This window comes from Anabaena sp. 4-3, from assembly GCF_001597745.1.
GTDB lineage: Bacteria > Cyanobacteriota > Cyanobacteriia > Cyanobacteriales > Nostocaceae > Trichormus.
Map to the genome: position 1 here is coordinate 41,829 of NZ_LUHJ01000049.1, position 57,671 is coordinate 99,499.

Here is a 57,671-nt window from a genome sequence, read left to right on the forward strand (position 1 = left end):
CAGGACTTACGGAAAATATCTCTCAAACCCTATTTTCTTCTCTACGAGACGCTACGCGAACGCGAACGTGGTTCATTATTCCGTGACTTGTGCGTAAGTCCTAATTAAATAATTTTTCCCCAGAATTCTTGACTTTTGACTTGTTTGATGCCCCATGCCCAATTCCTAATTTTGGTTGAAATCGACACATAACGGTCTAGCATGGAATATTTAAACTAGACAACAGCTAGACTCTTACAACCTTGAAAGCTGACAACAAGGGGATGAAAGTCTCTCTTCCCAGTCCCTAGTCTCCGCAGTCAACAATTAATTGCAGACTCTTTATACCTATAAAACCAACCACCAGTCAACGCACGCGGTAGTCAAGATAACTTTGTCCAAGATTTAAAAACTGTTGTCTGCTAAGTTTTTGAATTTTGCGAGAAGTTAGAACTTCGGTGATTTTGAATGCCGCTAAGTATCACTAGGTGGCGTGGTAACAGTACCTTGGAGGATTTGATGGTTTTTCTTTCATCTGGTGTTAAATTTGATTTAGATTTGATTCAGAAGTATGATACTCCTGCACCTAGATATACCAGTTATCCACCCGCTACACAGTTAACTGAGGAATTTACTGAGCAAGATTTTCGAGATGCGATCGCAGCTTCCAATCAACGAAAAACACCTCTGTCTTTGTATTTCCATATTCCTTTTTGTCAGAGTGCTTGTTACTTTTGCGGTTGCAATACGGTAATTTCTAACAATAAGAATATTGCCAAACCTTACTTAGAAAACTTAGCGCGAGAAATCCAGCATACAGCATCATTGATTGATTCAGATAGAAAGGTGTTGCAAATACATTGGGGTGGTGGTACACCCAATTATTTAGATTGCGAGCAAGTAGAATTTGTCTGGAAACAAATTCATCGCCATTTTAACCTTGATCCAGAGGCAGAAATTTCTATTGAGATTAATCCCCGCTACGTTGATAAAGATTATATTTTCTTTCTCAGGGAAATCGGGTTTAATCGTGTTAGTTTTGGCATTCAAGATTTTAACACCCAAGTGCAAGTAGCTGTTAACCGTGTCCAACCTGAAGAAATGTTATTCGATGTCATGAGTTGGATTAAAGCAGCTAAGTTTAACAGTGTGAATGTAGACTTAATTTATGGTTTACCTTATCAAACTTTACAAACTTTTCAAGAGACGCTGAGAAAGACTGTTGCATTAGATCCTGAGCGAATTGTGGTGTTTAACTTTGCCTATGTACCTTGGTTAAAGCCAGCACAGAAAAATATTCCTGTGTCAGCTTTACCGCAACCACAGGAAAAGTTAGAAATTCTCAAGATGACGATTGAAGAATTGACTAATAGCCAGTATCAATTTATTGGTATGGATCATTTTGCTAAAGTTAATGATGAACTAGCAGTTGCTCAACGTAACCGCACCCTCCAGCGTAACTTCCAAGGCTACACCACCCACGCCGAAACAGAACTTTTTGGTTTTGGTGCGACATCTATCAGTATGCTACATGATGCTTATGTCCAAAATCATAAGCAATTGAAAGAATATTACCAAGCAGTTGCAGCAGATGTTTTACCAGTGAGTAAAGGAATTAAACTCACGCCAGATGATATTATCAGACGCGATGTCATTATGTCTATTATGTCCAATTTTCAACTGTATAAGCAGGACATAGAAGAAAAATATGATATCAAATTTGATCAATATTTTGCCCATGAGCTAGAATTATTACAGCCATTAGCTGATGATGGACTTGTAGATTTATCTAGTAATCATATCCAAATCACAGACATTGGTCGGTTATTGGTGAGAAATATTGCTGTTGTTTTTGATAATCATAATCAAAAGCCAGAAAAACAATTTTCCCGCGCTATTTAATACCGTTTACTGTCAGGTTGATCAATTTAGGCAACCAGGGGAATTTCTGGATATATTTGTCAACAACCTCAGTTTGTTCTAGCGTTGTTGAGACTTGCCAAGTATTTAATGCGAGTTTAGCTATTCAAGATGATAAAAATCACTGTCAAATTACTGATGACTTTTGACATGATTAATTTATAAAATATACTATTTAACATCCCAGCAAAAATATTATTTTAAGTTCGTAGTAAGGACTTTAGTCCTTATTTTTTTATTTCTTGCTTGTAGCGTCCTGTATCTTTAAGTTTTCTCTTGTACCATTCTCAATCAGAATAGATGGGCATTGCCAACACCATAAAACTAAGGATGTTAGTAACTTGCAAGCAATCCCAACGTACAAAAATTGTCTACACAGTAGCATTGCCAAGCATGGCAAAGAAAGGACTAAAGTCCTGACTACAAACACAAAAGTTTAAATAATTTTCATTTTCTCTTGTTTATCTAGCTATTACCGATATCTATCTTTTGGCTTCAAAAGTTACTTCATCAGGTGGAAACGTAACTTGATTCAAATTGTTAATCTGAGTTAAAGATGATATTTTTGAGGAGATTATATGAATATTATTGCGTGGATAATATTAGGACTATTGGCTGGTGCGATCGCTAAGGCGATTTATCCAGGACATCAAGGTGGTGGTATCCTTGCCACAATGATTTTAGGTATAATTGGCGCATTTATCGGTGGTAGTTTATATAGCCTATTGGCAACGGGAACGTTACAAATTACGGCGACTGGTTTTAGTATTCCCGGACTTTTATTAGCAATAATTGGGGCAATTATCGCTATCTATATTTGGGGACTCATCACCAGAAGCCGTAGCGCATAGTTGCAGAATAAATTCACAGCCAAAAAAATTAAGTGTGAAAGCCAGATTTTTTGCAATCAAACCCACAAGATTTAAGGGTTTGATGCCAATGATTGTTGTAGTAATTAATTGAAGAGGCAGTTCATGTTTTTCCATAAAAAAGAGCCTATTCATGCTGTAAAGATTGATGAGGCTAACCCTCGTTTTGCTCAGTTACTTTTAGAGCAGTTTGGCGGAGCGACAGGAGAATTATCAGCAGCTTTGCAATATTGGGTACAATCATTTCACGTTGAAAATGCTGGAATTCGAGATATGCTGCAAGATATTGCTATCGAAGAATTTGGGCATTTAGAGATGGTTGGTAGACTCATCGAAGCTCATACTAAAAATACGGATCAAACAGAGGCTTATAGAAGCACTCTCTTTGCTGTTAGAGGTATAGGGCCTCACTTTCTCGATAGTCAAGGTAATGCTTGGACTGCAAGTTACCTGAATGAAGGTGGTGATGTGGTGCGAGATTTGAGAGCTAATATTGCTGCTGAAGCTGGCGCACGTCAAACTTACGAAGAGTTAATTAAATTATGTCCAGATCAAGGAACTAAAGAGACTTTAGTTCATTTACTCACACGAGAAGTGTCTCACACTCAGATGTTTATGAAGGCTTTAGAGTCACTGGGTAAGTTGACAGATCCATTATTTGGTAATATTCAACCGGATGAAACTGTAAATATCTATTACAATCTCTCTACAAATGGCAATGGTCATGATCAACGTGGCCCCTGGAATTCTGAGCCGACATTCCAATACGTTGCTAACCCATTGGAAAGACATCCTTAATTGCTAGCAGGGGAACGGAGGGAGCAGGGTAGACAAGGTAGAAATTCTTTCCCATTCCCCATTCCCTTATTTAAAATCGGGAGATTAATTTGTGATTGTTAATGCAACACAAAATGGATGGGAAGTGATATACCATCGCGCCCACGCTTTGTTAGCAGCGCAATTAGCAGGACAATGGCGACGCAAAGATTCCCCGCCACGGATGTATGAAACACTCGCGGCTATTTCTCATCACGATGATTTAGAACAAGAGTGGAAGGAAGATAATCTGACTGAAGCGGGTGCGCCAAGGGACTTCACGATGAACACAGAAACAATAGTGAAGAAACTGGCTGATTTGGTGAATAATGCTCGTTATCGAGGGCGGTGGGTAGCTTTATTAATTTCCAAACACCTCAGCCGTTTAAATGAACCAAAACGGGGTGAGTCTCCCGAACTAAATCAATTTTTAGATGAACAACTGCAAAACCAACAACGTTGGCGCGAGGCACTAGGCTTGCAGCCGGCAGAAGTAGATGCAGCTTATGCGTTTATGCAGTGGTGCGATCGCCTATCCTTAATCTTATGTCAAAAAAAGTTACCTGCTGACCAAAGGTTTTTAGAAATTAGCAAAGGGCATGACGGTCAACGCTATGACATCATGCAGCGTAGCGATAACTTGATTACTGTGCAACCTTGGCCTTTTGAAGACGATAAATTTACAGTCAATATTGAGGCTTGTAATTTAGAACAAGTCAAGTTTGAGAGTTGCACGGAACTGAATCAAGCTCTGCAACAAGCACCAATCAAGGTACTAGAGTGGACTTTTGTCAAAAGCTAGGCAGACAACCAAAATTAAAAAGCACCTGGGAGTGTTGCCGTGTTTCCACCCCAAGTGCTTTTTGCTTTCAACTTGCTCCTCACACACAACTGGAGAATATCACCTATTTTCTTTAAATGCAAGTATATTGTGTGACGCTTTTTCAACTGGACAGGCAATAGTATTTTCTCCATCAATTAAAAAGCGTCTGGGAGTGTTGCCGTGTTTCCACCCCAGACGCTTTTTTAATTTCAACTTGCTCCTCACACACAACTGGAGAATATCACTTATTGTCTTGAAGTACAAGTATATCGTGTGGCACTTTCTCAACTGGACAGGTAATAGTATTTTGATCAGGACTTACCGAAGATTTGGGTTTGAGGTTCCCCATCCTTCTAGGACGGCTTTTGATAAAATAAGTATACCTGCAACACAGGCAGAGTCTCGCCGAAAGGGAGGAACCTGTCTCGCAATGGGCAGAAAACGCCGCCGGGCAGACGGTGTATGCTTGCTAAGGGTAAAGTAATCTGAACTTTTCGACTCGTCCGGTTGTTTGGATCTCCCTTTGTTCGCGCTAGCGTCGCGAAGCGAAGCAAGAATCCTCATGCCTTTAGGCTGAGGAGTGTCAAGTCACTGGCATATTAGTAGGGTGCGTCAGATATTAAAAATCTCATTATTCACAGCATTTCAGCAGTCTGACGCACCCTACAAGACTCGACAGGCAATACTTCAATTAAAAAGCGTCTGGGAGTGTTGCCGTGTTTCCACCCCAGACGCTTTTTAGTTTTAACTTGCTCCTCACACACAACTAGACAATATCATTGGTTCGATCCAATCGCTAGTCTGGTAAGTGACAGTTTGCAAACTGCACTAGCAAGTGTAGGGTGCGTCAGAAGCGATAATTGGGTAAAAAATCCCAGATTTTCCCCATCTGACGCACTCTACTAATGTGCCAGTTGCCTAAGTCTGGAAAAATTTAATGTAAGAAGTGACGGACACCAGTCAACACCATGACTAAACCTAGTTCATTGGCGGCTTTGATGGAATCTTGATCACGTAAACTTCCCCCTGGTTGGACAATCGCTGTAATTCCGGCGGCGGCGGCGGTTCTGACAGAATCATCAAAGGGGAAGAAGCCGTCACTGGCGAGTGTTGCGCCTTTGGCTTTGTCTGCGGCTTGTTCTAGGGCGATTTTGACTGAACCGACGCGATTCATTTGACCAGCACCTACACCTAGTGTTGTGCGATCGCTTGTGATGACAATGGCATTAGATTTAACGTGTTTGCACACCTTCCAAGCAAACAGCATTTCGGCTAATTCATCCGGTGTGGGTTGACGGTCGGTGACAATTTGCCATTTACTAGCATCAGCGATCGCATCATCGGCAGCTTGGACGAGAAAACCCCCAGCAATTTGTTTAACTAATGTTTTCGGGCCAGTGCTTAAATCTGCTAAAGTTAAAACTCGCACGTTGGACTTTTTCGAGAGAATTTTTTGCGCTTCCGCATCACAACTAGGCGCAACCACACATTCTAAAAATGTCTTAGTTAACTCACTGGCGGTAGCGGCATCAATGGAACGGTTGAGGGCGACAATTCCCCCAAAAGCCGAAACAGAATCAGCATTAAAAGCTTTTTGGTAAGCTTCCACCAGGGTATTACCTATAGCTGTACCGCAGGGATTAGTATGTTTAATGATGGTAGCGGCCGGTGTATCGGGAAATTCGGCAATAATGCGACGGGCAGCTTCTAAATCAACTAAATTGTTGTAACTGAGTTCTTTACCTTGCAATTTCGTAGCCGCAGCCCATCCTGTGGGAGTAGTCCCGGTTTGATACCAAGCCGCAGGTTGATGGGGGTTTTCACCGTAACGCAGAGATTGTAATTGTGTGCCAGTGAGATTGTATTGTTGGGGTAGGGATTCCTGAGATTGTTGAGCTAGGTAGGATGCGATCGCTTGATCATAACTCGCTGTATGTAAGAATCCTTTTAAAGCCGCCTTTTGGCGAAATTCTAAAGATGCTTCGCCGTTATTTTGGCGTAATTCCTGTAAATATTCATCATACTGCGCCGGGTCACATAATACCGTCAGATGAGCAAAATTCTTTGATGAAGCCCGTAACATTGCGGGGCCACCAATATCAATTTGTTCCACAGCTTCAGCTAATGTCACCCCTGGTTTAGCAATAGTCTGCTCAAATGGATACAAATTCACCACCACCAAATCAATCGGGCGAATTTGGTTATTTTCCAAATCCGTAATATCTTGAGGTACATCCCGCCGTGCTAAAATCCCGCCATGAATGCGCGGATGTAGAGTTTTCACCCGTCCCCCTAAGATTTCTGGTGAACCTGTGTAATCAGACACCTTGGTGACTGGTATTCCTGCATCCTTGAGGGCTTGGGCTGTTCCCCCACTGCTGATTAAATCAAATTCAAATTCTTCCACCAAGCTACGGGCTAGGTCAATTAAACCAGTTTTGTTAGATACACTCAGCAGTGCTAGACGCGCCATGTCTCAATTCCTCAGATGCGAAAGAACCCAATTTTTACATAACACTTGCGTCACTTCAAGCCCATTCAGGTTAATGGCGTTGCTGACTGGGTGTATAAATGGGGAGATGAGGGGGACAAATCAATTCAAAATTCAAAATACCCTACGGGAAGGCAAGCCTACAAAATTCAAAAAGAATTCCTGGGTACTGTTGACGGTTGACTGGGTAAAAGTTATTCTTCCTCCACTCCCCCTGCTTCCCAGTCCCCAATACCCAGTACCCATTCCCCAATATTGTAGTATGATGTAAATTCGTGCTACTACAGGTAGAGGCTATGACACCTCAATTCAAATACACCAGAGCCGAGCAAGAGGATATTCCAAAATTGGGAGCTATCCTCGAACAGTGCTTTATCATGCCATCTGGTGACAGTGCGATTTATGCTAAACGTATTGGTTTAGAAAACTTTCGCGTCATCTATCGAGAGCAACAAGTGGCTGGGGGACTGGCTATTATCCCGATGGCTCAGTGGTGGGGTGGTGAACGTGTACCGATGGCGGGTATTGCGGCTGTGGGTATTGCTCCAGAATATCGCGGTGATGGTGCTGCGATCGCATTAATTCAACACGCCCTCCAAGACATCCACGCCCAGCAAGTACCAATTTCCGTTCTCTATCCCGCTACGCAACGCCTATACCGCAAAGCCGGATATGAACAAGCCGGAAGCTACTGCACTTGGGAAATTTCCACCGCAAGTATTCAAATACACGCCCAACCTTTACCTGTACAACCTTTTGATTGCACAAATCAGGAAATTTGTCAAGCTTTATATCAACAGCAAGCCAAACTCACTCATGGATATTTAGACAGACATCCCGCAATTTGGAATGGAATTATTCACACTGATGAACCTACAACTGTTTACACTTATTTGATTGGTGAAACAGACAAACCCCAAGGTTATATTATTTTTACTCAAGAAAGAGCAAAAGAAGGCTCTATCTTGAACATTAGAGATTGGACAATTCTATCGAATGATGCTGCACAAAGTTTCTGGGCGTTTCTCGCTAAACATCGTTCTCAAATTGATCAAGTACATTGGAAAAGTTCCATAGTCGATGCTCTCACATTGCTGTTACCAGAGCAATCAGCTAAAATCCAGCAACAGGCGCGTTGGATGTTAAGAATAGTTGATGTATGCAAAGCACTAGAAGCGCGGGGTTATCCCGAAGGAATTACCGCCGAATTACATTTAGATGTACAAGATGATTTATTAACCGCTAACCACGGTAAGTTTATTTTATCTGTTGCCAATGGTCGGGGTGAAGTGACTCAGGGCGGTAAAGGAGAGTTCAAGTTAGACATTAGCGGATTAGCATCTTTATACAGCAGTTTATTGACACCCCATCAATTACAGTTAACAGGGAAACTAGATGCAACAGCAACAGCACTCTCCACCGCTACACAAATCTTTGCTGGTGCATCCCCTTGGATGGCTGATTTCTTTTAATTGGGTACTGGGTACTGGGTACTGGGTACTGGGAGATGAGGGAGCGGAGGAAGAATAACTTTTACCCAGTCAACCGTCAACAGTACCCAAGAATTCTTTTTGAATTTTGTAGGCTTGCCTTCCCGTAGGGTATTTTGAATTTTGAATTTTAAACTATGCACCATAGTTCTGGTCGCTGGCGTTTAGGGCTGGCGTTATCATTGTTAACAGTATTCTTGTGGGGTATTTTACCTATCGCCCTCAAGGTAGTTTTGCAATCTTTAGACGTTTACACCATTATTTGGTTTCGGTTTTTGGTGTCGTTTGTCATGCTGGCTATGTATTTAGGCTGGCGTGGTAACTTACCGAAGTTAAGACAGTTAAGTGCTAACTCTGGGAAATTATTGGCGATCGCTACTCTGATGTTAGCAGCTAATTACTTCTTGTTTATGCAGGGTTTAGCTTTAACATCACCTGCTAACGCGGAAGTAATTATTCAATTAGCTCCCCTGTTGTTAGGCTTGGGTGGTTTAGTTATTTTCCAAGAGCGTTACAACTTACAACAATGGTTAGGTGTCGGTGTCTTAACTTGCGGTTACATTTTATTTTTTCAGGCGCAATTCACAAATTTAATTACTTCCCAAGGTATTTATCTTTTTGGTAGTGCTTTATTAGTTTTAGGCGCAGCAGTTTGGGCAATTTACGCTTTAGCACAAAAGCAGTTATTACAATCTCTACCATCTGCTCATATTATGTTGATGATTTATGGAGGAAGTGCGATATTATTAACACCCTTGGCTAATGTTAGTAAAATTTTTACACTCAGTAGTTTTCATTTATTCACATTACTATTTTGTGGTTTAAATACTCTGATTGCCTATGGTGCATTTGCAGAATCCTTGGAACATTGGGAAGCCTCAAGGGTAAGCGCAGTGTTAGCTATAGCACCAATTATAACTTTAATATCAGTAGAATTAACATCTATAATTGCACCGAGTTTAATTCCTCCAGAAAGGTTGACAGTTTTAGGGGTGTTGGGTGCGTGTTTAGTTGTCGGTGGTTCGATTGCGATCGCCTTAAAAAAACGGTAATCTTGACACACATCTTGCAAGAGTTCCTAGATGATAATTTTTGTAGGGTGGGCATTGCTTGTCTGCTGCTAAGAGCCTTCGTTTTACGTTGTTGGGTGTGCATCACCTGAAGCTTATTGAGAATGGTGCAAGTTGAGAGTTGAAATTGGAAGTTGCTCCCATTAGCAACTCAGATACTAACTAGCGGCTGAATGTACGCAGCCATAAGATTTTGGCAATTTGGCAACTAAAATTAAGCTGTTGCCATTTTAATAAAAAAATCAACAGGATTCATGGGACACAATGATGGTAATATTTCCAGTTCCATGATCCATTGCCAGTTGTTGAAAAAGTGCTGTAGATTGACTCTACACAGACACAACCAATTTACAGCACTTTGTCACCGCTACATCACAACTGGCTAATTTTCACAGACACCCTAAATATAATTTCTCAGAGGATGTGAGAAAGTGCAGGATACTAGAAACCCCTCAACCTAGCAATATCTCTTTACAAATGTAGAGTTATTTTACCCTTCAAATATTATTCTCGCTAGGGGGGTGAGGTTTCCCAGACTTTGGTGTGAATCACAATACTTTTTTAACATCCTCTGATGATAAGGTGGGGAAATTTTCATGCTTCATCTTAAACTTGACTACATTGCCTCAGTTAGCACAAAAATCTCAAGTCAACTGACAACCAAAAATAATTTCACACTATTTTAAATTTTCCCAACGAAAATTATCAGTAAAATCACGATTATTTACTCATTTTATGCAAGTAATTACTTATTAATTCCCATTAGCTTATACATATTAGGTTTTTCTATCTTACCTGAATGTGCATATTGACTCACAGTACCATAATTAGCTCAATATTAATTTAAACCTAGTTAGAAATATTTGTGAGTAACTATTTTAGCATTGACCGAAATTAGGAAAATATTATTATTTAAAGCCTGAAGGCAATTGCATGATTAGATATTACTTTTATCCAGTATTAAAAACAACAGAAATTATAATTATTATCTTTTTAAGTCTCAGTAATTAATAAATTAAAATCACTAAGTTCATTAATTATCTTCTATATACTCAGCAATATTCATCACTATAGTCATCACAAAAAACAAATGAAAAAAGACACTATCTTTGCCAATTAAGGATATATGAAAACTCCATAGATATAGTTGACATAAGTTCTAGGCTCAGTTTAGGCTCTATATTCTTAATTCAATTTGCCGTAACTTGACACTTGGCAAGAGAATTAAGGCAGACTAATGTTCACAATGAACCAGGGTGAAATAATCAAGAATTTCATCCACAAGTTAGATATTTATTTGCTGCTACTTAGGGTGTGCTGAAGTATAAACACATAAGGTAATTGATATATTTTCTCTTCTCAAACTCAGAACATATCAGATTAAAGTTCCTGTTATTCTTGTTCTGTACTGTAAGGATTAAGGAGAAGCTTTCAAGTCAGGTTGTACGTAATATATATGTTTTGAATCATGTTTATCTAGAAAAATGACCTAGTTTTAACTATCAACCCTGCCAAATGAATTTTTTGATAAACCTTTAAATTCACTGTGGCGTTATTTGAGGTATTCACTCATGTCTAACATCAGTATCCAAGAAGAAAATTTTGTAACTGAATATTCACAAAAAAATCCAAAATTTAGACATATATCTAAAATTTTACTCCGCCGACGCTTTATAGTCTTAGGAGTTTCTTTTGTAGTCATTTCAATTACTGGTTTGTTGGCTTTGATGACTGAACCGACTTACAAAAGCTATATGGAAATTTTAGTCAGTTCTCAACCCAACCAAGGGACAGATGAGAATAGTTTAGAGAATAGTTCAGATAATAAAACAGGTGACTCAGCCCGAAAATTTATTGATTATTACACCGCACAAAAAAACCTCATGCTTAGTTCTAAGTTAATCGAACAAGCAGTAGTTTCACTGCGTGCAGAATATCCAAATATTACTGTAGAAGATATCAAAGGCAAGAGGAATGATAGTCAAAACGCTCCTTTAAAAGTCACTCAATTAGACCAAAAAAACGCAACTAATCAATTGGTAAGTCCAGTTTTTGAGATTTCATTCATCAATCATGACCCAGTTAAAGCTTACAAGGTATTATTAGCTTTACAAAAGGTTTATATTGACTACAATATCGAGCAAAAACAAGAGCGATTGAATAAAGGATTAGCCTTGATTAATGAGCGTCTACCAGGAATTAAAAAACAGTTGCAACAATCTGAAAGTAAATTAGAGAATTTTCTGAAAAAACACAACTCATTAAATCCTCAACTAGAAAGTCAAGTTCTCGTCAAATCTCTAGGTAATATTCAAAACGAAATCCAAACTACTCGCGCACAATTGCAAGATGTACAAACGCGCTACAAAAATTTAGAGAAAAAAATTGCTGCTTCCAGCCAGTCAGCAGTTAATGCTTCTCGTTTGAGGGAATCAACTCGCTACCAAATCCTGTTGAGTGAAATTCAAAAAACTGAACAAGCTTTAGCTAAAGAACAGCTACGCTACACAGATAATTCTCCTATCATTGTCAGTCTCAAGCAACAACGTGAGAACCAATTAGAACTATTGCAACAAGAAGTCAAGCAATTGAGTGCAAATGCTCAAGAAGAAGCAGCATTAACCAGAGAACAGCTAGTAGGAGTGCAACCGCAGCTAGCAGAGGAGTTAATTCAGTTGCAGACAACTGCTTTGGGGCTAACAGCTAAAGAAAAGAGTTTGGTAGAGTCAGAACAGCGAATTCGTGCAGATTTAAAGAAATACCCCAGTTTGATAGCAGAATATCAACGCCTACTTCCAGAGGTGGAAACTCATCGCAAAGCATTAGAACAAATGCTGCAAGCACAAAATTCTTTAGGATGGAAAATTACTCAGGGAGGCTGGAATTGGGAAATTGTAGAAGCACCAACCCTGGGAAGTGATAACGGTAACTACAGACTGTTGCTGATGGCTGGGGGTATAGTTATCGGGCCTATATTGGGGATTGCGATCGCTTTAATTTGGGGAATGCGTCATCGTGTCATACATTCTGCACAGGATTTGCAAAGAGTCACACACCTAAGATTACTTGGTTCTATACCCAAGCTAGCAGCGAATGCGATGGAAAAGCGGCTTCCTAGTTTGGCTCTGAATTGGCGACGGAAAGCAGCACCTTCTTTGGTAGAAAACAGTTCTTGGCTACCTTGCCATGAAACTTTAGATATGGTCTACCAAAATACACAAATCTTAAAGTATCCTTTTCCCTTTAATTCTTTGATGGTAACTTCTGCGATCGCAGGGGAAGGAAAGACAACGTTAGCGTTAGGGTTAGCGGCGAGTGCGGCGCACATGCACCAACGGGTATTATTAATTGATGCTAACCTGCGATCGCCTAAACTACACAAAATTTTGCAACTATCCAACGAATGGGGACTATCTCTACTATTAGTTGATGAAACCGATACCAACATCCAAGATTACATTCAACCCATTCATCCCTCAATTGACATTTTAACTGGTGGCCCTATACCAGAAGACCCCATAAAACTGCTCAGTTCTCCCCGTCTCAAAGAACTCATCGACATCTTCGAGCAAAACTACGACTTAGTGCTGATAGATGCTCCACCAATTTTAGGTAATGTTGATTCTCGAATTATTGCATCCTTGTGCAATGGAATTATGATGGTAGGACGCATTGGTTGGGTAACTCAAAATGAAGTCACTCAGGCTGTAGAAATTTTGAATCAGTTAAATTTAATTGGCATTATCGCCAATGAAGTAAGTCATTAATTTCCCATCTGTAGAAACGTTGCATGGTAACGTTTCTACTAACATTATTCACAACTATTTCTGTAGTTACACACAACTATTACCGAGTGCAATGCCATCTAGTAAACTCTTGAATATGAGATATAGTTAAAAAATCTATCGTCTTAAACTGTTTATCAATTGCTGGTAAACTACATATTTTAGCACCAATACTTAAATATGCCTTCATAATATTAGGGATTTCCAGATGATGGCATTTATCAGCTAAATTGTGACTTATATTCACAGAATATTGTGAATTTGGATAAACTAAAATACTCTTGTGCATCAAATCATGCTGTCGAAAATAATTATAGGCACAAGCTGCTTCCCCAGCGCATTGTGTGAGTAAGGAAACACAACCAAAAAAATATTTGTTTCCACTCCATATCAAATAATTAGCTAACCCTTCCCACAGTAATAATAGAGCTTGAATATTGCGATATTCTTTAGCTATGCAAGCACGCCCAACTTCTATAGATGACTGCAAAATTGTGTCAGGAATTGTGTTAAGATTAAATATATCAGCAGCATCAAAGCCTAAACCTTGAGATGCCATTTTATAAGTTTGCATCCTATAAGTTCCAATCGTTTGACCAGTTTTTCTGCAAATTAGCATCAAGTGATGGCAAACTTGATCAAACTCATCTTGATCCATTTGGGTAAGCTGAGAATTTGAAAATCCCAAACCTAGTTCTAGGTTAAACACTTGAAACCGTAAGCCAAAAATAGAAGCTAATTCTTCGGCATTTGTCGCCAGTTTGAGGATATACCTGTCGGTTTCTAGAGTGGGAAAATCTTTGATGTCAGAAGGAGGACTAAGAGGGGGGTTGATGTTGCGGTAAGAAATTTCCATCTGTCTTCCAACTTAAATTTGTGAACATATTTTAAGTTTCTAGCTTGATTAACTATACAAATAGAGGATTTGATATATTAACGTATCAAAGCGTTATTTACACAGTTATTGAGAACAAATTGCTCAACCAGATTGAAAGATATTAGTGTGCTTCTATTATTGGGTAAACTTTCCTAAAAATCTGGCAATAAGATACAGAATTAGCCTAATATTAAATTTGCTTGACATTTGCCAGCAACTCACGCAGTATACCAATTCAAAATTCTCTCATTCCAAATTCAAAATTAATTATTAGTGACTATGTAATAGATACCCGACTTCTCAAAGAAGTCGGGTATCTGGTTATAACAAGAATTACCTATTACTGATTGATGAGAATTATCATCAAAACGTATCTGAAACATCAATCAATTTCGGTGATTATCAGTGTAGCGAACCCTAGTACCAGCCCAGAGTAATTTTTCCCGTAGTGTCTGATAATAGGAATTGTTTTCTCGTAAAACAATAAACTTAGCCCGACAGTCAGCCATGCGGATATCAACACGATGTGCAGGCCAAATTGAAGTCGCCAACACCCCATCCATCCATAATTTCGTACTCAAATCATAGTCACCCAAAGGCCAGATACTCACAACAGAACCTGCGGGTAAAACTAGAGGACGACTAGACAGACTCATCGGACAAATAGGCGTGATGGTGATGGCTTCCATACCATCGTGCATGATCGGGCCATTAGCAGAAACAGTATAACCTGTTGAACCTGTGGGAGTGGAAACAATCAAGCCATCACCCACATATTGATCTACCACTTCGCCATCAATTTCCATTTCTAGGATAGAGGTGATCATGCGGTCAGCAGAAGCGGGTTTGACACAAAATTCATTCAATCCCAGAAAGCGTTCAGTGACAGGTTCCAAATTCGTGCGATGTCCTTCATACACCGCCGCTTGCAACATCATCCGCCTTTGAATAGCATAGCGGTCTTCAAATAGCCGATCCCAAACTTTCTCTGTATCTTGAAATTCTTCGACTGATTCAGTTAAAAAACCCAGATGACCACCGACATTCACCCCTAGAATGGGAATACCAGCTGCTGCTAAATGTCTGGCACTGGTTAAGACAGTGCCATCACCACCGAGTACAATTGCCAAATCAATGGGTTGCCCGGCGGAAGCCAAAAACACGGGATAAGGGTTATCTTTTGGCCCGCTAGGCCCCATTAAGACCTGACAATTGCGATTTTCCAGTTGTTTAGCGCAAATTTCAGCCCAGCGTTTGCTCTGGGAATCTCGCGCTTTATAAGCAATGATTACCTGCTTGAGTTGCACACGCAATTACCACTTCAGGAGATTAAACTGCTCCATATCGACGGTATCACGGTTGCGATAAATGGCAAGCACAATCGCTAAACCAACCGCCGCTTCAGCAGCTGCCACGGTAATCACAAACACGGTGAAAACCTGACCCTTAATTAATGTTGAGTCAAGAAAGTTGGAAAATGCCATTAAATTCAGATTAACAGCATTCAGCAGTAACTCGATTGACATCAACACTCTTACAGCATTGCGGCTAGTAATTAAGCCATAAATTCCGATGCAGAATAAAGCTGCTGCAAGTAATAAAAAATACTGGAGTTGCATTAGTTATTCTATCCCTTGTGAAATATTTGGCTTGTATTTACTCTTTGGTTTCGCTACCAGCACCTACCAGTTCTCTGGGGCGTTCGGGTAAGGTCAACACAGTTTGAGGCAAGTCTGAAGGGGTGACTTCTGGCAGATACTCACGACGTGCCAAAATAATCGCTCCTACCATTGCCATCAGTAATAATACAGAAGCCAGTTCAAAAGGTAATAAAAAGTCGGTGAAGAAATGTTGACCGATTAACACGATGGAACTTTCTCCCGGCACAGGAGTAGTTGAGTAAGCCCAAGGGGTGGCTAATACCATCGTACTTAACAGGGCGAACAATCCGACAGCGACGATCGCAGTCAAAATTTTCCGTACTCCCGCACTGGGAAAGGGGGTAAAATCCTGCCGCTTGTTCACCAACATAATAGCGAACAAAATCAGCACGTTGACCGCCCCGACATAAATTAACACTTGGGCGGCAGCGACAAAATCACCATTTAATAACAGGTACATTCCGGCGATGCTGATGAATACACCACCCAACAGAAAGGCAGAATAAACGATGCTCGATGCTAACACCACACCCAGGGCTGCACCAATCATCATTACTGCCAATATGCCAAAGGTAACAACCTGTACTCCTTCCGCTAGATTCACTGTTTTTTGTCCTCAGTCAATGATCTGTAGTCATTAGTGAGCCAGCGCGGTCTTGGGGGTTTCCCCCATGAGCGACTGGCGAACCCGTAAGGGTCATTAGTCGTTAGCAAAGGACAAATGACTAATGAGGCTTACTTTTCTACTTGTTCTACTAAGTCTTCTGGACGCGCCCCAGCACGAGGTGCATCGGCGGGTACACCGTGGGGTTCCAGAACGCCTTTTGGTAGATAAACCAGTTCGCGTAGTGGTGTCACCATTGGGTCATTTGTGACTTTGTAAGGCATACGACCTAATGCCACACTATCATAGTTGAGTTCATGGCGATCGTAAGCGGCTAGCTCATATTCTTCTGTCATTGATAGACAGTTAGTTGGGCAATATTCCACACAGTTACCGCAGAAAATACAAACACCGAAATCGATGCTGTAGTGTTTGAGCTTTTTCTTTTTGGTAGCTCTGTCGAATTCCCAATCAACTACAGGTAGGTTAATCGGACAAACCCGCACACAAACTTCACAGGCGATACATTTATCAAATTCATAATGAATCCGACCGCGAAACCGTTCACCAGGAATCAGTTTTTCATAAGGGTACTGCACGGTGACAGGACGGCGACGCATGTGGTCGAAAGTGACAGATAGCCCTTGACCAATGTAACGTCCGGCTTGTACTGCTTCTTTGGCGTAATCACCAACTTGTTTGAGGAACTTGAGCATTTTGTGTCTCTCTCTTGTGTTACTTGTTAGTTGTCAGTGTTCTTGGTCAATGATCATTTTCTTAAAGATGAATGACCATTGACTCATGACTCATGACTAACCACCAAAGGCGACGGGAAAGGCGAGTTTTAGGGCTGCGGTTAATAGTAGATTTACTAACCCAACGGGTAGCAAAAACTTCCATCCTAAATCTAACAACTGGTCAATGCGTACCCGTGGTACTGTCCAGCGCAACAGGATAGCAATAAACACGAGAAAGTAAGCTTTGAGTAAGGTCATGAAGATACCCAAAGCCGCAGTAATGACTTGCAGTACGGGATTTAGTTCACTGACTCCCAACCAACCAGCTATCATGTTGATGGGAATGGGGAAATCCCAACCGCCTAAGTACAAAACTGCTACCAAAAGAGCAGAAAGCACTAAGTTAACGTAGGAACTGAGATAAAACAGGGCGAATTTCATCCCTGAGTATTCAGTTTGGTAGCCTGCAACCAGTTCTTCTTCGGCTTCTGGTAAGTCAAAAGGTAGGCGTTCGCATTCAGCTAAAGCTGCAATCCAAAAGATGAGAAAACCAAGGGGCTGTCGCCAAATGTTCCAGCCCAGGATACCGTAGCCGGATTGTTGGTTAACAATATCCACTGTGTCGAGGCTGTTAGACATCATCGCGATCGCTAACACACTCAACGCCAAGGGGATTTCATAACTAATGGACTGTGCTGCTGCCCGCAACCCCCCTAAGAGAGAGTATTTGTTATTAGAGGAGTAGCCAGCCATCAACAAGCCAATCGGCTGAATGCTAGATAAAGCAATCCACAAGAATATCCCGGTGCCGATGTTGGTGATCACAATATTCTGTCCAAAAGGCACAATCAAATAAGACAGAAACACTGGCAACACCACCAGGATAGGCCCTAGGGTAAATAACCAAGGGTCAGATTTGGCTGGGACAATATCTTCTTTAAATACCAGCTTTAAACCGTCGGCCACAGGAGCTAGTAAGCCCAAAGGCCCGATATATTCAGGGCCGATTCGCTGTTGTGCGGCGGCGGAAATCTTCCGTTCTAGCCACACACAAACAAGTACGCCCACTGTTGCCCCTATCAGCATCAGGATCATGGGCAGAGGCATCCAAATTGCTTTAGCTGCCCCTGGCGGGAGTCCTAAATCCATCAAGGATTTAATAAAAGTTCCTTGGAGGTCAATTCCTGAATTCATGTTTCCGTTCTTTAAGTCATCAAGTCATGGAGGGTGACAATTATTAGCTAAACTAATAGCTGCAACAGCACCCATTTATATCTCTGTTGAGATCACACCTGATTGAAGATTTTGCCGTTTCCCATGCCTAGTATATCGCCCGATGGTTTACGGCTTCTGTAGCTACATGAGAACTTCTACTTATAGCTAGGATTGAGATTGACTATGAGCAGGGGTGTAGGGGAGATGAGGGGGATGAGGGGGATGAGGGGGATGAGGGGGACAAGGGAAAACTTGTTAACCAGTCCCCAGTCCCCAGTCCCCAGTCCCCAGTCCCCAGTCCCCAATCTTCAGTCCCCAGTCCCCAGTCCCTCAAACAAGCAACACAAAGCCGCCGCTTCCATTTTGGTAACGGTTTTCCACTGTCTATTCAGTTTCTACTGCCCAAGACTGGGGGGTGATGTGACTGACAATGGAATTACTACTTAACGTTGGTCGAGGGGGATGTAAGGAACTCCGTGATCACCGTTATAAATCTGGGTTGGACGGAAAATCCGGTTTTCTGCGAGTTGTTCTTTCCAGTGAGCTAGCCAACCAGCCACACGAGCGATCGCAAATATTGGTGTAAATAAGTCTGTGGGAATTCCCATCTTTCTATACACCAAACCGGAATAAAAGTCAACATTAGGATAAATTCCTTTGTGACCAAGTTTCTCTTCGACTACCCGTTCCATTTCTTGGGCAATGTCGTAATATTTGTCTGCGCCAAACTTCGCAAACAATTGTTCTGCTAGGTCTTGCAAAATTATCGCTCTGGGGTCTTTGACTTTGTAGACGCGATGACCAAAGCCCATTAGCTTCTGTTTGCGTTGCAGTCTATCCTCAACATAAGGACGAACATTTTCTACCGAGCCGATTTCTTCCAACATCTGAATGACTTCTTCGTTAGCTCCACCGTGAAGCGGGCCGCCCAAAGTTCCTACAGCACTGGCTACCACGGCGTAGGGGTCAGTTAAGGTAGAAGCTGTTACCCTAGCACTGAAGGTAGAAGCATTCATTGTATGTTCAACGTGGAGAATCAAGCAGACATCAAAGATTTTTGCCGCCAATTCATCCGGTTCTTTCTCGTTGAGCATGTAGAGAAAATTGGCAGAATAATCTAAGTCATCGCGAGGCTTTACGGGGTCGTTACCTTTCCGCATTAACTGGAATGCTGCCACCATTGTGGGGATAGTGGCAATTAACCGCACTACAGAATCCCGAATATAAGCCGGATTATGTAAATCCCGCAGGGAGTAGAACAAGCCTAAAGCCGCAGCAGAGGCTTGTAGCGCGTCCATTGGATGACCGCTTTCCGGGAAGCATTTCATCATGTCTCGAATGCGGTATTTAATCCGCCTGTGGAGGCGAACTTCTTCCTCAAATGCTTGCAGTTCTTGTTTACTTGGCAATTCGCCCCAAATGAGGAGATAAGCAGTTTCCAAAAATGTACTTTTTGCGGCTAATTCCTCAATCCGAATGCCACGATATTCTAGTATTCCCTTCTGCCCATCTACATGACTGATACTCGATTGGGCGGCGGGAATGCCCTCTAAACCAGGCTTGTATTCGCACACCATCATGGCAACACCATTTGCTTAGTGAAATATTCGACACGCTAACTTACCAGAAATTATGGTCGCCATAACAGTAACCGAGCTTACAACAATTCTTTAAGAAAGGTTGCAAAAAGTTATAGCAAGTACCTGGGCGGTGTCAACCAAAACATCTGACTACTACCCACAGGTGAACCGATTTCTGGCAGTTTTACTCCGATCATACCTGCTTTTTTGAGGACTAAACTGTTTTTGGCTTCTCCCCAGAGAAGAATTTCTGCCCAATTACTCAAACAAGGCTCATGTCCTACAAGGGCTAATTGGGTGTTTGGCGGTAAATTTCGGGGTTTTAACCAATAATCTAACCAACTGGAAATATGACCATTGGGAGCTAAATGGTTGGACACTTCTAACTGTGAACTAAGTTTAGCTTGCAGTAAGATATCTGCTGTTTGACGGGCGCGTACTAGGGGGCTGGTGACTATCAAATCAAACTGTAAACCCAGTTTTTTCAGGCGTTGGGCTACTTTCTCGGTTTTTTCCCGTCCTTCTGGAGTTAGTTCCCGTTCCTCATCTTTGATTCCGGCTTGCTTTTCTACGGCTATGCCATGTCGAATTAGATACAGTTCCACAGTAGATTCCTAGCTGACAATTGAGGAGTTACACCCACTGTGAATTAACATATCCTATTCTTGAACATGACGCACCCAAGCAGTGAACAAACTTACAGCATTTTTCATACTGACTTATGAAGCTGTATACCTACAATCAACTAGACAAATCATATAACTAATTGTATCTAATTTGACAATACATAAACAGCCAAGAAATTAATTTCTTGGCTTCAATCTCAATTAGTTAAAGCTGCATAACAACCGTTTTTGCATCGGTTTTAATAGACTCTGGTTATCTATTGCTTGTAATTTAGTTCAAGATTCACTCAGACTGAATGGGGTTGTCTTTAGGATTCACTAATTTGAATAACTTCTGCTTAATTTGCGCGTCAAATACTTCCCATTTCATTTTCGCGTAGGCAGAATTTTCATTACTCCCAGATAAGAATCCCATCGGAATTTCAAAACCACCAGCACCAGTCCTACCACCACCAAAAAATCGTCCGCTACTATCTTGACCAAAGGCTTCTTTGATAAATTCATCAGGATCTAAGGTGAGTTTGGTAGTTCTTAGGGAACCAATCACCACTTCTAACTCGTCATCTTCATCGTGAACAATGCCATACACTACGGCAGTATGGACGTTTTCTTCGGTAACTAAAAAATCTGCCGCTTGGGGGATGGCATCGCGGTCGTCGTAGCGTAAGTATCCTACACCAGCAATAGAAAAGTTATTTTGGACGATGCGGTTTTTGAGCGATCGCTCAATCACATCCATCACCCGTTTAGAACGGTTGGCTTGCAGTATCGCATTCAGCAATTGAGCATCATAAAACCGACTCAGATACGCGGCTGCCATAAAATCTTCTTCTTGGGCTTGCATGAGGCGATTAGTATCTGAACGCAAGCCGTGCATTAAGGCAGTAGCACATCTAACGTGTTGGCTAATGCTACTATCTAACGCCAGTAAGCCAGATTGAAGATATTGAGTAAAAATTGTGGCTGTAGCTCGTACATAAGGACGAACATCCGCAAATTCTGTTTTCAGTTCAGCTTGTATGCTGTGGTGATCAATGACTGCTACCAGTGGTATTCCTGCTTGCTGTACTGCTGTTAGTAACTGGCTGGTTGTGCCTTGGTTATCGATTAAGACAAAGCCCTGATACGATGATAAGTCTTTATTTTTCAGGGTTTGCGTTGTCCAGCGTTGGGCAGGTAAACCTGTGAGCTTCACTAGGGCAATATTTTCTTGATGGCTTAAAGTCCCAGCATAAATAATTTCACACTTGATATCATATTGCTGGGCAATTAGTTGGTAAGTCCAAGCAGAAGACAACGCATCAGGATCAGGAAAGTCTTGCAAAATGATCAACTGACGCTCATGCCGGTGTGATAGTAGCGTCTGTTGCAATTCTTCTGACTTTTGAAATGCTAAGGAATTGCTACGTTGCCCTATATATAAGCCGACTCCTTCGCCGTTAGCAGTAGGTAACGTGGATCTAATCAATGAAATTTCTGTGTCTTTATCTATTTCAGGTTCCTCCGGATTTGACTCGGTAGCCACTGAAAAATTATCAGACTGCTTAATCAAGGAAGAATTCAATTGCATAGTGACGGTGATTGTAAGTGTGAGGCGTAATATATTTGTTCAGAGACACTAAAACCAGCACTTGACTGATTTAGCCCCACATTCTGATCTTCGCAAAAATATGAGGAGATAGGGATATGTATCTCGGTATATTTCTTGTCAAGAAGATAGTTCGGCAATCCTCCTAATTATACCAGAATGCACATAGAGGCTGAAAACTCATCCCAAATGCTTATCAATGCTGATTATGTTTTTTAGATAAGTAAACAGCAAAGCTATTGCCAGCTATTGCCTCAATACAGATGTCAACAACATCAAAGGCTAGAACTTTCTTGTTTGCCGATTACTTTCTCAAGCTACTGTTTTGCTCAAGCCGATTCAAAAAAGCTCACAAATGCTCACAAGTGCCAGCTTTTTCTTCCTGCTTCTTCCTAGAGCTGACACAATGCTAAACCTTGATTCCAAGCATGTCTGGCTACTCCGGCGTGTTGTGCTAGTAGTAGTCGTTGTTTTCGCTTGAGTTTTAGTTGTGTCTTAAATCCTAGTAGCATGATGCTATTCTACAGCCAAATCCCGACATCATCACCACATACATCAGTTGTGTCACCTAGATTAAATGTGAGTATTTGTCAGCAATAGTTAGCAAATCATTAACTAGCTACTAACCCTCCCGTGCAATGGAGGGTTTAGGCATCCAGGATGATGAATAAATCCATAAAAGCCTTCTTTTATCGTCTTAACTGAGAAATTCTCAAATAATTTAGATTTTTTTAATTTTATGTGTTATGATGTGATGCTGTTGAAGAATTGATATGTCCAGTTTACACAGCACAAAGCTGTGCAATCAACAGCAATCAATAACCCAGGCTATCAGCCCGGTTCACACCCAGACTAGCTAATCACGATGCCACGTTTGTACCCAAGCCAATTTACATCCAAATTACTGACACTGCCTTGTCTCACAAGACAAACAGATGTAGCACCTGGATTAGGTGACAATCAAAATTCTGGATATTTGGGGTTAGCTAGTTAATGTCAAAGTCCTATAACATATTTTTGCCATTCTTGATGCAGTCCACTCTTCAAATGCTTGCCAACCTCAAAATAGAGGCTACTATAGGGTTTGCGAGGCGGATGACGCAGCAACATCTGTGCTTCGTGGGGAGTGCGATTACCTTTTTTGACATTGCAACGCACGCAAGCGGTAACAATGTTTTCCCAGGAGTCTCCCCCACCACGCGATCGCGGGATTACGTGGTCTAATGTTAGTTCATCGCCTGTATAACCGCAGTATTGGCAAGTGTGTCCGTCTCGATGCAAGATATTCCGGCGAGTCAAAGGAATTTCCTTGTAAGGAACGCGGACATAGTGACGCAACCGAATAACGGTTGGCAAGGGAAAATCCGCATAAAGTAACCTGCCGTTATGTTCAACTCGTTCTGCTTTACCTTTAATTAGCAGAACCGCAGCACGCCGCCAGCTCGTGATGTTGAGCGGTTCGTAAGAGGCGTTTAGGACTAAAACCTTCCCCATTGATTGACGCTCAAGGTATTAGTTTTACATATATTAACACGAATCTCCTCTCATTGGGAGATGAGAATAAATTATACTTCCGCGAGAATTTTAAAATTGATACAAATCAGTGCAGATAATTGCTGACAAACTTCCCAGTAGCAATTATCTGTCTGCCTTGTTGCTGCATAATCTAGGTGATATTCATCTGGAAGGCGGCGATTAAAGAACGTATATATTTTGAGCCAGGGTTTTGTTTACCTTTGCCGGATGCCTCACAGATTAAATCTTATGGATTATTGGTAAATCTTACTTACACCCAAAGATAGGGAATTGGGAGTTATGGGCGTGGGTATATTGTATTCATTCCTAAATCAAGGTTAAACTTCCTGATTAATTTAGATATACCTCGCAGGATTAGAAATCAAAATCATTACAATATTCAACAATCAAACAGTGGTGTGAGAGGAGGGTGAAAAAATGTTAAGTCGTGAGCAAGCTTCTAGCATTGCTACTAATCAACAGTGTGACACCTACGCCTGGTTTTCCCAACGTGCGTGGGTGGAAATTGATCTAGGGGCTTTGTCTTATAATATACAACAAATCAAGCAATTTTTATCACCACGTACCCAGTTAATGGCAGTAGTGAAGGCGGATGCTTACGGACATGGTGCTGTGACAGTGGCGCAAACGGTATTGCAAGCGGGTGCGAGTTGGTTGGGAGTCGCCACAGTTCCAGAGGGAATTCAACTGAGAGAAGCGGGAATTAAAGCCCCAATTTTGATTTTAGGGGCAACTTATACCCCAGAACAAATTCATGCGATCGCTCACTGGCATCTTCAGCCCACCATCGGCAGTCCCAAACAAGCTTTAATATTTTCCAATACCTTAGAAACTATTGAATATGGTTCGCCTTTGCCTGTACACATTAAGCTAGACACAGGAATGTCTAGGCTGGGTACAAACTGGGAACAAGCCGGGGAGTTTGTGCAGTTAGTAGAAAGTTTACCCCGTCTTGAGATTGCCAGTGTATATTCCCACTTAGCAACTGCTGATAGTCCTGACCCAGCTATCATGCTAGAACAACATAGAAGATTTGAGGAGGCGATCGCCCAAATTCACGCCTTGGGTATCAAAATTAAGAGTTTGCACCTAGCCAACTCAGCCGCCACCCTTACCAACAGAGGATTACACTATGACATGGTGCGCGTCGGTTTAGCGGTGTATGGACTCTACCCAGCACCACATTTACAACCGACAATCAAACTTAAACCTGTGCTGCAACTCAACGCCAGAGTTACCCACGTTAAAACCATCGCTGCGGGTACTGGTGTCAGCTACGGACATCAATTTATCGCCCCCCGTGAAATGCGCCTTGCTGTTGTGGGAATTGGTTATGCTGACGGCGTACCGCGTAATCTTTCTAACAAAATGCACGTATTAATTCGCGGTCAACGTGTACCGCAAATCGGCGCGATTACAATGGATCAGTTGATGATCGATGTTAGTACAGTGCCAGATGTGCAGGAAGGAGAAATCGTTACCTTATTGGGAGAACAAGGCAAAGAGCGAATTTTAGCCGATGATTGGGCTGAAACACTCAACACGATTTCCTGGGAAATTCTCTGTGGCTTTAAACATCGCTTGCCGCGCGTGGCAGTTATCTAATTAGGTGGAAAATTGGGGATTTGGTATGAGCAAAAAATTTTCTTTCCTAGTCCCCATTTCTCGAAAAAGTATGTTAAGCTAGTATAGTTGCTCAGGCGGATGTGGCGGAATTGGCAGACGCGCTAGATTTAGGTTCTAGTTCCGAGAGGAGTGAAGGTTCAAGTCCTTTCATCCGCATAAGTTAAAAACTAGCCATTTTTGGATATATTTGGCTAGTTTTGTGTATTTTTAAGACTTATGTAAGTGTGATAATTAAACTGTATTGTAGGGTGCGTCAGAGTTAATAATTCGCTAACAATTAACATATTTTTGACATTTAAAAACACAGGGTTTTCCATATATCCTTGACAAATTGGTGAAGGTATTGATCATACCAATAAATTATTCAGACTATTGATAGATATGGCTATATATCAATAGTGAGTCACAGATACACTCAAGGTGACAGTTAACATATATAAATTAAACACAAAATTCATAAGTGCATATTTTGGTGGAATTTTCCCAAGTTTGAGCAATGCTTGGAGAGAAACACTTGGAGAGATTTTATTGATATGGATTTATGAATTTACTCAGCCAGAAGGAATGAGTTTAGCCATGAAAAATATCAAGTGGGATAGTGGCTTTCTAAATAGCAGTGTGGCTTTATTGGGGTTATTGGGAGGAATTGTTGCTTTTGCTATGCCAACGATGGCAGCAGTAGAAGGAAATAGTTACGATGTTAGGGTTCAATCAAGCGATCGCGATAGGTTTGATGCTTGTTTTGATTTTGGTCAACGAAATAATTTAAGAATTGATGGATTAGGGGCTGTCTATGACGGGACAAATTTAGGTAGGAATAACCGAAATTGGCAAGCTGTCACTAGATCATCTTCTGTAAATGTGGGATTTAGCGGTAGAAGCACTGCCAACTTTCAAGGTCGTTCTGGAAGAATCAGTGGTAATGCAATTAATTCTAATGGCACCACTTTTACATTTGACGGACGAATTAGAAGAGATCCATGTCCTGCACTTAGAACCAGACAGACTAATCCGTTCTTGAAATAACTACCCACCGGAGGCGATCGCTTTTTCTCAATCTCCCCATCTCAGCCTTTAGCGATCGCTATGACACAGCCTTAGCCTTGCTGTAGCGGGGGGCAAATTTCCCTAACACAGCCAAAAATAATAATCCAGGTGTCAACCAATCACCCCAACGCACATATAAAGTTTTTGTCTGTCGTCGGTAAATCGTGGCTGCATGGGTTTCATAAGTATTGTATCCAGACATCCACAAAGTTTTACCATGAGGATCAACAAAGGCTGAATATCCGGTGTTAGTTGCCCTCACTGACCATCTATCAGTCTCAATTGCTCGCATGATATCCTGGGCGTGATGCTGGAATGGCATGGCAGCACTATAATGAGCATCATTGGAAGAACTGAGGATAAATTCCCCACCCGCAGCAGCTTGTCGGCGAAATACTTCAGGGAAAGCAGACTCGTAACAAATGCCGACAATTGCCCGCCCCAAGGGAGTGTCAAAGATTTGATTGGGTGAACCATGTACTTGATGTTCATCCAATGGTGATAAACGCTGAATAATCGCCCCTAAAACTTCCTCAAAGGGGATATACTCACCCAACGGTACTAATTTGGATTTGTCGTAGCGGCTGGTAATTTCACCGTCACCGTTGATGGTAAATAAACTGTTGGTGTAGCTGCGTCCCTTGCTGCCAAAAGCCCCCACCCAAGCAATTACACCTTTGTCTTTTATCGCTGAGACTAGGGGAGTCACCGCCAAATTTTTGTCAAAAAAAGGCATTGCGCCTTCTGGAGTCAAGACGGCATTAACACCTTGATTCACTAAGGTTAAATATCCCTCGGTGTAACCTCTAATGGCGCGTTGCACTCCTTCAGGCAGTAGTTTAATTTTGTTGGGAATATTTCCCTGAACTACCCCCACCTTTAAGGCGGCGGCGGTTGGTTGGGCGATGGGAGGAATGTATAATACAAAACCAATCAGGTGTAAACCAACTAATAAACCTGTGGCAACTGCTAAATATTTGTTAATGAAGCGTGAAGTCTGGTTTTGTTGGTAATTTATCCAGCCTTCCGCAATTAAACCATTGACGGCGACAATGGCGGCTGTGACGGTATTCGGCCCGGAGAGTTGACCTAGATGCAGAATTACGAGGTTATGCGGACTTTGGGTGTAAGCTAGAGAACTCCACCACAAAGGCCCGGCACTCCACAAGCTTTCTAAACCGCACCACATTGCTGTGCCGAATAAGATACGTAGTAGGGATTTTTGCAGGTTGAGACGCGACATTACACCAGCCCAAATCCCTACAAATACCCCACCCCAGAGACTAATAAATGTCCAACAAAACACGGTGATAGCTAAACTTGGCCACCAAGGCACACCCAACCAATCCATAGGATGGATGCCGGTAATCCAAAATAAGGCTACACCGTGATAACCCATACCCCAGGCTACACCCAGCAGGGGTAGGGGATAGGGATTTTTTCTGTTAGCACAAGTGATAACTAGCACCCAGAGGGGGGCTAGGGCTAGCCAAGCTAGGAACCATGCACCCACAGGGGCGACGGTTAACCCCATGACTATCCCACTGGCTAGGGAAAGTAAAAGGTAAATAGCAAAAGGGAGTATTTCTTTTACCTGTTTACTTTTTACTTTTGACTTCATTCCGCTTCTTCCACGTCGGCTGTATCGGCTGTATCGGCTGTATCAGGAGGAACTATTGCTACTCCGGTAATTGCGTCATCTTCGTCGAGTCTTTGCACTCTCACCCCAGTTGCAGAACGGGATTGTACAGAAATTGCGTTGACTGCTTGACGAATTATAATACCGCGACTTGTCACCATCATGATTTCATTATCATTGTTGACAATACCGAGGGTGGCTAATTGGTCTTTGGTTTTGCGGTTTTTGAATTTAGTCGCCATTAAACCTTGTCCAGCCCGATTTTGTAGGCGGAATTGGGCTACTGGGACGCGCTTTCCGTAACCTCCCATTGTGATGACTAATACCCAAGGGCCGATGCTGCCGTTACCTGGAACTTCTGCGGTTTCTTCGCTGGTTTCGAGTTCTTCGGTTTCGGGTTCTTCGATGTCGGTTTCGTCGGTGTTTAATGTATCGAGAATGGCGGCGGGCAGAATATCCATCCCGACTAATTCATCCCCTGGCTTGAGTTTCATGGATTTGACTCCACGAGTCGCCCTACCTAAAGGACGCAGTTGTTCGTGGTTACATCTAAAGTGTATTGCCATACCATGACGAGAACCGACAATTACGCTGTCTTCGACTCTGGCGCGACGTACCCAGCGCAGTTGATCCCCTTCTTCTAAGGAAATGGCTATTAAGCCGTTGGCGCGAATGTTGCTGAATGCTGCCAATTCGGTTTTCTTGATGTTACCGCCTTTGGTGAGCATGACTAAGTATTCTTCGCTGCTAAACTCATCAACGGGGACTATGGATGTAATTTTTTCTTCTTTGGGTATGGGTAGGAGTTGTACTATGGGGGTGCCGCGACTGGTACGTGAACCGACGGGGATTTGATAGGCTTTCAGGCAATAGACGACTCCGCGATCGCTAAAGAATAAGACGCTATCATGGTCGCAGCAAGTTAAGAAATGCTCGACTGTATCATCATCTTTGACTTTGGCGGCGGCTTTGCCTCTGGTAGCACGGCTTTGCGCCTCAAAGGTGTTGACTGGCATCCGTTTAATATAGCCTTGCTCTGTCAACAGAATAATGGCTTTTTCATTGGCGATCAAGTCGCGATCGTCAATTTCTCCTTCGGCGTGGGTGATGACTGTGCGTCGGGGTGTGGCAAAGCTGGTTTTAATTTGGCTGACTTCAGTTTCTATGATTTCTAGAATCCGTTCGCGTCGTGCCAAAATATCTTGTAAATCAGCAATCTGATTTTGCAAATCTTCGTGTTCTAAGCGGATTTTGTCAGCTTCTAAGGCTGTTAACCGCCGCAATTGCATCTGTAAAATTGCATCGGCTTGCACTTCTGAGAGTCCGTAAGTGGTGATTAACTCACCTTTGGCTGTGGGTGCATCTGGCGCGTTGCGAATTAAGTTAATAATCGCATCGAGATGGGACAAAGCAATTAGTAAGCCTTGTAACAAATGGTCACGTTCTTCGGCTTTTCGCAGTTCGTAGCGGGTGCGTCTGGTGATCGATTCGATGCGGAAATCGAGGAAGACGTTGAGAAATTGCTTGAGGGTGAGGATTTGCGGTTCGCCGTTCACCAATGCCAACATATTCGCGCCAAAGTTGGCTTGTAGTGGTGTTTGTTTATATAGGTTATTTAGCACCACACGGGGATAGGCATCTCGTTTGAGTTCGATCACGATTCTCATGCCATCGCGATCGCTTTCATCTCGAATGTCTGCTATTCCTTCAATGCGCTTGTCGTTCACCAACTCGGCAATTTTTTCAATCAGTGCGGCTTTGTTGGTTTGATAGGGTAATTCGGTGATGATGATGGCTTCTCTATCGGGACGGCCTCGCTGTTCAATGGTTTCTATGTTGGCGACACCCCGCATGGTAATGGAACCACGCCCTGTGGTGTAGGCTTCTTTAATGGCGGATGTCCCCAGAATTTGCCCCCCGGTGGGAAAGTCTGGCCCGTGGACATACTGCATTAATTGTAAATCGGTAATTTCTGGGTTGTGAATTACTGCCACTAACCCATCAATTAATTCGCCTAAATTGTGGGGTGGGATGTTGGTAGCCATGCCTACCGCAATCCCCGAAGAACCATTGAGAAGTAGTTGGGGGATACGGGAGGGTAAAACCGTCGGTTCTTGTTGGGAACCGTCGAAGTTATCGATAAAATCTACAGTTTCCGACTCTATGTCTTGGAGGAGGGCAGAACTGGTTAAAGCTTGCAAGCGACACTCAGTATAACGCATTGCCGCCGGTGGGTCATTGTCCACCGAACCAAAGTTACCATGACCGTTAATTAGAGGCGATCGCATGGAAAAATCCTGTGCCATCCGCACCAAGGCATCATACACCGCCGTATCGCCGTGGGGGTGATATTTACCCAACACTTCCCCGACTACACGGGCGCACTTCCGAAACGGGCGATCGTGGGTTAACCCTAGTTCGTGCATAGCGTAGAGGATGCGACGATGCACAGGTTTTAGACCATCCCTGGCATCTGGTAACGCCCTACCCACGATCACACTCATGGCGTATTCCAGATAAGACCGGGACATTTCATTCCGCAGATCCGTCGGGATAATCCTCTCCTGTGAGGTTGTCATAAACTAAAAAACTCCAAAAAACTTAGATTTTAGCCTTCGTACTTGACAAAGCGCAAAATAATGCAAAATTATTCCAGAATAATTGCCATATTTTGCTACAATTCTAACACAATCTTGTCTACCTCTGCCGAGGTATCTCACCCATCTATCTGACTAAAATTATGATGAAAATTTAGTTAGTTAGACTCGCTGAATTTTAATTAAAAAATAAAATGGTTTTTCACCTAACAATTTTTGTTAGTTAATTTGACCAACAGTATGTTAATTACTCAAGTAAAATCAACTATAGACATGGTTTTACTGTTTTTTGTTCCCTGTTTATCTTGACGTGTCTTTGCTAATAATGGGAATTTTGACTAACTACTTGTGTGTAGGTTTGAAAAAGTATTCAAGTAATTTTTACTGATATATAAAACATGAAAATAGCCGCAATAATTAGCATGAACAACATAAAATTAATCAATATTGAGCATAAGATTTTTTATTTAATTATTGCTGTGACTGTCATGGTTTAATTGAGAGCATGATTATGGGAGTCAAAAAGCGAAAAAAAACGTAGCGATGTTTCCTGGTAAAGCTTTTTTTCAAGACAGCAACATCAAATCTAATGCTTTAGATAGGGCAAAATTACCAATCCGATATTTTAGCCTATATTTAGAGATTTAGGGAAAAAAATCATCATGACGAAAGAAACTACTCCCAGTCAAGCCGAAAAGATGAATCCAGAAGGTGATGCCTCACAATTAAGTCCAGAAATGCGGGATAAAATTAAGCATCCACCCAAGATGGATGATGTAATTCGTGAACAATCACCAGAGGAACGTCGAGGTAATCAAGCTTTAGTCCCAGAAATGTTAGATCAGCCACGAGATGAAATCATTGGTTTCGCCGAAGAATAGGGGATGAGGGAGAATTTTGATTCAGTCACCAATGCCCAATGCCCAATGCCCAATGCCCGGCTGAGTATACAATGGCATTGATTATTTTGCTGTGAATATTTTCCTCCCTATGTTCCCTGTTATCTATTCTGATGAGTTTCTTGATCACAAAACAGGAAGATATCATCCAGAAAATCCAGAAAGGTTGACGGCGATAGTCAATGCTTTGAAAAAATCTGAGTTGGCTGAAAAACTTACTTGGCAGTCGCCGACACCCGCATCAGAAAATTTATCCTTGATGTCGCTGTTAAGCAAAGCCCATAGTCCAGCTTATATCAAGAAACTCCAAGAAATCGCCGCTACTGGTGGCGGTTATTTGGATGGTGATACTCCCGTTTCTCCCCGCAGTTATGATGTGGCGTTGTTAGCGGTGAGTGCTTGGTTGGATGGGGTGGATACTGTACTTAACTCAGAAAATCCGGCGTTTGTGTTGTCTCGTCCACCAGGACATCATGCTGAAAGTGATACTGGGATGGGCTTCTGTCTATTTTCTAATGCGGCGATCGCAGCTTTTTATGCTTTAGAACAACCCGCAGTTAACCGTGTCGCTATCCTCGATTGGGATGTACATCATGGTAACGGTACTCAGGCGATCGTGGAAATGCACCCCCAAATAGCTTACTGTTCTTTACATCAATATCCCTGCTATCCCGGTACTGGTAGAGCCACAGAACACGGTTTTCATAATAATGTGTTAAATCTTCCCGTTCCTCCCGGTAGTGATATCACAGTTTATCAGCCGTTAGTGGAACAAAAGATAGTACCGTTTTTAGCTGAGTTTCAGCCAGATTTATTAATTGTTAGTGCTGGTTATGATGCTAATGCTGATGATCCTTTAGCTAGCATCAATTTACAACCCAGAGATTATGCGGTGTTGACTGATTATTGTTTAGGAATTACACGTAAAATTCTCTTTGGCTTAGAAGGTGGTTATGATTTTGAAACCCTGGCTCAATCTGTGATTGCCACAATTGCACCTTGTCTGAGTTAAGCCCAAAGATGCCATTGCGGAAATATTTCTTCATATCCTGCCACCTGACATCATGTCCGGCTAATTACTTATGATCAGTTTTCGATGCTGATTTTTTCTCTTTTCCCGTTCCCCGTTCCCTGTTCCCTGTTCCCTGTTCCCTGTTCCCTGTTCCCTAACTTTCACTCACAACAATTTCCCAGCTAGGCGGAATATTAAGTAATGTTGCGCCCAGTCAAACAGAGATGAGGAAAAAAAAACTTAAAATTGATGACAAATTTTTGTAATTCAGCATAAATATTGAGTATTTTAGTATCTATGAACTTTCATTACAGTATGAGCAATGCCAGTGATGATTGCGGCTATCTGTCCTACAGTATCAGCGTTACAGGCAAATATTTGTGTTTTTTGCTTGGAGAATATTATCAGGATTTTTACTAAGAAATGAAGTATATAAACAGCCCAGTTTACATTACTTAATCAATCTGTGGCAGAAACACAGCTATCCAGATAGATTCATATTTTATATTGAATTTTTTAAACTAATTTATCAATTTATTTTATATATTATTCCCTGCTAAATTTAAGTATATCAATCAATAGCTTGCAAGTAAATTTGCTGATAATTTATCTGAATAATTTCTGGTTTTTTCCGAAAAATCAAGTTATATTAGCTCTTTTTTGAATTTTAATATTTTTCACTATTTTAAGAAATATTTGTGCTGGAATTTACAAGCTGTACTGGATACTAACAGTAAATAAAATGCTGAAATTTGAGCCATAAACAATTTTCAGTATTGTCTGTGACTAACTTAGGGCTAAATTCATCAAATCTTCAGAAAGAAAAAATCTTATTGGTCTGATGCAAGAGCTAAAGTTTTGTTAAGATGCAATTGCTAGCAGTTTCTCAACGGAATTTTTCACTAAGAACGTGGAGAAATAATCAATACTAGCAACACAAAGTTCAACAGGTGAAGCTATGACCACCTATATTTTTTTCGATGAAGCCTTGCGGATATTAACCAACGCCTATCTGCTGTCAGCAATACTGTTAATTGCAGCTTCTGGTATAGGGTTGGCAGTTATTGAAACCATTGAAAAGACAGGACAACGCTAAATTAACCCATAGTTCTGAAACTATATATATATTTAATTTCCAGCATCTTGGGTGGGAGTGTTCACTGTCCAAAAATCTTGGGAACACTAAATCATGAAAGTCTCACAGCCTTTCAGGTTAACCCGACAGTTAAGAACTGTAAAGGTAACTGTACGCTATTGAGACCCCCATCCAAGAGCGACTATCATGAATCTACTAGATGCAGTTCTGAGCAAAGAAACCCTAGCCCCTGAAATCCTTAGCCCAGCCGAAGCTTTTGCAGCTATCGTCTTAATGTCCACATTATGCGATAGTTATTTGAGTGATGAGCAACAGTATCATTTGACCTCTGTGTTGTCAAGGACAAAGCTGTTGAGAAATTACTCACCACAAGCAATCTATCAGCTATTACAGAAAAACTTAGATATTCTTTGGCGAGATGGTTTTAATGCCTTATTTAATCTAGCTAAAGCCTCGTTATCCCCAGAATTACGAGAAGCCGCTTTTGCGGTAGCTGCTGATTTGGTTTTGGGTGAGGGTTTAGTCACGGAAGAAGAAAAAATCTTTTTAAATGATTTATCTCAAGCTTTAGGTATTTCTCGCGATATCGCAACACAGATTTTACAGGTAATGTCAATTAAAAATCTTTGAGAGGCTGATTATCAAAATTATTTTGACTAAAGGAATGGGATACAAGCCCCGCCCTTGCAGGGCGGCTTGACTTGTGTTATGATAAATGCCGTAGACGTTTTCCACGTCAATGATAGTTTTAGAGTTTAAAGTCAAAGGGAAAACAACTCAATACGCAGCTATAGATGAGGCGATAAGAACCGCTCAATTTGTCCGCAATAAGTGTATCCGTTTCTGGATGGATAATCGTGGTGTAGGGCAGAAAGAGTTATATCGCTACAATACTGTGTTAAGGGCTGAATATCCCTTTGTGAAAGCTTTAAACTCTCATGCTTGTCAGGTAGGAGTAGAAAGAGCGTATAGCTCAATAGCTCGCTTTTATGATAACTGCAAAAAGAATATTCCCGGAAAGAAAAGTTATCCAAAATTTAAAAAGAATAACCGTTCAGTGGAATATAAAACATCTGGTTGGAAGTTGTCACAAACGAGAAAGCAGATTACTTTTACAGACAAAAAAGGAATTGGCAACCTTAAACTAAAAGGAACGTGGGATTTAAACTTCTATCCAATAGACCAGATAAAACGGGTTAGATTGGTACGTCGTGCAGATGGATATTATGCCCAATTCTTGATAAGTGTAGATAACAAAATAGAAACACAGCCGACTGGTAAAACCATTGGTTTAGATGTGGGTCTAAAAGAGTTCTACACAGATAGTAATGGGCATAGTGAACCTAATCCTAGATTTTATCGCATAGGAGAAAAACGATTAAAGTTTTATCAACGTCGTGTTTCTCGTAAAAAAAGGGCTTCTATCAACCGTAAGAAAGCTGTTAATAGATTAGGTCGAGTACACCTCAAAATAAGTAGGCAACGTATAGAACACGCTAAGAGAGTAGCGCGTTGCGTAATCCAATCTAACGATTTGGTAGCCTATGAAAATTTGAGGATTAAAAATTTAGTCAAAAATCATTGTCTGGCTAAATCTATTAATGATGCTGGTTGGTATCAATTCAGAAAGTGGTTAGAGTATTTCGGGGTGAAGTTTGGCAGAATAACTGTTGCTGTTAATCCTGCCTATACTTCTCAAGAATGTTCTAATTGTGGTGCGGTAGTTAAAAAATCTTTATCTACAAGAACCCATGTTTGTGAATGTGGTTTTGAGATGGATAGAGATTGGAATGCTGCAATCAACATTCTGAAATTGGCCTTGAGTACCGTAGGGCATACGGGAACTTGGATCTTAGATCCGAACGCTTTGGGAGATTCGACCTCTACTCAGGTTGGAGAAATCCTGTCTGAGCAAGTTGGGTCTGTGAACAAAGAATCACCGCACTTTTAGGGCGGTGAGTGTCAATTAGCCAGTCGTAAATACTCAATAGCCTATATACTATGTGTGCCAAAGAAGTTGAGCTTTTTTGGCACTACTGTTGTTTTCAGCTAGGGGTGTAGGGATGCAGGGGAAGCGGAGGAGAAAAACTAATGACCAATGACTAATGACCAATGACTAATGACCAATGACCAATGACCAATGACCAATGACCAATTTTTATGTTTGCTACTTTAACCGAACTCACTCAAGCAGTTTTAGCCCAACCTGTAAATTTAAGTGCAGCTGATTTGGCACAAGTCAGCACTGGTATACAAACAGATAGCCGTGTCATCCAACCAGGTGAAGTCTTTGTAGCTTTGCGGGGTGAAAAGTTTGATGGACACGCTTTTGTAGCAACTGCGATCGCTCAGGGTGCTATCGCTGCTATCGTTGATTTTGACTATGAAAATTCTACGCTGCCTGTATTAAAAGTAAATGATACCCTAGAAGCTTATCAAAAATTTGGTCGATGGTGGCGCGATCGCTTTCACATTCCAGTTATTGGGGTGACGGGTTCTGTGGGGAAAACCACCACCAAGGAACTCATAGCCGCAGTTTTGGGTACACAGGGTAAAGTACATAAAACCTTTGGCAATTTCAATAACGAAATTGGCGTACCCAAAACCCTGCTAGAACTGAATGCAGAACATGACTACGCCGTGATTGAGATGGCAATGCGGGGTAGAGGACAAATCGCCGAACTCACACAAATAGCACGCCCGACAATTGGCGTGATTACCAATGTGGGGACAGCACACATTGAGTTACTCGGTTCAGAAGCAGCGATCGCTCAGGCAAAATGTGAATTATTAGCCGAAATGCCCCAAAATAGTGTAGCTATTCTCAATCACGACAATCCCCTCTTACTGGCAACGGCGGCGAAGTTGTGGCAGGGGCAAGTTTTGACCTATGGTTTTTCTGGTGGTGACATTCACGGCACACTCATTGACAACGAAACTATAGAAGTTTCAGGAATCCAGTTACCCTTCCCCTTAAAAGGTCGTCACAACGCCAGCAATTTCTTAGCCGCCCTCGCAGTCGCCCAAGTTTTAGGCATCGATTGGGCAAGCCTCAAACATGGTGTAACTGTGAATATGCCCACCGGGCGATCGCAACGCTTGACTTTACCCAATGATATTGTTATCCTAGACGAAACTTACAATGCCGCACCGGAAGCTATGATTGCAGCGTTGCAGTTATTAGCAGACACACCAGGAAAGCGGAGAATTGCCGTATTAGGAGCAATGAAAGAATTAGGAGAGCGATCGCCGGAACTACACCAGCGAGTCGGTGAAAAAGTCCGAGATTTAAAATTAGACGGTTTGCTAGTCTTAGCTGACGGACAAGATGCCGAAACCATTGCCAAAAGTGCCGTAGGTATACCTTCAGAGTGCTTTACCAGCCACAGTGATTTAGTGGAGAGATTAAAGACATATATGCAAGCAGGCGATCGCTTGTTATTCAAAGCTGCCCATTCCGTAGGTTTAGATCGGGTAGTTAATCAGTTGCTGGGAGAAGGGAGTAAGGAGTAGGTATTGGCGACTGGGGCTAAGAGGAGCAGAGGGCAGCAATGCACAGAGGAGAGAACTTTTCCCGTTTCTCCCTGCTCAAAGTTTCGTTTTCTCCGCTACCTCCGCTCACTGGACAATCAACCTGGCCACGGCGGCAATTAATTCTTCAGCATGAACAGGCTTGGCTAAGTGGATTTGAAACCCGGCGGCGAGAGCTTGCTGTTGATCGTATTGTCTGGCAAAAGCAGTTAAGGCGATCGCTGGAATTTGGCCATTTTGCTCGGCTGCCCAAGTTCTGATTTGGCGAATCAACATATAGCCATCGATGTCAGGCATACTGATATCACTGACTAACACATCTAATTGGGATTGAGCTAATATTTCTAAACCTTCAACTGCGGAAGCCGCCACGCTCACCTCAGCCCCTTCTTGCTCTAGCATATAAGCAATAAAATCTCGTGAATCAAGATCATCGTCAACCACTAAAATCTTGATGGCAGCCAGCAGTGAATATTCAGGGCTGAATAATGACAGTTGATTTTGTTTATCTGTCAAATTCGAGCTATCCTCTGGCACAAGCGGTAATTGCACTGTAAACGTTGCTCCCTGAGCCTCACCCTGACTGTCTGCTGTGACAGTACCACCGTGAATTTCTACAATTTTACGGACGATAGCCAAACCCAACCCTAGCCCACCAAATTTTCTTGTAGAGCTGCTATCTGCTTGGCGGAAGTAATCAAAGACATAGGGCAGAAACTCAGGACTAATTCCCTTACCTGTATCACTGACGACAATCTGAGCATAGTCATCGATTCGTTGAAGTCGTACCTCTACCTGTCCGCCCTTCGGTGTAAATTTTACGGCATTAGAAAGGAGATTCCAAACTACTTGCTGTAAGCGAGCCGAATCACCCCTAACTTGCCCGATATTTGATTCCAAAACTGTGATGATCTCAATTGATTTTGTTTCTGCTGCTAGGCGCATTGTCTCTAGTGCTGCCGAGACTACAGCATTTAAATGAATTTTTGTAATATTCAGCACTAGCTTACCTTGTAAAATCCTGGAGATATCTAGCAAGTCTTCTATGAGTTGCACCTGTAATGTGGCATTACGCTCAATCGTGGCTAGTGCTTGAGATGTCCTGGTTTGGTCGATTTGACGGCTTTGTAACAACCTAGACCATCCCAGAATAGAATTTAGAGGCGTGCGTAACTCGTGGGAAAGGACAGCTAAAAACTCATCTTTAATCCGATTAGCTGTTTCTGCCTTAGCTCGTGCGGCTTGTTCTAACTCCAGCAAATGCGCCCGTTGTTCTAGTATTTGTTTTTGTTCGTGGATATCTGTACAAGTTCCGAACCACTTAACTACATGGCCATGCTCATCTTTAAGTGGTAAGCCTCGCGCCAACTGCCAACGATAGGAATTATCAGACGCACATTGAAATCGGTATTCATTTTCGTATACAGTGCTGCTATTTACCGCATTTACCCATACCTCATAGGCTTTGTTGACATCATCTGGATGTAATGCTGCTAGCCATCCAGAACCCAAAGATTGCTCTAATGTTAGCCCAGTATACTCACACCACTTCTGATTAAAATCAACACATTCACCGTCAGCATTAGCAGTCCACACAAGTTGAGGAATAGCCTCAGCTAAATAACGGTAGCGTTCTTCACTTTCTCTGACAACTTCTAAAAGACGCTGACGTTCGGCGATTTCTTGATGTAATTGTTCGTTAGTTTGAGTAATTTCATGGGTGCGAAGCGCAACCAAGTCTTCTAAATGATTTTGATATTTTCTCAGTTCTGCTTCTACCCGTAAACGTTCAGCTATTTGTATTTGCAATTGTTGATTCGCTTGTTCTAGTTGAGCAGGACTAGGAAGTGCTAAAGCTTTTGGTACTAAAGGGATGAGTTCGACGGCGGTAATTAAAGATATTCCGGCGGTGGCAGCTTTGACAAATCCCGATACCCAATAGGTGGGATGCCAAAGTGTCCAAACCTCTAAAATATGAGTAGTACCGCAAGCGACAATAAAACCACTAAATAACAAGAATATCCAATTAAACGGCAGATCATGCCGCTTACGAACAAAATAGAAAAGTGTAGCAGGAATAGAATAGTAAGCTAGAGCAATCAGTGCATCAGATACTAAATGTAACAAAACTAAATCTGTTTGCCATAGATAGCAGTGTCCATGTGGGATAAATGGGCCTGAGTGAAAAAAGTAAGTCCACAATTCTGCCATAGTTTTTCAGGTAAACACACTAATTTTTGAAAATTCGTAGAACTATCTCAGTTCTTCAGGGAAAAAATATTTATGGTATACAAAAAATTTTCCATCACCATTAACAATTTGTGAGCAATAAAGCTGATACAAATTAGTAATTGTGGGAAATAACAGAAAAGTTGGATGTTTCGGATGTAATGACTAGCGATCGCTTAATTTATCCCCCAGAGTTATCTTAACGATAACTTTCATCTAAAATTATTATTCTGAGAATTTTATCTGTATTTAGCTTTCCTGCTCAATTATTACTGATAAAAATCAACTTGGACGTTCTTAACCAAGCATTTTGTTAACAATTTCAGGTAAGATAAATCTCTGTGGACAGTGGATAGGGAGATACTGGGGTTGCCTACACTTGGTGTAAACATAGACCATATAGCCACCATTCGCCAAGCACGGCGGACGGTAGAGCCGGATCCGGTGGCTGCGGCCGTACTGGCAGAATTAGCGGGCGCAGATGGCATTACAGTACATCTGCGGGAAGACAGACGGCATATTCAAGACCGGGATGTGCGTTTATTGCGGCAGACAGTACGCACTCACCTAAATTTAGAAATGGCTGCTACAGATGAAATGTTGGGAATTGCCCTTGACATTAAACCCGATTATGTGACTTTAGTCCCCGAAAAACGGGAAGAAGTTACTACAGAAGGAGGTTTAGATATAGTCGGGCAAATTGCTAGAATAGGAGATATAGTTGATAAATTGCAGGGTGCTGGCATTCCAGTGAGTTTGTTCATTGATGCTGAACCTGCACAAATTGAAGCTTCTGTCAAGGTGCAGGCAAAGTTTATTGAGCTACACACTGGTAAATATGCAGAAGCCAGCGACGAAACCAGTCGTCATCAAGAATTAGCTGTGTTAGCTAAAGGGTGTGAACAAGCCATTAAAGCTGGATTGCGAGTCAACGCCGGTCATGGGCTGACCTACTGGAATGTCTACCCGGTGGCTGCGCTGCCAGGAATGGAAGAACTCAACATTGGTCATACCATCATTAGCCGAGCAGCATTAGTAGGTATGGAAAGAGCAGTGCGGGAGATGAAACAAGCGATGCGAGGGGAATAGGGAATGGGGACTGGGGACTGGGTATTAAAAATAAACTCTCCTCTGCTCCCTCCGCTCCCTCTGCCCCTCTGCCCCTCATACCCCTGCTTCCCTGCCTGCTCTAGAGGGGTTGTGACTGCGTAATCTCGAAAATCGTTGTTGGTGTGGAAGACTTCAGAAAATGTTTTGTGAAGTCAGGATACTTACCATGAACGGTTTTCTCAATTTTGAATCAGAGAATTTTGAATTGTTATGAGCGCAACACAATCTAACGAGCTTCCGCTTTGGGTACAAGACAGGGATAAAGTGATCGCTGCTAGCACTAATGTTCAGTGGCGGTATGGTACTGCACCGGATTATACTCGCTCTAAAGAGAATCTAGCCAAAGAAAGCACACGCAATCATGTTGAGGGTTCACTAGAGGCGATCGTGCAGAACTTAGTGAGAACCTTTGAGATGGAGGTATCTTTCAAAACCAACCCACAGCAGTGGTTGTCAGTGGTGAACGATAAGTTTCGCATCACTACCAATGGCGGTAAAGAGTTTACAGCCGCAGATGTATCCGTCCAAGGTACTTACAATGTATTCATGGGGGATTCTGAGCATTACAAAGCCTCTGAAGAAACTTTTGAAACATCTGGTCATCTCTTCCATAGCACCTTTCCCCAAGGTTTCCCTTGGGAAGTGTTGGAAGTTTATTCAGGCCCCCCAGTTGTTACCTTTAAATGGCGGCACTGGGGACATTTTCAAGGCTCATATAAAGACTATGCTCCCACGGGTGAGACAGTAGAAATTATCGGCTTGAGCGTTGCCCATGTCACCGATGACTTGAAGATTGTGTCCTTGGAACACTACTTTGACAACACCCTGTTTTTAGAAAAGTTAACAGCTGGTGGTAAAGTAGCTGCTGACAACCAAGGTAAAGGTTGCCCGTTTAGTTCTTGGTTCAAAAAATCCCGCTAGAGTTAGTACATATAGGGGTACAGTAGTCATACTGTACCCTGCGACGATTTAATTAAAAACTACAGGATGAGAATGCAAACATACTATTACGTTTTGGCCAGCCGACGCTTTTTATTACAAGAAGAACCGATGGAAGAAGTGCTAAAAGAACGCACCCGTCATTATCACGAACAAGAAAAAGAAATTGATTTTTGGTTAGTACCACAACCAGCGTTTTTAGAAGCTCCTGAAATGGCAGAAATCAAAGCTAAGTGTCCTCAACCCGCAGCTGCGATTATTTCTACCAATCAGCAATTTATTACTTGGTTGAAATTGCGATTAGAATACGTGATTACTGGAGAATTTCAAGCTCCTACTGGAACAATTCCTGATGCTTTGGCATCTCTGGCTTCAGTGTCTTGAGTGATTAGTCATTAGTCATTAGTAATTAGTCATTAGTCATTAGTCATTAGTCATTAGCTCGTTTACTATTGACTATGGACTAATGACTCTTCACTAAAAATCTTGAAAATTCGCTTATGCGTGCTAATTCTGTGCAGAAACTTGCCACTTTATCCAGTGTATTCGGACTAGCGATCGCGGGGGTGATGGGTAGCATAAATTCTGTCAAAGCCCAAACTTCCCTTCCTGTGTGTCAACCTCCCAAGGTTGGGGAGTACCTATTGCTGGTAGTCAGTCCCACCACCGAGAATCAGCAGCAGTTACGTAACGCCTTACCCAATGAGATTAAAACTACTACCTGCCGATATCTCAGTGATACGGTAACGCGCATCGGGGGATTTAGCAAAATTGATGATGCTAACCGTTGGGCTAGGTATATCAACATGATTGTAGGTTTGTCTGCCATTATCACTACTAGACCTGGGGAAGTAGCAGCACAGACAACTACCACAGTACCCTTTAATCCCCAACGTCTAGGGCAGGGTTTTGCCGTATTAGTGGATTATTTTAACCGTCCAGAACTTGCAAATAGCGTTCAACAGGTAGTAGGCGGTAATGTTGGTCTTGCTTCCTTTGGACAAAAACCCTACTTGCTGGCAGTTTATACGACTAACCAACAAGAAGCTTACAACACATTACAGAAACTCAACGATCGCGGTTTTATTGCTGTCTTAGTAGATAGCAGTAAAGTCATGTTACTGCGATCAGTTGTGCGGGTACAGTAAGTCATTAGTTATTAGTCATTAGTTGTTAGTGAACTAACTATTTATTGACTATGGACTACTAACTAATAAAGACCTAGCTAATAAAGAAATCGTCACCCCTAAAGCGGAACCTGCTATGACTTGTACAGGTGTATGTCCTAGCAATTCCTTGAGCCTGTCTTGGTTAAAATCTGGTTTTTCCCGAAATAATTCATCAATCATTTGATTGAGGATGCGGGCTTGTTTACCAGCTGCTTGGCGAACACCGGCAGCATCGTACATAACAATAATCGCAAAAACTGTAGCCAAGGCAAAGTCTGGCGATGCCCAGCCAATGGTTTGTCCAATACCAGCAGCCAGAGCCGTCACCAAAGCTGAATGTGCGCTGGGCATCCCTCCAGTTGTCACTAGAACGCGTACATTCAGTTTACGGTGTTGAACTAGCTCAATTACTAGCTTTAAAGCTTGAGCTACAAAACAAGCTACCAGAGCCACCACTAGCACCCGGTTGTCTAAAATCTCGCCTATGTCCTGCATGGTATTTTGGTTCGGTTAGTCGATATTAGCAGTAGTGATGTTTCCAGAGAGAAGGTTGAGGCTTCAATTCAAAATTCAAAATTCTCTCATTCAAAATTCAAAAAATAATATCATCCCTCCGATTTAGGAAAATAAATTTGTTTTGGTAGGACTACATACTCAAGACAAAGCTTTGCCCACCATGATGAGTTGGAATGGATTTTTGAATTGAATTTTGAATTTACCCAGAGCTAATCTAATGATTGCGACTGGTAATGAAATGAGCCAGTGCTTGCAGAGGTTGTGCTGATTCCCCGAATGGTTCTAGTTCTGCACAAGCGGCTGTAATTAGCTCTTGGGCTTTAGCACGGGATTGTTCAATACCCCAGAGACTAGGGTAGGTGACTTTTTGGGCGATGAGGTCTTTACCGGCGGTTTTGCCTAATTGCTCTTGGGTAGCTGTGACATCGAGAATATCATCAATAATTTGAAATGCTAGCCCGATGTTTTGGGAATAACGCGAGAGTCTTTGAACATCTGCCGATGATGCACCCGCTAAAATTCCCCCACAGACAACACAGGCTTCCAGAAGGGCGGCTGTTTTATGGTTATGGATGAAGTTGAGAGTTTCTAGAGAAATATCTGACTTACCCTCTGATTCTAAGTCCACTACTTGACCACCCACTAAGCCGGCTGCTCCTAATGCGCTTCCTAAACGAACAATTACCTGTAAGACACGCTCCCTAGAGACGCTTTCGGGGGTTTGGCTGGCTACGAACTCAAAAGCATAAGCCAATAAACCATCACCGGCTAAAATCGCAATGTCTTCACCATAAACTTTGTGATTTGTCAACCTACCGCGACGATAATCATCATTATCCATTGCGGGCAGGTCATCATGAATCAATGACATGGTGTGGATCATTTCCACAGCACAAGCTGTGGGCATTGCCATTTCAATTGTACCGCCCATCATTTCACAGGTAGCTAGGCAGAGAATGGGACGCAGACGCTTACCTCCAGCTAACAGCGAGTAGCGCATTGACTCGTAAATTTTTTCTGGGTAAATGACTGGCATAGATTGATCTAAAGCCGCTTCACAGAGTTTTTTGCGCTCTTTGAGATAAGTTTCTAGGTCAAATGTGGCTTTTTCTGGCATCTTCTGAAGGTTATCAGCTGCTACCATTCTTACAATTCCTTAAATTTTTGGCTTTTGGCTGTTTTTGATATACGTCACAATTTTATGATGCTCTGGAACCAAAAGATTAACTCAGACTTGAGTCATTCAGGAAGTTAAATGATAAATGATGAGTTATGTTAATTTTCATAATTTTTTATTTACCATTTAAAATTCCTTTCTCCTTTGCTGTTTTTAAATAGCTAGCAAATGTATTTTCTAACAACACTGCCACAGTCATGGGGCCGACACCGCCAGGAACAGGGGTGATGTAGTCCGCGACTTGAGCGGTTGCTGCAAATTCCACATCGCCAACTAAGCGACTTTTGCCATTAGCATCGGTGACGCGATTTATCCCCACATCTACCACAACCGCGCCTGGTTTCACCATCTCAGCAGTAATTAAGCCGGGAATACCAACGGCGGTGACGAGAATATCAGCATTTTTGGTAATGGTGTTGATATCTTGCGATCGCGAGTGGGCAATGGTAACAGTAGCATCAGCGTCTAATAGCATCAAGCCCATCGGCTTACCCACTAAAATACTTCGTCCTAGCACTACAGTATGTTTTCCCGCCAAGGGAATTTCATACTCTGCTAATAGCCGCATGACTCCCGCAGGTGTACAACTGCGTAACCCAGCTTCACTGCGTACCAATCGCCCTAAATTCACGGGATGCAGTCCGTCAGCATCTTTATCTGGTGCTATTTGATGCAGTAACTTCACCGCATCTAAATGTTCTGGTAGCGGTAACTGTACGAGAATACCATCTACCTGTTCATCTTCGTTGAGTGCGGCAATCACATCCTCTAATTCTTCTTGGGTGGTTTGTTGCGGAAAGTGTTTACCAAAAGAAGCAATACCCACCTTAGCGCAAGCTTTTTCTTTGTTGCGGACATAAGCAGCCGAAGCTGGGTTATCACCCACCATCAACACCGCTAACCCAGGAGGACGACCGATTTTAGCTTGTAATTCTTGGATTTGTGAAGTTAGTTGTTGCTGGATTTTTGCCGCTAAAGCTTTACCATCCAAGATTTTCGCAGTTCTAGTTTCCATAAGCATCCCCAGTTTTACTTGATTTAATTTATCTACAGCCAACTCAACAGTTAGAATAACTCTTGCTTGTAGATTATTATGGCGTTGTCGTCTGATAATGTAGCGTCTTTCTATGTTCTCGTATAGGGGACTCTTGACTCTTGACTCTTGACTGGGGAGATGAGGAAGCGGAGGGAGCGGAGGAAGTAGGGGAAGTAGGGGAAGTAGGGGAGAAAAACTAATGACTAATGACTAATAACTAATGACTAATAACTAATGACTAATGACTAAATTGGTGAGTTTTATGCAAAAAGTGCAAAATTTTTACCTAGGATTTACTTTACTGTGTGTCGTAGGACTTTGTAGCTGTGCGCCTTTAAATGTGTCTGGTTGGGAAACCAATAACATTAGTTTTGCTGCTAATGTCACTCCCATTCGGGAACTTAAATCAAAAGCAGATAAAAAACAGACAGTACGTATCCAAGGTACAGTGGAAAAGCAAGTACCTTTAGTGCAACGATGGGCATATATGATTAATGATTCTACTGGTACTGTCTGGGTTGTGTCTAATAAGAATAATTTCACAGAGGGACAGTCAGTAGTCATTAAGGGGAAGGTGCTATATAAAAGCATTGCGATCGCTGACCAAGATTTTGGGGAAGTTTATCTAGAACAGGAGTGATAATATTTACATAAGCTCTGGTAAGCATGAAATATGAATAACAAAAAAGTTCATGTAGCGATCGCCATTCTTTACCAAGATAATAAATTTTTGATGCAGTTGCGGGACAATATCCCCAATATCCCCTACCCTGGTCATTGGGCGTTGTTTGGTGGTCACATTGAACCGGGTGAAACTCCAGACATAGCAGTAAAGCGAGAAATTTTAGAAGAAATCGGCTACAATTTACCGCCTTTTTTTGAATTTGGCTGTTATCCCGATGAGAGAGTTGTGCGTCATGTCTTCCATGCACCTTTGCTGGTGGAATTTGATCAACTGGTGTTAAATGAAGGCTGGGACATGGCACTATTGACACCAGCAGATATTAGTAAAGGTAAATTTTATTCACCACAAGCAGGAGAAGCCAGACCTTTGGGATCTGTAGCACAGAAAATATTATTGGACTTTATTCGGCAATAGTTATTAGTCATTAGTTGGGAATAGGGCATTGGGCATTGGGCATTGGATTTTCCCCACTGCTGCCTTGTCTCCCTTGTCCCAGTCCCCAATTGCCATTTGCCAAAAATTCTTGAATTTTGAATTTTGAATTTTGAATTGATTTGTCCCCAGTCCCCATTCCCCACATAACAGGCAAAATAAAGTTAGAACTTATGTGGAGTCACCAGTAAATGCAAACAGTAAACAAATGGCCACGATGGTTGACTGTGGGGCTGGCGTTTCCTATTGTTATTCTCAACGGTTGGCTATTAATTCAGGTTGTACACTATTTTCAACCTTTGGTGAGTGTTTTTGTATCTGCCGTCCTGTTGGCTTTTGTTTTAGATTATCCCATCCAGTTTTTTCAAAGCCGTGGGGTACAGCGTAACTTGGCGATTGGTGGGGTGTTATTGTTAGCTGTGGTGATTTTGGTAGGCTTAGGTCTGACTTTATTGCCATTAATCATACAGCAACTCAATGAGCTAGTGAATGTTCTGCCCAATTGGATTGATTCAGGGGTGCAGCAGCTAGACGCTTTCCAAAATTGGATAGCTACACAAACAGTCCCGGTGAATTTGAGTAGTTTGGTGACGCAGGTTTTAGAGCGATTGTCTAACCAATTGCAGTCTGTTACTGGTAAAATATTAGGCTTGGCTTTCGATACTATCGGCGTTGTGGTTAACGTGGTGCTGGCGATAGTGTTGACTACCTATATGGTACTGAATGGCGATCGCTTATGGGATGGTGTCTATCAATGGTTTCCCGTGAACATCGGGGCTAAAGTCCGGGAAATACTCAGAGAGGATTTTCATAATTATTTTATCGGTCAAGCTACCTTGGGTGCTGTCTTAGCGTTAACGGTGACTTTGGCTTTTGTAGCGTTGCGTGTTCCTTTAGCTTTACTTTTTGGACTTGCTATTGGTTTTTTCTCGCTGTTTCCTTTTGGTACAGGTATCGGTATTGGTCTTGTTAGTTTATTAGTTGCTTTGGAAAACTTTTGGCAAGGTGTGGAAGTTTTAGGGGTTGCTGTTGCTATTGACCAAATTAATTCTAATTTTATTGCTCCTCGCATTTTGGGTAATTTAACTGGTTTAAATCCTGTTTGGGTGGTGGTTTCTTTGTTGTTGGGTGCTAAATTAGGTGGGGTTTTAGGTTTGTTGGTTGCTATCCCTACGGCTAGTTTTATTAAGGATATTGCTGATAGTTGGCGGGCTGGAGAATTTCATCGGGTTGAGAATACTGAGGCGGACTCTGGAAGGGTTGAGGGTGAGGTTGTGGTGACTAATAGTTGAGAGGAGGAGGAAGAGAATTAAACGCGGAGGGGCGCGGAGGTAACGCGGAGGGGCGCGGAGTTTTTTTTATGTTTGGTTACGTGAAGTTAGGAAGGATCATAAAATTTTGATTTTTGATCAGATTGCACATCACGTTATTATTAATGGTTGTGGATTCTACTGCTGTAATTCTGAACATTTCTCATGATAGCTAACCAACAAACCACAATTATATCTCTGCACATCACGCTAAACCTATCATGTTAAACCACAGTTAGCTTAAGTGATAAGCCAAGTAGGATAAGCCAATGGAAGGTAAAAGATTTATTCATAAATTACGATTAGAAAATTTTCTTTCTTATGGAAGTGAGGGGGAAGATATTGAGCTACAACCATTAAATGTGTTAATTGGGCCTAACACTTCTGGTAAGTCAAATTTAATTGAAGCAATTGGAATTTTAAAAGCAACACCTACAGACTTACCTGCTCCTTTTCGGCAAGGTGGAGGAGTTACTGAGTTTCTTTGGAAAGGTGGACAAGAAAATCCAGTAGCTAAAATAGATGTTACTTTAAATTATCCACAAAGACCCCAAAATTTACGTTATCAGTTGAGCTTGACTGCAACTGGACAAAGACTAGAGCTAGTAGATGAAGTTGTAGAAAATGAACAAAAATATCCAGGGGAAGATGATGTCTATTTTTTCTATCGTTATCAAAGTGGTCATCCTGTTTTAAATGTTAACAAAATAGAGGATAATGGAGAACGATTTAAACGTTATCTTCGCCGAGAAGATTTGAGTCCAGAACAATCTGTTTTATCTCAAAGGAAAGACCCAGAACTTTATCCAGAACTCTCTTATCTTAGTACAGAATTTTCTAATATAGGTTTATATCGTCATTGGCAGATGGGACGATACGCAGAACCAAGGAATGCTCAAAAAACCGATTTGCCTGAGCATCCTTTACTAGAAGATGGGAGTAATTTAGGATTAGTTTTAAACAATTTACAGCACAGACTAGGTACTAGAAAAATTCTTGATAAACTGAAAAAATTTTATGATGCTGCCGAAGAACTGAGTGTCAGAATATATGGGGGTACTGTACAGATATTTATTCGTGAAGAGAATTTTATTCAACCAATTCCGGCAAATCGTTTATCTGATGGTACACTGCGTTATTTATTTTTAATTGCTTTACTGCTTGACCCTACTCCACCGCCACTAATTTGTATTGAAGAACCAGAAATAGGTTTACATCCAGATATTTTACCTACTATTGCTGAAATGCTAATTGAAGCATCTCAGAGAACACAATTAATTATTACAACTCATTCTGATGCTTTAGTTTCGGCTTTGAGTGAATATCCTGAATCAGTGTTAGTTTGTGAACGAGATGAAAAAGGCTCTCATCTTCGTCGGCTTGAACCAGATAAACTGAAGAATTGGCTGGAAAATTATTCTCTGGGTGACTTGTGGCGGATGGGTGAAATTGGGGGAAATCGATGGTAAAAGAGGTGCGAATTTATGTAGAAGGTGGTGGGGATGGTAAAAACACAAAAGCATTAATTAGGCAAGGATTAAGTCAATTTCTCAAGCCTCTGGTTGAAGTTGCAAAAAGTAGAAAGATTAAATGGAGTATTATTATGTGTGGTACTCGTAATCATGCTTTTCGTGACTTTAAAAATGCTTTAAAAGACCATCCAGACGCATTGAATATATTGTTGGTTGATGCAGAAGCACCTGTGAATGTAGAGTCACCTTGGCAACATTTGAAGTCGAGGGATAATTGGGATAAACCTTTAGGAGTTGATGACAGTCAGTGTCACTTGATGGTGCAAGCAATGGAGGCTTGGTTTATTGCTGATATTGCAACTCTCACAAAATTTTACGGTAAGGGTTTTAAAGAAAATGCTATTCCCAAATCTTCTAATGTAGAAATTATTGCTAAAGATAACTTAGAACCTAGTCTAAAGAATGCTACTTGTAATACTACAAAGGGAGAGTATCACAAAATTAACCATGCCTCTAAGCTGCTGGAATTGCTAGATGTGACTACTGTTCGTCAAGCTTCGACCAAGTGCGATCGCCTATTTACTACTTTACAAGAAAAAATGGAATCATAAGAAAATCTTAAACATAGGTGTAGCATGGTCGCTAGCATCCCCCGAAATTTTCACAGCACGTTATCATGGGATGTTGTGGCTTTTCTGTGCGTAAATCCTAGCATCTATCCTATGACTGTTTCTCACTCTGACATCCAGCCAACGGAACCAAATCATTCTACTGCACCGCATACGGACACGCGACAGGTTGACCGCAGTAAGTTGAGTAAGATGTATCAGCACTATGTTGAGGTGAAGGATAAGTACCCTCATGCGTTGTTGCTGTATCGGGTGGGAGATTTTTTTGAGACGTTTTTTCAAGATGCGGTTACGGTAGCGCAAGAATTGGAATTAGTTCTTACCAGTAAGCACGGTGGCGAAGTTGGGCGTGTGGCGATGACTGGTGTTCCTCACCACGCTTGGGAACGCTACACTACCCTATTGGTGGAAAAGGGTTATGCTGTGGTGATTTGCGACCAGGTGGAAGATGCTTCTGAGGCGGTGGGTTTGGTGCGTCGGGAGGTGACACGCATCCTCACCCCAGGCACTTTGTTAGAAGAAGGAATGTTAAAATCTAGTCGCAATAATTACTTGGCGGCTGTGGTAATTGCGGGGAATCATTGGGGTTTGGCTTATGCAGATATCTCCACGGGGGAATTTTTCACGACTCAAGATAGTAATTTAGAACTTCTCACTCAAGAATTGATGCGGTTGCAACCGGCTGAGGTGTTAGTGCCGACGAATGCGCCTGATTTGGCTAGTTTGCTGCGTCCGGGGGAAACTTCACCCCATCTACCAGAATGTTTACCGCCATCTTTTTGTTATAGTTTGCGATCGCAAGTCCCTTTTTCTCAAGGTGAGGCTAGAAGTAAATTATTGCAGACATACAAGGTGCGATCGCTTGAAGGTTTGGGTTGTGACCATCTCCCCTTGGCAGTACGGGCGGCTGGGGGTTTACTAGAATACGTAGAAGATACCCAAAAAGAAAACCGTGTTTCTCTACAAAGACTCAGAACCTACACCATCACCGACTATTTAATTGTAGACCAGCAAACCCGCCGCAACTTAGAAATTACTCAAACTGTCCGCGATGGCACGTTTCATGGTTCGCTGTTATGGGCTTTAGATAGAACTAGCACCGCAATGGGTAGCCGGGCTTTGCGGCGATGGTTGTTACAACCGCTACTTGATATTAAAGGGATTCGCGCTAGACAAGATACAATTCAAGAATTAGCTGACAATACACCTCTACGTCAGGATTTACGGCAATTATTACGGCAGATTTACGACTTAGAACGTCTCACAGGGCGCACCACTTCCGGGACTGCTAACGCTAGAGATTTAGTAGCTTTGGCTGATTCTCTGTGTCGTTTACCAGAATTAGCCCGTTTGGTGGCTGATGCGCGTTCCCCCTTCCTGAAAGCTTTGCAAAAAGTCCCGCCAATTTTAGAAGAAGTGGCGCAGAATATCCGCGCCCACATTGTCGAATCACCACCAATACATCTCAAGGATGGCGGCTTAATTCGTGCGGGGGTAAACCCACATTTGGATGAACGCAAGGCGACGGTGGAAGCAGATCAACAATGGATTGCTAATTTAGAAGTCGATGAACGAGCTAGAACAGGTATCCCCACCCTCAAGGTAGGATTTAATAAAACCTTTGGTTACTATATTAGTATTTCTCGCGCCAAAGCTGACCAAGTACCGAGTAATTACATCCGTAAGCAAACCCTGACGAATGAAGAACGGTATATTACCCCAGAACTGAAAGAACGGGAAGCCAGGATTTTAACTGCCAGGGATGATTTAAATCAGTTGGAATATGAGATTTTTGTGGCTTTGCGGGAAGAAGTCGGAACACAAGCCGAAGCAATTCGCAACCTGTCGCGTGCTGTCGCTGCGGCTGATGTGTTGTGTGGTTTGGCGGAGTTAGCAGTACAGCAAGGTTACTGTCGTCCTGAAATGATTCCCGGACGAGAATTAGCTATTGTTGAAGGTCGTCATCCGGTAGTCGAACAGTCTTTACCTGCGGGGTTTTTTGTGCCTAATTCTACTGAATTGGGATGTAGTGAAAATATCCCACTCCCTGACCTAATTATCCTCACAGGGCCAAACGCCAGTGGTAAAAGTTGCTATCTGCGTCAGGTGGGACTAATTCAGTTAATGGCGCAAATTGGGAGTTTTGTCCCGGCTAAGTCGGCGAGGTTGGGAGTGTGCGATCGCATTTTTACCCGTGTCGGTGCAGTTGATGATTTAGCTACGGGTCAATCTACGTTTATGGTAGAAATGAATGAAACGGCAAATATTCTCAACCACGCCACAGCTAAATCTCTAGTTTTATTAGATGAAATTGGGCGAGGAACAGCTACCTTTGATGGACTTTCTATTGCTTGGGCGGTAGCAGAATATTTAGCTACAGAAATCAAAGCTAGAACAATTTTCGCCACACACTATCATGAATTAAATGAATTAGCCGCGATGTTGCCCAATGTGGCTAATTATCAAGTAACTGTCAAAGAATTACCCGACCAAATTATATTTTTACACCAAGTTCAACCGGGAGGTGCTGATAAATCTTACGGAATTGAAGCGGGAAGGTTAGCAGGTTTACCAACTGTGGTAATTCAACGAGCAAAACAAGTTATGGGACAAATAGAAAAACATAGCAAAATTGCTATTGGTTTAAAGAATTTAGAGTAAGATTTCTGACAAATACAGAGGTGTAGTAGAGAAAAAATCATGACTAATGACTAATGACTAATGACTAATGACTAATGACTAATGACTAATTTTATGTTTGAACAACAACCGCAAAACTTACGCCAAAAAGTCCAAGAATTAGCTTTAGAAGCCATCAATAAATCAGAACCAACAGCATGGTTTGAAACTTTATACGCTTCAGCTAACGGTGATACAGAACAAATTCCTTGGGCAAAATTAACACCTCACCCCTATCTACAAGATTGGTTAAATAATCATCAACCAATTACCACGGGGAAAAAAGCGTTAGTAATTGGGTGTGGTTTAGGAGATGATGCAGAAGCTTTAGCAAAATTAGGATTTACAGTTACAGCTTTTGATATTTCTCCAACGGCTATTGCTTGGTGTAAAAAGCGATTTCCTAACTCAAAAGTTAACTATGAAATTGCCGATTTATTAGCAATTCCTTCACAATGGCGTTTAGCTTTTGATTTTGTATTTGAATGTCGAAATATGCAAGCGTTACCTTTGAGTTTACGTCCTGCTGTTATCTCCTCCGTTGCTTCTGTGGTTGCGCCTGATGGGACTTTATTAGTAATTACTCGTGTGCGGGATACAGAAGAAGCACCATCTGGCCCCCCTTGGCCATTATCTGATTCTGAACTTGCCCAATTGGAAAGTTTGGGATTAGCAAAAATTGACGCTATGCAGTTTTTAGAATCTCAGGAAACTGAGGTTAAACAGATGAGGATTGTATATCAAAGAGGTTCTAATTAATCTTTGAAACATGAAATTGTAGTAGTGTGGCAAGCTTTAAATGTTGCATTAAAACTCTCATTTTATCATTTATGTTTGTACCTCATTTATGTGCAACCTGCTGTAGTTTTAAAATGCGGTTTTTGAAAGTTACGGAGTTAATTTTGAATGAGAGAATTTTGAATTGTTTATTACCTACCTCGTTCCCGTTCTAAATCATCGATGACTTTTTGCATATACCATTCTTCTGTCATCCCTGGATAGTAATCTTTTTTCTGTTCAATGAATCTTTGAGCAATTTCCCAATATCCCCCAACTAGGCGTAGAAGTCGCTGACGCAAGATGTTAAATTTTTGCTGTTTGGCTTCGGGAACAGATTTCTGAATTTGTTGCAGACTATCTAAAACTTGTTGATGATTTTCCCAGTCTTCTTGTTCACAAAAAATGCTGATGGCTTTTTGATAATCATCTACAGCATTTTGCATTTCTTCTAAAAAAGTATAGGTGATGCCACGATTGTAGTAGGCTTGGGCATCATTGGGGTTAATTTGCAATGCTTGGGTGTAGTCAGAAATTGCACCGAGATAATTACCCATTGCGCGATAGGTGTTACCTCTGGCAACATAATTTAAAGCGTCTTGGGGTTGAATTTGGATAGCTTGATTAAAATCCGCGATCGCACCTTGATAATCACCTAATAAAGAACGTGCTTTTCCTCGGTTACGGTACACTATCGCATCTTGAAAGTTTAATTGTAGAGCTTGGTTAAAATCTGCGATCGCTTCTCGATAATTCCCCAGTTTACAACGCACCACGCCCCGACAGCAATACGCCTGAGCATCTTGGGCATCGGCTTGTAATATCCAATTTAAGTCAGCAATGGCTTGCTGAGTATCTCCCTTTTCGGCTTTGTCTAAAAGTTGGCTAAAATAGTCCTGAACCGATGTCATCGGCGCAGTTTTAGCAACTACTGGCTGTGTAACTGGTTTAGCTGGGGGTTGTAACTGTTTAATTAGTTCTAAGCAGCGACGACAATTTTCTGTATCTTTTTGCTGTAAGTATAAATCTGCGGCTTTTTTAAAACTAGCGATCGCATCTTGAATATAACTCTGTTTGCGTCGCACTATCCCCCGTAACTCATGCGCCGCAGCATAATTGAGATTTAACCGAATCGCCTTGTCTACATCTTCTAACGCCCCTGGTAAATTTTTCAATGCTAATCTAGCTAAAGCGCGACAGTAATATGCTGTCACACTCTCAGGATTTATCTTGATAGCTTCTGTATAATCAGAAACAGCCTGAATAATTGCCCCGGAATCATAATATGCTAAACCCCGTTTTAAGTAAGCTTCGGCATAATAAGGAGTGAATTGTATAGCCAAGCTAAAATCCTCAATAGCTCCAGCGTAGTCTTTTTGTTGAGCTTTTTCTAGTCCCTGATGGTAAAAATCGTTATTCATAGCTATTGTTTACCTGATTCAGTGAGTTATTAGTCACATATCTTTAATATTCACCGTAAATATCAATTATTCCTAAATTACACTATGAAAATTAGAACTATCACTACAGGTATATCATTAGATTCACCCCAAGACACAGCCAAGCTGAAAATAGCTGCTGATTTTAACCAAACAGCACAGGAAATTTTTCAATCCCAAGGTTACGAAGTGCAAACTACGAGAATAGCGACTAACTCCTGGGAAGAATATCTTTTAGGTTTACCTCCAGCTAAAATTATTCAAGAAATTCAAGCTTTAGAAACATTGTGTCAAAGTTTGAAGGTGAATTTTTTCAATATTGGTTATGCTAGCACTCCCGAAACTATAGAGATAATTCCCGACATCAACAAACATACATCTATAGTTTACTGCTCAAGTAAAATTGGTAATCATTTTGAAAACGCGAGAGAATCAGCCCAAGCGATTAAACGCATCTCTCTAGAGACTGAAAACGGCTATGGTAATTTTCGTTTTTGTGCTGGGGCTAACTGTCAGCCAGGTATCCCCTTTTTCCCGACATCTTATCATGTAGGTGAAACATCTTTTGCGATTGGTTTAGAGTTAGCTGACTTAGTAATGCAAGCATTTGTACAAGCTGATGATATTCCAGAGGCGGAAAATCAGCTACAAATAATTTTAGAAAAAGAAGTTAAGAAAATAGAAGCGATCGCCTACAATATCTCTAAGCAATTTCCGATAAAATTTTCTGGTATAGATACATCTCTCGCACCATCGTTAGATAAAGACAATAGTATTGCTTTCGCCTACGAAAAATTACTAAATGGTAAATTTGGGAATTCTGGAACTTTAGCAATTTCTGGGATGCTAACGCGAGTCTTAAAAAGCATACCTGTAAAAACCTGTGGTTATTCTGGCTTAATGCTACCAGTTTGTGAAGATATCGGATTAGCAACTAGAGCCAACGAGCAAACTTATGATATTACCAATTTATTGCTATATTCAGCCGTTTGTGGTTGTGGATTAGATACCGTACCCATTCCTGGGGATATTTCCATAGACAAGATTACATCCATATTAATAGATATGACAACATTAGCCTTTAAACTCAACAAACCACTCTCAGCCAGATTATTTCCCATCCCCAATAAACAAGCAGGGGAAATGACGGATTTTAATTCCCCCTATCTTGTAGATTGTCAAATCTTTGCAGTTAATTAAACTGGGGCATAAATCAATTAAAAATACCCTACGGGTGAATCCTACGGATACGCTGCGCGTTCGCTACGAGACGCAAGCTAAAAAATTCAAAATTGGGATTATTGACTGTTGATTTTTGACTAGATAGAAGTTATTTTCCCCTGCTTCCTCATCCCCCCTACACCCTGCTTCACTCAGTCAACAAACTCGGAGAAGTCAGCACAAAAACATCCCTGATTCCCTGCGCTGGAGTTTGCGGTTTAATAGGAGTGGTAAAGTGGAAAAACTCATGGTCATTGACTAATAACAACTCTCCAGGATGGAGAATCTTGCTAAATACAGGCTTCTCTTTTTTAGCAGTATATAAATGTGTTTCTCCGCCCAGAATATTGTCTCTATGCACAGAAAAAATCCCAATAAAATCAGTACCATCTTGATGGATACCTTCAGGTGCGGGATTACCAAAATTTTCAGGAGTGCAAATAGTTCTGATTTGATGCACACCAATCTCTGCTTCTGGATGGAGTTTACAAGAGTCAGTAAATGCCAAAACTAACTTTTTAAAACTATCAAGTTCAATTAAAGCATCTTCTAATTCAGCAAACTCTCGTTTAACATCACCTAACAAGGGATTGTATTCTTTACTTTGCAAAAGATATCCATGAGGTAGTTTAACTAATTTTTCACCTGCAACCGTAAACCGTGAGAGTCTTCTTAAACGGTATTTACCTTTAATATAAGGATCAACAGGCAAATTATTAAAAAACGGTTGAAAATCTGCTACATTAATTGAATTTACCTTTCTTAAGGTAAACAGAAAAGCATATTCTAATTCTGTAATTACCCCGACTCTTTGCATAGGAATTTTCTCCTTGCAGTGGCATTTTCCCCATTTTGGATGTATGGGGGGCTGATACCACCGAGTATAGGCGACTTTTTAGCAAACTGTCGTTAAAATAACTACAAAAATTGACAAATTGTGATAGAAGCCTGACGTAAATACTGCCGAATGATTGAGCATCAAGATTGAGAGAGCGCGGTTAGCTGTATATTGAGATTTCATCTGGTTAACAGTACCCAGTTCCCCATACTCAATTCCCGAAAAATGACTGATTGGCTTTACCGTTACCCCACCTTATATCCTGGTATACTACTCAAACGTTACAAACGCTTTTTTGCTGACGTACAATTAACTACTGGCGAAATAGTAACAGCACACTGTCCGAATACAGGCCCCATGACAGGAGTATCAACACTTGGTAGTGCGGTACAACTGTCTAAAAGTAATAACCCTAACCGCAAATTAGCTTATACCTTAGAAATAATTGAGGTAAACGATAACCAACCGACATGGGTAGGAGTAAATACAGCCTTACCAAATCAGATAATCAAACTAGCATTAACAAAACACCTATTTCCAGAACTAGGTAACTACAACCAAGTTAAAAGCGAAGTAGTATATGGACAAGATAAAAAAAGCCGAGTAGATTTCTACTTAACAGGGAAAGAAACAGAACCCCCAATTTACCTAGAAGTCAAAAACACCACTTGGTGCAAAGGAAAATTAGCATTATTTCCCGACACCGAAACCACAAGGGGACAGAAACATTTGCGAGAACTAACAGCATTATTACCCACAATGCGAGCAGTCATGCTGTACTTTATCAATCGGGGTGATTGTACCGAGTTTGCCCCAGGAGACAGCACCGATCCCATATATGGTAAATTATTACGAGAAGCGATCGCCCTTGGTTTAGAAGTCCTACCTTGCCGCTTCCA

48 protein-coding genes and 1 tRNA gene (1 of these 49 only partly in view) are annotated in these 57,671 nt (G+C 41.6%); 29 read left to right on the top strand and 20 right to left on the bottom strand.

What is annotated here, in order from left to right; all coding sequences use genetic code 11:
• The first annotated feature begins 498 nt into the window (after positions 1 to 498).
• The 4 genes from hemN (at position 499) to A3775_RS13270 (ending at position 4,386) form a co-directional block, all read left to right on the top strand.
• Positions 499 to 1,881: an oxygen-independent coproporphyrinogen III oxidase gene (gene hemN / locus A3775_RS13255; RefSeq protein WP_066377439.1), complete on the top strand. Its 1,383-nt coding sequence runs from the start codon at positions 499 to 501 to the stop codon at positions 1,879 to 1,881.
• Between the two features lie 596 nt (positions 1,882 to 2,477).
• Entirely contained in the window at positions 2,478 to 2,750 is a 273-nt protein-coding gene (locus A3775_RS13260; RefSeq protein ID WP_066377440.1) for a GlsB/YeaQ/YmgE family stress response membrane protein, read from the top strand.
• Positions 2,751 to 2,873: 123 nt separating this feature from the next.
• The gene (locus A3775_RS13265; RefSeq protein WP_066377441.1) at positions 2,874 to 3,566 is read left to right on the top strand and encodes a manganese catalase family protein; all 693 of its coding nucleotides are present in this window, start codon (positions 2,874 to 2,876) and stop codon (positions 3,564 to 3,566) included.
• 91 nt (positions 3,567 to 3,657) lie between these two features.
• Positions 3,658 to 4,386, top strand: a complete 729-nt coding sequence (locus A3775_RS13270; protein ID WP_066377443.1) for a DUF3891 family protein — start codon at positions 3,658 to 3,660, stop codon at positions 4,384 to 4,386.
• A 955-nt stretch (positions 4,387 to 5,341) separates the two neighbouring features.
• Here A3775_RS13270 and purH read toward each other — a convergent pair.
• Positions 5,342 to 6,880 carry a bifunctional phosphoribosylaminoimidazolecarboxamide formyltransferase/IMP cyclohydrolase gene (gene purH, locus A3775_RS13275; RefSeq protein ID WP_066425338.1) on the bottom strand — a complete coding sequence of 513 codons (1,539 nt, stop codon included), beginning with the start codon at positions 6,878 to 6,880 and terminating at the stop codon, positions 5,342 to 5,344.
• 314 nt (positions 6,881 to 7,194) lie between these two features.
• On the opposite strand from purH, the gene eis reads away from it, so the two are divergent.
• The 3 genes from eis (at position 7,195) to A3775_RS13295 (ending at position 13,225) form a co-directional block, all read left to right on the top strand.
• Positions 7,195 to 8,370 carry an enhanced intracellular survival protein Eis gene (eis, locus tag A3775_RS13285; RefSeq protein ID WP_066425343.1) on the top strand — a complete coding sequence of 392 codons (1,176 nt, stop codon included), beginning with the start codon at positions 7,195 to 7,197 and terminating at the stop codon, positions 8,368 to 8,370.
• Positions 8,371 to 8,525: 155 nt separating this feature from the next.
• On the top strand, positions 8,526 to 9,440 hold the full coding sequence (locus A3775_RS13290) for a DMT family transporter (RefSeq protein WP_066377454.1): 915 nt from the start codon (positions 8,526 to 8,528) through the stop codon (positions 9,438 to 9,440).
• A 1,589-nt stretch (positions 9,441 to 11,029) separates the two neighbouring features.
• Entirely contained in the window at positions 11,030 to 13,225 is a 2,196-nt protein-coding gene (locus A3775_RS13295; protein WP_066425344.1) for an exopolysaccharide transport family protein, read from the top strand.
• 79 nt (positions 13,226 to 13,304) lie between these two features.
• Here the strand turns inward: A3775_RS13295 and A3775_RS13300 are convergent, their stop codons facing one another.
• From A3775_RS13300 to A3775_RS13345, 11 genes are all read right to left on the bottom strand, one after another.
• The gene (locus A3775_RS13300; protein WP_066377460.1) at positions 13,305 to 14,099 is read right to left on the bottom strand and encodes a GNAT family N-acetyltransferase; all 795 of its coding nucleotides are present in this window, start codon (positions 14,097 to 14,099) and stop codon (positions 13,305 to 13,307) included.
• Positions 14,100 to 14,506: 407 nt separating this feature from the next.
• Positions 14,507 to 15,427, bottom strand: a complete 921-nt coding sequence (locus A3775_RS13305) for an NAD(+) kinase (RefSeq protein WP_066377492.1) — start codon at positions 15,425 to 15,427, stop codon at positions 14,507 to 14,509.
• Positions 15,428 to 15,433: 6 nt separating this feature from the next.
• The gene (gene nuoK / locus A3775_RS13310; protein WP_006199065.1) at positions 15,434 to 15,739 is read right to left on the bottom strand and encodes an NADH-quinone oxidoreductase subunit NuoK; all 306 of its coding nucleotides are present in this window, start codon (positions 15,737 to 15,739) and stop codon (positions 15,434 to 15,436) included.
• Positions 15,740 to 15,776: 37 nt separating this feature from the next.
• Positions 15,777 to 16,385, bottom strand: a complete 609-nt coding sequence (locus A3775_RS13315) for an NADH-quinone oxidoreductase subunit J (protein WP_066377461.1) — start codon at positions 16,383 to 16,385, stop codon at positions 15,777 to 15,779.
• A 131-nt stretch (positions 16,386 to 16,516) separates the two neighbouring features.
• The gene (gene ndhI / locus A3775_RS13320) at positions 16,517 to 17,101 is read right to left on the bottom strand and encodes an NAD(P)H-quinone oxidoreductase subunit I (RefSeq protein WP_066377462.1); all 585 of its coding nucleotides are present in this window, start codon (positions 17,099 to 17,101) and stop codon (positions 16,517 to 16,519) included.
• 96 nt (positions 17,102 to 17,197) lie between these two features.
• Positions 17,198 to 18,316, bottom strand: coding sequence for an NADH-quinone oxidoreductase subunit NuoH (gene nuoH / locus A3775_RS13325; RefSeq protein ID WP_066377464.1), 1,119 nt, complete (start codon positions 18,314 to 18,316; stop codon positions 17,198 to 17,200).
• A 464-nt stretch (positions 18,317 to 18,780) separates the two neighbouring features.
• Complete coding sequence (locus A3775_RS13330) at positions 18,781 to 19,917, bottom strand: citrate synthase (RefSeq protein ID WP_066377466.1); 1,137 nt, start codon at positions 19,915 to 19,917, stop codon at positions 18,781 to 18,783.
• A gap of 110 nt (positions 19,918 to 20,027) precedes the next feature.
• Positions 20,028 to 20,522 (bottom strand): phosphohistidine phosphatase SixA, encoded by a 495-nt coding sequence (gene sixA, locus A3775_RS13335; RefSeq protein ID WP_066377468.1) that lies wholly within the window; start codon positions 20,520 to 20,522, stop codon positions 20,028 to 20,030.
• A 304-nt stretch (positions 20,523 to 20,826) separates the two neighbouring features.
• Positions 20,827 to 22,113 (bottom strand): bifunctional oligoribonuclease/PAP phosphatase NrnA, encoded by a 1,287-nt coding sequence (locus A3775_RS13340; protein WP_066377471.1) that lies wholly within the window; start codon positions 22,111 to 22,113, stop codon positions 20,827 to 20,829.
• Between the two features lie 410 nt (positions 22,114 to 22,523).
• A complete protein-coding gene (locus A3775_RS23595; RefSeq protein ID WP_231867007.1) occupies positions 22,524 to 22,643 on the bottom strand; it encodes a helix-turn-helix domain-containing protein in 120 nt (39 codons plus the stop codon).
• A gap of 484 nt (positions 22,644 to 23,127) precedes the next feature.
• The gene (locus A3775_RS13345) at positions 23,128 to 23,625 is read right to left on the bottom strand and encodes an HNH endonuclease (protein WP_066425345.1); all 498 of its coding nucleotides are present in this window, start codon (positions 23,623 to 23,625) and stop codon (positions 23,128 to 23,130) included.
• Positions 23,626 to 24,084: 459 nt separating this feature from the next.
• On the opposite strand from A3775_RS13345, the gene alr reads away from it, so the two are divergent.
• The 3 genes from alr to A3775_RS13360 all read left to right on the top strand — a co-directional run bounded on the left by alr (position 24,085) and on the right by A3775_RS13360 (position 26,319).
• Positions 24,085 to 25,272 carry an alanine racemase gene (gene alr, locus A3775_RS13350; RefSeq protein ID WP_066425347.1) on the top strand — a complete coding sequence of 396 codons (1,188 nt, stop codon included), beginning with the start codon at positions 24,085 to 24,087 and terminating at the stop codon, positions 25,270 to 25,272.
• Between the two features lie 95 nt (positions 25,273 to 25,367).
• Positions 25,368 to 25,449: transfer RNA gene (locus A3775_RS13355), tRNA-Leu, on the top strand.
• Between the two features lie 372 nt (positions 25,450 to 25,821).
• Positions 25,822 to 26,319: a hypothetical protein gene (locus A3775_RS13360; RefSeq protein ID WP_156481629.1), complete on the top strand. Its 498-nt coding sequence runs from the start codon at positions 25,822 to 25,824 to the stop codon at positions 26,317 to 26,319.
• Positions 26,320 to 26,377: 58 nt separating this feature from the next.
• On the opposite strand, the gene lnt is transcribed toward A3775_RS13360, so the two are convergent.
• The gene (gene lnt / locus A3775_RS13365) at positions 26,378 to 27,961 is read right to left on the bottom strand and encodes an apolipoprotein N-acyltransferase (RefSeq protein ID WP_066377481.1); all 1,584 of its coding nucleotides are present in this window, start codon (positions 27,959 to 27,961) and stop codon (positions 26,378 to 26,380) included.
• Positions 27,958 to 30,558, bottom strand: coding sequence for a DNA gyrase subunit A (gene gyrA, locus A3775_RS13370; RefSeq protein WP_066377482.1), 2,601 nt, complete (start codon positions 30,556 to 30,558; stop codon positions 27,958 to 27,960). The genes lnt and gyrA overlap by 4 nt, the downstream gene beginning before the upstream one ends.
• 680 nt (positions 30,559 to 31,238) lie before the next feature.
• Between gyrA and A3775_RS13375 the strand changes: the two genes are divergently transcribed.
• The 6 genes from A3775_RS13375 (at position 31,239) to murF (ending at position 37,096) form a co-directional block, all read left to right on the top strand.
• Complete coding sequence (locus tag A3775_RS13375; protein ID WP_066425350.1) at positions 31,239 to 31,457, top strand: hypothetical protein; 219 nt, start codon at positions 31,239 to 31,241, stop codon at positions 31,455 to 31,457.
• A 109-nt stretch (positions 31,458 to 31,566) separates the two neighbouring features.
• Complete coding sequence (locus A3775_RS13380) at positions 31,567 to 32,487, top strand: histone deacetylase (RefSeq protein ID WP_066425351.1); 921 nt, start codon at positions 31,567 to 31,569, stop codon at positions 32,485 to 32,487.
• A 958-nt stretch (positions 32,488 to 33,445) separates the two neighbouring features.
• The gene (locus A3775_RS24670; RefSeq protein ID WP_197480149.1) at positions 33,446 to 33,583 is read left to right on the top strand and encodes a hypothetical protein; all 138 of its coding nucleotides are present in this window, start codon (positions 33,446 to 33,448) and stop codon (positions 33,581 to 33,583) included.
• Positions 33,584 to 33,769: 186 nt separating this feature from the next.
• Complete coding sequence (locus A3775_RS13385) at positions 33,770 to 34,213, top strand: tellurite resistance TerB family protein (RefSeq protein WP_066377488.1); 444 nt, start codon at positions 33,770 to 33,772, stop codon at positions 34,211 to 34,213.
• A gap of 109 nt (positions 34,214 to 34,322) precedes the next feature.
• On the top strand, positions 34,323 to 35,534 hold the full coding sequence (locus tag A3775_RS13390; protein ID WP_066425353.1) for an RNA-guided endonuclease TnpB family protein: 1,212 nt from the start codon (positions 34,323 to 34,325) through the stop codon (positions 35,532 to 35,534).
• A gap of 209 nt (positions 35,535 to 35,743) precedes the next feature.
• Positions 35,744 to 37,096, top strand: a complete 1,353-nt coding sequence (murF, locus tag A3775_RS13395) for a UDP-N-acetylmuramoyl-tripeptide--D-alanyl-D-alanine ligase (RefSeq protein ID WP_066425354.1) — start codon at positions 35,744 to 35,746, stop codon at positions 37,094 to 37,096.
• A gap of 105 nt (positions 37,097 to 37,201) precedes the next feature.
• Here the strand turns inward: murF and A3775_RS13400 are convergent, their stop codons facing one another.
• Positions 37,202 to 39,325, bottom strand: coding sequence for a hybrid sensor histidine kinase/response regulator (locus tag A3775_RS13400; protein WP_066425356.1), 2,124 nt, complete (start codon positions 39,323 to 39,325; stop codon positions 37,202 to 37,204).
• A 387-nt stretch (positions 39,326 to 39,712) separates the two neighbouring features.
• Here A3775_RS13400 and A3775_RS13405 point away from each other — a divergent pair, with 387 nt between their 5' ends.
• From A3775_RS13405 to A3775_RS13420, 4 genes are all read left to right on the top strand, one after another.
• Entirely contained in the window at positions 39,713 to 40,432 is a 720-nt protein-coding gene (locus tag A3775_RS13405; RefSeq protein WP_066425358.1) for a pyridoxine 5'-phosphate synthase, read from the top strand.
• Between the two features lie 231 nt (positions 40,433 to 40,663).
• Positions 40,664 to 41,374, top strand: a complete 711-nt coding sequence (locus tag A3775_RS13410) for a SnoaL-like polyketide cyclase (RefSeq protein ID WP_066384799.1) — start codon at positions 40,664 to 40,666, stop codon at positions 41,372 to 41,374.
• 72 nt (positions 41,375 to 41,446) lie between these two features.
• Entirely contained in the window at positions 41,447 to 41,776 is a 330-nt protein-coding gene (locus A3775_RS13415) for an MgPME-cyclase complex family protein (protein ID WP_066384797.1), read from the top strand.
• Between the two features lie 116 nt (positions 41,777 to 41,892).
• Positions 41,893 to 42,540: a hypothetical protein gene (locus tag A3775_RS13420; RefSeq protein WP_066384793.1), complete on the top strand. Its 648-nt coding sequence runs from the start codon at positions 41,893 to 41,895 to the stop codon at positions 42,538 to 42,540.
• Positions 42,541 to 42,588: 48 nt separating this feature from the next.
• Here the strand turns inward: A3775_RS13420 and A3775_RS13425 are convergent, their stop codons facing one another.
• From A3775_RS13425 to folD, 3 genes are all read right to left on the bottom strand, one after another.
• Positions 42,589 to 43,056 (bottom strand): divergent PAP2 family protein, encoded by a 468-nt coding sequence (locus A3775_RS13425; RefSeq protein ID WP_066384792.1) that lies wholly within the window; start codon positions 43,054 to 43,056, stop codon positions 42,589 to 42,591.
• A gap of 235 nt (positions 43,057 to 43,291) precedes the next feature.
• Positions 43,292 to 44,221: a geranylgeranyl diphosphate synthase CrtE gene (gene crtE, locus A3775_RS13430; protein WP_066384791.1), complete on the bottom strand. Its 930-nt coding sequence runs from the start codon at positions 44,219 to 44,221 to the stop codon at positions 43,292 to 43,294.
• Positions 44,222 to 44,369: 148 nt separating this feature from the next.
• On the bottom strand, positions 44,370 to 45,269 hold the full coding sequence (folD, locus tag A3775_RS13435; RefSeq protein ID WP_066384819.1) for a bifunctional methylenetetrahydrofolate dehydrogenase/methenyltetrahydrofolate cyclohydrolase FolD: 900 nt from the start codon (positions 45,267 to 45,269) through the stop codon (positions 44,370 to 44,372).
• Positions 45,270 to 45,531: 262 nt separating this feature from the next.
• Between folD and A3775_RS13440 the strand changes: the two genes are divergently transcribed.
• The 7 genes from A3775_RS13440 to A3775_RS13470 all read left to right on the top strand — a co-directional run bounded on the left by A3775_RS13440 (position 45,532) and on the right by A3775_RS13470 (position 53,256).
• A complete protein-coding gene (locus A3775_RS13440; protein WP_231867008.1) occupies positions 45,532 to 45,930 on the top strand; it encodes a cytochrome c maturation protein CcmE in 399 nt (132 codons plus the stop codon).
• Between the two features lie 33 nt (positions 45,931 to 45,963).
• On the top strand, positions 45,964 to 46,389 hold the full coding sequence (locus A3775_RS13445) for an NUDIX hydrolase (RefSeq protein ID WP_066425360.1): 426 nt from the start codon (positions 45,964 to 45,966) through the stop codon (positions 46,387 to 46,389).
• Positions 46,390 to 46,598: 209 nt separating this feature from the next.
• The gene (locus A3775_RS13450) at positions 46,599 to 47,699 is read left to right on the top strand and encodes an AI-2E family transporter (protein ID WP_066384787.1); all 1,101 of its coding nucleotides are present in this window, start codon (positions 46,599 to 46,601) and stop codon (positions 47,697 to 47,699) included.
• Between the two features lie 287 nt (positions 47,700 to 47,986).
• The gene (locus A3775_RS13455; protein ID WP_066384779.1) at positions 47,987 to 49,186 is read left to right on the top strand and encodes an AAA family ATPase; all 1,200 of its coding nucleotides are present in this window, start codon (positions 47,987 to 47,989) and stop codon (positions 49,184 to 49,186) included.
• The gene (locus A3775_RS13460) at positions 49,180 to 49,800 is read left to right on the top strand and encodes a DUF4276 family protein (RefSeq protein WP_066384778.1); all 621 of its coding nucleotides are present in this window, start codon (positions 49,180 to 49,182) and stop codon (positions 49,798 to 49,800) included. The genes A3775_RS13455 and A3775_RS13460 overlap by 7 nt, the downstream gene beginning before the upstream one ends.
• Before the next feature lie 111 nt (positions 49,801 to 49,911).
• On the top strand, positions 49,912 to 52,479 hold the full coding sequence (gene mutS, locus A3775_RS13465; RefSeq protein WP_066425362.1) for a DNA mismatch repair protein MutS: 2,568 nt from the start codon (positions 49,912 to 49,914) through the stop codon (positions 52,477 to 52,479).
• Between the two features lie 93 nt (positions 52,480 to 52,572).
• Positions 52,573 to 53,256, top strand: a complete 684-nt coding sequence (locus tag A3775_RS13470; protein ID WP_066425429.1) for a bifunctional 2-polyprenyl-6-hydroxyphenol methylase/3-demethylubiquinol 3-O-methyltransferase UbiG — start codon at positions 52,573 to 52,575, stop codon at positions 53,254 to 53,256.
• A 170-nt stretch (positions 53,257 to 53,426) separates the two neighbouring features.
• Here A3775_RS13470 and A3775_RS13475 read toward each other — a convergent pair whose 3' ends face one another.
• Positions 53,427 to 54,695 (bottom strand): tetratricopeptide repeat protein, encoded by a 1,269-nt coding sequence (locus tag A3775_RS13475; protein WP_066425364.1) that lies wholly within the window; start codon positions 54,693 to 54,695, stop codon positions 53,427 to 53,429.
• A gap of 84 nt (positions 54,696 to 54,779) precedes the next feature.
• On the opposite strand from A3775_RS13475, the gene A3775_RS13480 reads away from it, so the two are divergent.
• The gene (locus A3775_RS13480; protein ID WP_066425368.1) at positions 54,780 to 55,913 is read left to right on the top strand and encodes a DUF711 family protein; all 1,134 of its coding nucleotides are present in this window, start codon (positions 54,780 to 54,782) and stop codon (positions 55,911 to 55,913) included.
• Between the two features lie 169 nt (positions 55,914 to 56,082).
• Here the strand turns inward: A3775_RS13480 and A3775_RS13485 are convergent, their stop codons facing one another.
• Positions 56,083 to 56,751, bottom strand: a complete 669-nt coding sequence (locus A3775_RS13485) for a 2OG-Fe dioxygenase family protein (RefSeq protein WP_066384770.1) — start codon at positions 56,749 to 56,751, stop codon at positions 56,083 to 56,085.
• A 246-nt stretch (positions 56,752 to 56,997) separates the two neighbouring features.
• On the opposite strand from A3775_RS13485, the gene sfsA reads away from it, so the two are divergent.
• Positions 56,998 to 57,671: the 5' portion of a DNA/RNA nuclease SfsA gene (gene sfsA / locus A3775_RS13490; RefSeq protein ID WP_066384768.1), read on the top strand. The gene runs 52 nt beyond the window's last position; the window shows 674 of its 726 coding nt (coding positions 1-674); it begins with the start codon at positions 56,998 to 57,000; its stop codon lies beyond the right edge, outside the window.

Bases quoted from the DNA above. Each gene is read 5' to 3' on its own strand.
- hemN (WP_066377439.1), top strand. From the start codon at position 499: ATGGTTTTTCTTTCATCTGGTGTTAAATTTGATTTAGATTTGATTCAG.
- A3775_RS13260 (WP_066377440.1), top strand. From the start codon at position 2,478: ATGAATATTATTGCGTGGATAATATTAGGACTATTGGCTGGTGCGATC.
- A3775_RS13265 (WP_066377441.1), top strand. From the start codon at position 2,874: ATGTTTTTCCATAAAAAAGAGCCTATTCATGCTGTAAAGATTGATGAG.
- purH (WP_066425338.1), bottom strand. From the start codon at position 6,880: ATGGCGCGTCTAGCACTGCTGAGTGTATCTAACAAAACTGGTTTAATT.
- eis (WP_066425343.1), top strand. From the start codon at position 7,195: ATGACACCTCAATTCAAATACACCAGAGCCGAGCAAGAGGATATTCCA.
- A3775_RS13290 (WP_066377454.1), top strand. From the start codon at position 8,526: ATGCACCATAGTTCTGGTCGCTGGCGTTTAGGGCTGGCGTTATCATTG.
- A3775_RS13295 (WP_066425344.1), top strand. From the start codon at position 11,030: ATGTCTAACATCAGTATCCAAGAAGAAAATTTTGTAACTGAATATTCA.
- A3775_RS13300 (WP_066377460.1), bottom strand. From the start codon at position 14,099: ATGGAAATTTCTTACCGCAACATCAACCCCCCTCTTAGTCCTCCTTCT.
- nuoK (WP_006199065.1), bottom strand. From the start codon at position 15,739: ATGCAACTCCAGTATTTTTTATTACTTGCAGCAGCTTTATTCTGCATC.
- ndhI (WP_066377462.1), bottom strand. From the start codon at position 17,101: ATGCTCAAGTTCCTCAAACAAGTTGGTGATTACGCCAAAGAAGCAGTA.
- nuoH (WP_066377464.1), bottom strand. From the start codon at position 18,316: ATGAATTCAGGAATTGACCTCCAAGGAACTTTTATTAAATCCTTGATG.
- A3775_RS13330 (WP_066377466.1), bottom strand. From the start codon at position 19,917: ATGATGGTGTGCGAATACAAGCCTGGTTTAGAGGGCATTCCCGCCGCC.
- A3775_RS13340 (WP_066377471.1), bottom strand. From the start codon at position 22,113: ATGCAATTGAATTCTTCCTTGATTAAGCAGTCTGATAATTTTTCAGTG.
- A3775_RS23595 (WP_231867007.1), bottom strand. From the start codon at position 22,643: ATGCTACTAGGATTTAAGACACAACTAAAACTCAAGCGAAAACAACGA.
- A3775_RS13345 (WP_066425345.1), bottom strand. From the start codon at position 23,625: ATGGGGAAGGTTTTAGTCCTAAACGCCTCTTACGAACCGCTCAACATC.
- alr (WP_066425347.1), top strand. From the start codon at position 24,085: ATGTTAAGTCGTGAGCAAGCTTCTAGCATTGCTACTAATCAACAGTGT.
- lnt (WP_066377481.1), bottom strand. From the start codon at position 27,961: ATGAAGTCAAAAGTAAAAAGTAAACAGGTAAAAGAAATACTCCCTTTT.
- gyrA (WP_066377482.1), bottom strand. From the start codon at position 30,558: ATGACAACCTCACAGGAGAGGATTATCCCGACGGATCTGCGGAATGAA.
- A3775_RS13375 (WP_066425350.1), top strand. From the start codon at position 31,239: ATGACGAAAGAAACTACTCCCAGTCAAGCCGAAAAGATGAATCCAGAA.
- A3775_RS13380 (WP_066425351.1), top strand. From the start codon at position 31,567: ATGTTCCCTGTTATCTATTCTGATGAGTTTCTTGATCACAAAACAGGA.
- A3775_RS24670 (WP_197480149.1), top strand. From the start codon at position 33,446: ATGACCACCTATATTTTTTTCGATGAAGCCTTGCGGATATTAACCAAC.
- A3775_RS13385 (WP_066377488.1), top strand. From the start codon at position 33,770: ATGAATCTACTAGATGCAGTTCTGAGCAAAGAAACCCTAGCCCCTGAA.
- A3775_RS13390 (WP_066425353.1), top strand. From the start codon at position 34,323: ATGATAGTTTTAGAGTTTAAAGTCAAAGGGAAAACAACTCAATACGCA.
- murF (WP_066425354.1), top strand. From the start codon at position 35,744: ATGTTTGCTACTTTAACCGAACTCACTCAAGCAGTTTTAGCCCAACCT.
- A3775_RS13400 (WP_066425356.1), bottom strand. From the start codon at position 39,325: ATGGCAGAATTGTGGACTTACTTTTTTCACTCAGGCCCATTTATCCCA.
- A3775_RS13410 (WP_066384799.1), top strand. From the start codon at position 40,664: ATGAGCGCAACACAATCTAACGAGCTTCCGCTTTGGGTACAAGACAGG.
- A3775_RS13415 (WP_066384797.1), top strand. From the start codon at position 41,447: ATGCAAACATACTATTACGTTTTGGCCAGCCGACGCTTTTTATTACAA.
- A3775_RS13420 (WP_066384793.1), top strand. From the start codon at position 41,893: ATGCGTGCTAATTCTGTGCAGAAACTTGCCACTTTATCCAGTGTATTC.
- A3775_RS13425 (WP_066384792.1), bottom strand. From the start codon at position 43,056: ATGCAGGACATAGGCGAGATTTTAGACAACCGGGTGCTAGTGGTGGCT.
- crtE (WP_066384791.1), bottom strand. From the start codon at position 44,221: ATGGTAGCAGCTGATAACCTTCAGAAGATGCCAGAAAAAGCCACATTT.
- folD (WP_066384819.1), bottom strand. From the start codon at position 45,269: ATGGAAACTAGAACTGCGAAAATCTTGGATGGTAAAGCTTTAGCGGCA.
- A3775_RS13440 (WP_231867008.1), top strand. From the start codon at position 45,532: ATGACTAAATTGGTGAGTTTTATGCAAAAAGTGCAAAATTTTTACCTA.
- A3775_RS13445 (WP_066425360.1), top strand. From the start codon at position 45,964: ATGAATAACAAAAAAGTTCATGTAGCGATCGCCATTCTTTACCAAGAT.
- A3775_RS13450 (WP_066384787.1), top strand. From the start codon at position 46,599: ATGCAAACAGTAAACAAATGGCCACGATGGTTGACTGTGGGGCTGGCG.
- A3775_RS13455 (WP_066384779.1), top strand. From the start codon at position 47,987: ATGGAAGGTAAAAGATTTATTCATAAATTACGATTAGAAAATTTTCTT.
- A3775_RS13460 (WP_066384778.1), top strand. From the start codon at position 49,180: ATGGTAAAAGAGGTGCGAATTTATGTAGAAGGTGGTGGGGATGGTAAA.
- mutS (WP_066425362.1), top strand. From the start codon at position 49,912: ATGACTGTTTCTCACTCTGACATCCAGCCAACGGAACCAAATCATTCT.
- A3775_RS13470 (WP_066425429.1), top strand. From the start codon at position 52,573: ATGTTTGAACAACAACCGCAAAACTTACGCCAAAAAGTCCAAGAATTA.
- A3775_RS13475 (WP_066425364.1), bottom strand. From the start codon at position 54,695: ATGAATAACGATTTTTACCATCAGGGACTAGAAAAAGCTCAACAAAAA.
- A3775_RS13480 (WP_066425368.1), top strand. From the start codon at position 54,780: ATGAAAATTAGAACTATCACTACAGGTATATCATTAGATTCACCCCAA.
- A3775_RS13485 (WP_066384770.1), bottom strand. From the start codon at position 56,751: ATGCAAAGAGTCGGGGTAATTACAGAATTAGAATATGCTTTTCTGTTT.